Source organism: Eubacterium sp. An3, from assembly GCF_002159465.1.
GTDB classification, from domain to species: domain Bacteria; phylum Bacillota; class Clostridia; order Lachnospirales; family Lachnospiraceae; genus Anaerobutyricum; species Anaerobutyricum stercoris.
Window position 1 is genome coordinate 173,015 of sequence record NZ_NFIR01000002.1, and the last position, 57,671, is coordinate 230,685.

The following is a 57,671-nucleotide window of genomic DNA, read 5'->3' on the forward strand; positions in this document are numbered from 1 at the left end:
TCCTCGGCTCGGCTTGGTCTCGCCCACAGAATAGCTAGGGAAATTATAATGATGCATATATCTCTTGGATGTTACATTTACATCTATGCCATCCACCTTCTGTACTTCGGATAACGGCGCCAGTGTTGTGATCGTCATGATCTGTGTCTGTCCTCTCTTGAACATACCGGAACCGTGTACTCTAGGCAGAATGTCGATCTCTGCGGACAGCGGGCGGATCTCGTCGATCGCTCTGCCGTCCGGACGTTTGTGATCTTTTAAGATCATTTTGCGGACAGTCTTTTTCTGGAACTTGTACACAGCGTCGCCGATCAGCGGCAGCCAGTCTTCATGCTCTTCCGCATATCTTTCTTCCAGTTTCTCCTCAATCTGGCGGATGTTTTCTTCACGCACCTGCTTCACATCGGTAAATACCGCTTCTTCCATGGCTTCCGGTGTAATGAACTCCACCATGTCGTTCCACAGTTCTTCCGGTGTGTCCACATGCTCATAGTCATGTTTCTCTTTACCGCACTCATCAACGATCTTCTGAATAAATGCGATAATCTCTTTGTTGACCTCATGAGCCTTAAAAATAGCGTCGATCATCACATCCTCCGGCACCTCGTTGGCGCCCGCCTCGATCATGATAACCTTCTCTGCGGTGGATGCAACGGTCAGCGCCAGGTCGGATACCTGCTGCTGATCCGCTGTCGGGTTCACGATGAACTCTCCATCAATGAGTCCCATCTGTGTGGCTGCGATCGGTCCGTCAAACGGGATGTCGGAAATACAGGTGGCAATGGAAGAACCGAGCATCGCTGTCACCTCCGGTGAACAGTCCGGATCCACAGACATCACCAGGTTATTTAAAGTTACGTCATTTCTGTAATCCTTCGGGAAAAGCGGACGCATCGGACGGTCAATGACACGGGATGTGAGCACAGCATGCTCGGACGCCTTTCCTTCTCTCTTATTAAATCCTCCCGGAATCTTTCCGACAGAGTACATTTTCTCCTCAAACTCCACGCTCAGAGGGAAGAAATCAATTCCTTCTCTCGGCTTATCGGATGCAGTGGCCGTAGACAGTACCACCGTATCTCCGTAATGCATAAATGCCGCGCCGTTGGCCTGAGCGGCAACTCTTCCGATCTCGACCGACAGAGTTCTTCCTGCCAGTTCCATGGAAAACTGTTTTATCATTCTGATACCTCCTAAATCCATTATGACAAACATAATACGGGAAGGTTAAAAAACACTGCCCGTATCCACGCATCATTGGGAAGGCTCCGAAACAACTGAAAAATACACTGTTCACCAATGTGCTTTTCAGAAGTCCCGGTCACGCACTTCCCATTGTTTGTCTGCTATATTATTATTACTATTGCCTAATCTTGCTTATTTTATCACACCGCGCAGAAGAATACCAGACTTTTTTTCTATTATATCCCTTTTTATTTTATTCCGGTTCTCATTGTTCTCTTCATTGACAACCCGGAGATTTCATTTTATCATACAATCATTATAAAATATTCCGGACAAGCAATCTGACAAATAATCTGATATTAAAAATAATTCGAGGTACTGCCATGAAAGAAACGCAATTATTACAAACACAGGCATACGATTATCTCATTGAACACATCAAAAAAGGAGAACTTCAGCCTGATACCATATATTCTCTAAATCAGCTGGCAAAAGAATCAGGATTTTCCCGGACGCCTTTCCGGGACGCCGTGCTGCGTCTTGAACAGGAACGTTATCTTGACATTCTTCCCAGCAAAGGATTTATTCTCCACAAAATGACAAGGGAAGACATTATCGAAACTTATCAGATCCGAAACGCCATCGAAGTCTACTGTTTCAAACAGCTTTCCCAAAACCTTCACACGGACCGGGGACAACAGTATTATAAAAAGCTCTCTTCCAAAGTTGACAGCCAGAAGGAGATTACTGAAACCACCTGCTCAACTGAAGATTTCGGCAGAAAAGATTATGAATTTCACCGCAGTCTTGTCCAATACGTGGGCAATGAATCCATGCTGGAAATTTACCGCCGGTTTATGTACCGGATCTTCTGGCTGAATGTCACCTCCTTCTCCAGAGAGGGACGTATGGAAGAAACTATCACAGAACATGAAGCATTTCTCCGGATGCTCCGGGAACATGATATGAACGGTCTGGAAAATATGGTGGAGCACCACCTGACCACCGCTCAGAATATCAATCTCAAACTTCTGGAATCCTAAAAAAAACAGCGGCCGCTATGCGAACCGCTGTTTTATAATTCTTTTTTTGATGATCAATCTTCAATCTCTGCAATGCAGACTACCTGACTGGAATCCAGCCCCTTGATGCGAAGCGGAGCGTTAAAGAATCTTGTGATCTTTGCTCCTTTCGGAATCTCGGATAAATGCATATCCTCCACGCCGGTCACAAACTTGCCTGTATAGTAACCAAGCATATGTCTGTGACAATCCGGCGGCAGCTCGCCTTCCGGGCATTTGGAAGAAGCGGAGCCGATGGCCAGGAAATCCATTCCGACTCCCTTAAGGTTCGGGAATTCCTCTGTCAGATAATCGCCGGCGCTCGGCGCAATGTAAACGCCTTCGTTCTGGTAAATGTTCTGATCGGTATCGCGGTATTTCTCCATGCCGGTGCGGATCAGCGCAAAAGATACTTTGGATAAAGTATCTGCAAATGGCTCCAGATCTTCTTTATAGATACCTTCTGCCGGTCCCTTCGGAATCTCCAGCAGCGCCACCTCCGTATGGCAGAAATACTCAATCGGCAGCTCGTTGATGCTGAGACCGTCCTTCACAAAATGTCTCGGAGCATCCATATGTGTGCCGCAGTGATTCGGCACTTCGGATATGAAGCTGCAGAACGGACAGTCATCGGAAACATCCGTACACTGTTTTACTTTGACAACAGGCTCACCCGGCCACGCGTAACCCTCCGGATCCAGTGGATGTGATAAAAACATAAACATAACAAAAACCTCCTTCTCAATCGTTCGATATTTGACTTGTGTACTTTATTATGCAGCCGGCAGACTCATCTTCCAGTCCCTTTTCTGCGGTTCTGCCGCCGGCAGCACATTTACTTCCTTATCAGAATCTCCGCCGCTTCTTTCAATGTACTATCCTCTCCCACGTTGCCCGGGAAGATGACATACGGCGTCTGCGGGAACTTGCTCTCATCGCCGGTCTGCCACACCGGAATGCCTGGTTTGATCTGTCCGAGCACATTGGCACGCTGCACAGCCAGCGCCTTCGTTCCCACATCCGAGGACGTGATACCACCCTTGGCGATAACAAAGCTCGGCACGATAGACAGACGGCCCACCAGAGACTGCACGGCGTCAGAGATGCGAACTGCCAGCCGCAGGTCGTCTTCTTTATCTCCGGTATCTGCGGTTATCAGCGTCCTGGTAGTGTATACACACACGGTCCTGCCGGAAGAAATGTACTCCTCTTCCAGAGCCAGACATCGCTCCACCTCTCTGGCAAAAGCCGCCTCGTCTCTCACCAGCCTGGCGTTAAGCTCCACAAAGGCAATGTCCGGAATCTCTTTTAACATCTCCATCTGTCTCGTGGTCTTTTCCGTGTGGGAACCGATCACAATGACGCCGCCGCTGTCGGTCTCCTTCACAACCATCTGCTCTCTCGTAAGCAGAGGCTGGTCGGACACCCCTCCCATGACCTTGACGATGGCTGCCGCCGTCCGGAACATGAAAGTCTTTCCTTTCGCCATGGCCCGGTACAGCGCCACACAGAAAATCTTTACATCCACGTAATCAATGGCGTTGACCACAATCTTGTTGAAATCCTCCACCGCCATGAGCTGCTCCTCTATCTTATCGAAGGCGAGAGCCCGGATATCTTTGAGCGAAATGGCGGTAACATTCTCCTTCTTATATACGCCGCCGGTCTTTTCCTCCACATATTCCTTCAGATCAGACACCGTGTAACCAAAGGTTTTGTCTTTTGCAAACTCTGTCTCCGCCGCAGGAACAAGCGTATCTCCGTACCGCACATAATGCACATCATCGATGGTATAGCGTCCGCCTTCCTTAAAGAATGGACAGAGAATCTCTCCATCTATCTTATTTCCCGTGTTTTTTTCGTATTCTTCCTTGAGGATAATAGTCTCCAGCGGATAATGTCCCCGCAGTGTGGAATCGCTGCGGCTGATGAAAATGTACTCTTTCCCCGTCTCTTTAGAGACCGCATCCATCGCCTTCGCGATCTCCCGGTGCGCTATTTCCGTCTGCGCCGCAGTGAATCCCCGCGAATTGGTCAATATGTAAAACAGTTTGTTTTCCTCGGCAAAGCCCTTTCTTATGCTGTCTTCAGACCAGTTCGTATAGACCGAAATATCATGGACCGTCTGCACTCCCGTCGGGTCGTCGTCCAGAACCACGATCTTCTTATTGCTGCCAGCAATCTCTTTTGCCAGCAGCTCATCCACCGCCTTCTCATTAACCGGTGGATATGATGATAAAATATCTGCTTTTAATGCCATATCAATCCTCCGCCTTTTTCACCTGCACATCTGCCAGAGCCTCGAAATACTGAACGATGCCTGCATGGTCATCATTCATATGTCCGTGTATCTTCAGTGTCTGCAGAATCTCATAAAGCTGTGCGGAATATGGAATCGGTACATCGAGGGCATGGGCAGTATTCACCACATTTTTGATATCCTTATGATTGATGGATATTTTGCCGCCAGGCACAAAATTTCTCTCCACCATCATCGGAACCTTCGCATCAAGAACGGCGCTTCCCGCCAGGCCGCCCCGGATGGCCTCATACACCTTCACCGGATCCGCTCCCGCCTTCGTCGCCAGCACAAAAGCCTCAGAAACGATGGCAATGGTATTATTGACAATGATCTGATTGGCAAGCTTCGTCACGGAACCGCTGCCGCTGTCTCCGATCAGTACGGCTGAGGAGCCCATAATATTAAAGTACGGCATCAGCGCGTCGAAATCTTCCTGCCTTCCTCCCGCCATGAACGCCAGCGTGCCGCCCACTGCTCCCGGCTCGCCGCCGGATACCGGAGCATCCACAAATCCAACTCCCTGCTCTGCCAGACGTTCAAAACATTCTTTTGATTCCACCGGCGTCACAGAGCTCATATCGCAGACTACCTTTCCCGGCGCAAGAGCAGAAGCCACTCCATCCTGTCCAAACAGCACCTCCTTGGAAATATCGCCATTTGGCAGAATCAAAAAAATGATCTCACACTGTCCGCCGATCTGAGCGTAACTGCCCGCTTCTGCACCGGCATCCACAACTTCCTTCACTGCTTCCTCATTGAGATCGCAGACCAGAAGTTCCACGCCGCCCTTCAGAAGATTCTTCGCCATGGGCCTGCCCATAATGCCAAGTCCGATGAACCCTACCTTACTCATCACTATCACTCCTCCCTTTTTTGAGCAGTATTACCAAATAATCCCTGCATTTTTCTTTCAGAACTATGCATTCATTATACGATATACCGGTATATCAGTCAAGGTTTTATTTTTAGCAATATGAGTTCTGCCTGGAGAACTTTTATATTACAGGAATTTATCATAGAAATTCCAGCGGAATTTCCTTTGACAAAAAAAGAGAGGAAACACCTCTCTTTTCCGGCGGCACACGCACCTGTGCGCCTGCCGTCAGCATTGGTATTTCCTCTTCTGTATCTGTTATTTGAAGTATTTTACTCCGCTCTCAAACAGCTTCATATTCTGTTTCACATAGATGTTCTTTGCCACGTATTCTCCCATACGCTCGGAGTGTCCCATCTTACCAAGGACACGGCCGTCCGGGCTGATGATACCCTCGATGGCGTAGTAAGAACCGTTCGGGTTATATTTGATATCCATGGTTGGAGTGCCCTGCATGTTGACATACTGGGTTGCCACCTGACCATTTTTAAATAATTTCTCGATCCACTCATCGCTGGCAACGAAACGTCCCTCTCCGTGGGATACCGGCACCGCATACACTTCATCGATGACTGCGCCTTTGAGCCATGGGGACTTGTTGGTAATCACCTTATTGTAAACCATGGTGGACACATGACGTCCGATCTCGTTGGTTGTCAGTGTCGGAGAATCATCTGTCTGCGGCACGATCTCGCCGTAAGGAAGCAGTCCCAGCTTGATCAGTGCCTGGAATCCATTACAGATACCCAGCGCAAGACCGTCTCTCTCCTGCAGAAGCTTCATAACCGCTTCTTTAATCTTCTCGTTGCGGAAGACGGAGGCGATGAACTTCGCGGAACCTTCCGGCTCGTCACCGGCGCTGAACCCGCCTGGGAACATGATGATCTGCGCCTGGGAGATGGCTTTCTCGAATGCATCCACAGACTCCAGAATATCAGATTCTGACTGATTGCGGAATACGATAGTCTCCACATCAGCTCCTGCCCGACGGAACGCCTTCTCAGAGTCATACTCACAGTTTGTTCCCGGGAAGACCGGGATGAATACCTTCGGCACGGCAACCTTATTCTTGCAGAAGAAGAACTCCCGGCTGCTGTACAGTGGCTGAGACATATTTCTTGTGCCGGCCTTTGTCTTCGTAGGGAATACGGACTCCAGCGGAGTCTCCCACGCCTCAAGCATCTCGTCAAAGGAAATCTCCACGTCGCGGATCGTAATGCACTCATCTTCATTTACCTGTCCGATATACGTGCAGTAGTCGCTGCCCATATCAGCGATGTGGGAGGTCTCAAGCTCCAGAAGGATGGAGCCGTAACGTTTTTTATTTAATTCTTCCAGTGGAAGATCGTCTACAATCTTCACGCCGTAGCGGTTTCCAAAGCTCATCTTGCTGATTGCCTCGATGAGTCCTCCCGGTCCCATGGCGTAAGCGGAAATGATCACTCCTTTTCTGGTGAGCATGTGAATTCTGTCATACAGCTCTCCTGCCTTCACATAATCCGGAATACCGAACTCATCAAACGGAATCTCCACGAGAAGAAGGCTGTTGCCCGGTTTTTTAAGCTCCGGAGATACGATATGGGAAGCCTTTGTATAGTCAACGGCAAAGGACACCAGAGTCGGAGGAACGTCGATATCCTCAAAGGAACCGGACATACTGTCTTTTCCTCCGATGGACGGGATGCCGAAACCTTTCTGCGCGTCATAAGCACCCAGCAGAGCCGCAAACGGTTTACCCCAGCGGTGCGGGTCTTCTCCCAGCCGCTCAAAGTATTCCTGGAATGTCAGGCGGATCTTTCTGTAGTCGCCGCCGGCAGCCACGATCTTGGCCACGGACTCAAGCACTGCATAGACAGCGCCGTGGTACGGGCTCCAGCTGGACAGATACGGATCAAATCCGTAGGACATCATGGTTGTCAGGTCTGTTTTGCCTTCCATCACCGGAAGCTTCGCCACCATGGTCTGGATCGGTGTGGTCTGAGTCTTTCCGCCGTACGGCATCAGGACTGTGGCTGCGCCGATGGAGCTGTCAAACATCTCCACCAGACCTTTTTTGGAGCAGACATTCAGGTCAGACAATGTATCAAGCCATGTCTTCTTCACATCTGTGATTGGCTCCTGCTTCTCGTAGTAACACTCTTCTCTATCCGGCATCTCCACAACAACATTGGTCTCCTGATGCGCGCCGTTGGTATCAAGGAATGCTCTGGACAGGTTGACGATCTCTTTTCCTCTCCAGTTCATCACCAGACGTTTCTCTTCTGTCACCTCTGCCACAGCAACAGCTTCCAGGTTCTCCTCTGCCGCATAAGCCAGGAACTGTTCCACATCTGCCGGAGAAAGAACTACAGCCATACGCTCCTGAGATTCAGAGATGGCAAGCTCTGTGCCGTCCAGACCGGCATATTTCTTCGGAACCTTATCAAGGTCGATCTGCAGACCGTCCGCCAGCTCACCGATGGCAACGGACACGCCGCCTGCGCCGAAGTCGTTACATTTCTTAATGAGACGGCTGACTTCCTCTCTGCGGAATAATCTCTGAATCTTTCTCTCGGTCGGCGGGTTACCTTTCTGCACCTCCGCACCGCAGGTATCGATGGAAGAAGTGGTATGTGCTTTGGAAGAACCGGTGGCTCCGCCGCAGCCGTCCCGTCCGGTGCGTCCGCCCAGCAGCACGATGATGTCGCCCGGATCGGAAGTCTCACGGATCACATTCTTTCTAGGAGCCGCTCCCATGACCGCTCCGATCTCCATACGTTTTGCCACGTAACCCGGATGATAAATCTCATCCACAAGACCGGTAGCAAGACCGATCTGGTTGCCGTAAGAGCTGTAACCCTGAGCTGCACCCACCGTCAGCTTTCTCTGCGGCAGCTTGCCCTTCAATGTCTCAGACATCGGCACGGTTGGATCTGCACAGCCGGTCACACGCATAGCCTGATATACATAGGAACGTCCCGACAGCGGGTCACGGATGGCGCCGCCCAGACAGGTGGCAGCTCCACCAAACGGCTCGATCTCTGTCGGATGATTGTGCGTCTCATTTTTAAAGCTGATCAGCCATTCCTCGGTCTTATCCTCGAACTCCACAGGAACGACGATAGAACAGGCATTAATCTCGTCACTCTCTTCCATATTGTCAAGGATGCCGTCTTTTTTCAGCTTCTTCATGCCCATGACAGCCAGATCCATCAGACAGATAAACTTATCCTTTCTGTCTCCGTAGACATCGGCACGATCCTTCTTGTATTCTTCAAATGTATTCTCAAACAGCTCCTTGTAGGCGCCATCCTCGAAAGTAATATCCTTTAATTCCGTAGAAAATGTAGTGTGACGGCAGTGGTCAGACCAATAGGTATCCAGTACGCGGATCTCCGTCATGGTCGGATCGCGGTGTTCTTTGCCGCGGTAGTAATTCTGAATGTGCAGGAAATCCTTAAATGTCATGGCAAGCCCAAGAGAATCATAAAGATCTTTTAATTCTCCCTCAGGCATATCCTGAAATCCATCAAAAACCGAAACATCTGCCGGCTCCTCGTACTCCATCACCAAAGTCTCCGGTTTGGTCTCGTCGGTCTCTCTGGAGTCCACCGGATTGATGCAGTATTCCTTGATCTTATCAAACTCTTCGTCTGTGATCGCTCCGGACAGCACGTAAGTGGTGGCGGAACGGATGATCGGTTCTTCCTTCTCATTTAAAAGCTGCAGACACTGTACAGCAGAGTCCGCTCTCTGGTCAAACTGTCCCGGAAGATATTCCACACTGAATACGCGGTCACCTTCGTCCATCGGAAAACTTTCCTCATATATATAATCTACCGGCGGTTCAGAGAAAACGGTTCCCTTCGCCTTCTGATAGGTCTCCTCGGAAACGTTCTCCACATCATAGCGGATCAGTACTCTGACTCCCTGAATATCTTTCAGAAACAGATAGGACTGCAGTTCTTCTGCCAGTTCTTTTGCCTTCACCGCGTAATCCGGTTTCTTTTCCACATACACTCTTCTTACCTGATTCATACTTACCTCCAAAATCTATAGAAACATCCATTTTCAAAACCTGCCGCCCATAAAATTCTTTTTTCTCCGTGACAGCAAATCCGGGCATAGTTTCTCCTATTCATGATAACATTTTTTGCCGCTCTTTCAACCCGGTTTTTCCTTTTTCACAAAAAAAGGGAATATTGACGAAAAATGCGGATAATTCCAGTTTTTTTTGGACATTTTACTACCAGCATACTGTTTCTTTTCTTTTTATACCGCCGTTTTTCCGTCCGCCGGACGCACATTTTTCCGATATGCGGCGCGGATTTCACAGTTGACCTTTTTTAAAAAATTATATATCATGTACATGATATTGGTATCATACCGTTTGTAAATCCGCCAGACTGACATAAAAGTCTGGCCGGCACACCTGCGGCATTATTATCTTACAATTTTATTATTTTATAAATGAAGGAGACTACCATGGAAAAGATTGCAAGTTTTACTGTAAATCACCTGGATCTGATTCCGGGCGTCTACGTATCCAGAAAAGATTATGTGGGAAAAGAAGTTCTCACCACCTTTGATCTGCGCATGTGCGCGCCGAACCGCGAACCGGTAATGAACACTGCCGAGCTTCACACCATCGAACATCTGGCCGCCACCTATCTGCGCAACGAGCCGGACTGGAAAGAAAAAATCATCTATTTCGGACCGATGGGATGCCGCACCGGCTGTTACCTGATCCTTGCCGGCGATTACGAATCCAAAGACGTGGTAAGCCTGGTCCGCGATACCTTCCGTTTCATCGCGGAATACGACGGTGAGATTCCGGGCGCAGCTCCAAAAGACTGCGGTAATTATCTGGACCAGAATCTGCCGATGGCAAGATTCCTTGCCAGAAAATATCTGGCCGAGGCGCTGGAGAACCCGACTGAACAAAATCTGGTGTATCCGGAATAACAGCTTATCCGGGACGCCGGCTTTCGGAATGGCGCATCCCCATAATTTTTTTATGCAACACCCTGAATCCTGCATAATATTTTTCTTTTTTCACATACTACTTCCTGAGCCCCATGCGGCGAAAACGGCAACGCGGCTAAAGCAGTCATTTTAGCATGGGGAAAATCTTTTTAGCGATACAGGAGGAAATGTATTATGAAAAGTTCAAAACAGACTTATCAGGAAGTGGCGGAAGCCTGCAGCAAATATGATCCGGTTTCCAGTGAATACGCAGCCAAAAACTCCAGCTGCGACTGCAAAACACCGAGCTGCTTAAACTGTGTGCATTTTGATAAAAATGAACACTGCGTTCTCGACCTGTACGATCAGATCGTAGAGCGGATCCGCTGACAACTCATCGCATTGTAAAAAAGATACTAAAATGACGGCCGGCAGAGACATAACGTGTTTCTGCCGGCCTGTTTTTTTGCTGGTAAACCGGATAACAGACATTCACCCCTTCACAAAACATTTCTTTTCATCAATATCAACCAGGATGATATCCACGCCAATTTTGACGACACATCCATAGGGAATCCTGTATTCCCCTTTTTTTCCCATACAGCCGCAGTATTTGCTTCCCACGGGAACGAAAAGACAGGTAATACATCCATTTCCAAGATCGATCTCAATATCTCCCACGCATCCCAGTCTTCTTCCGTCTTTGCAGTTGATCACTTCCCGGTTTCCAAGTTCCCAAAATCGAACATGCATAAAAAAGACTCTTTTTTTCAGTATATTCCATTCATGCTGATTGGTTCCTCCGCATAATTTTTCATCCAGTTGAGCATATCGTTAAAAATGATCTCTCTGTCAGGATCTCCCTGCAGCTCATGGCGGATGCCGTCATACAGTTTCATTTCTATACAGCATCCTTCTCCGGAAAGCCTGCCATATATCTCTTCGATGCCCTTTCCAAAGTTACCGATGGGATCATCCTTTCCGCTGACCAGAAGTATCGGCAGCTCTCTATCAATCGAATGATACCATTTTTTTGTGGAAACCAGTTCCAGCATCTTAAAAATATTTTCGTAGGCACTTAAAGTAAATTGAAACTGGGAACGTTTGTCAGCGCCATAGCGTTCCCTGACATCTTCATCGGCACTGAACCAGGAAAGGTAATCTCTCTCACCACGGTACTTCCTGTTCAACCGCCGGTATATCATATTTTCCACCAAACGGCTCCGGTGATTGAGACCTTTAAAGCGCCGCATCACTGCCGTAAACAGAATAGCGCGCCGGCAATATTTCTGGCGGCTGCTGGTGCCCGAGAGAATGACTCCGTCCCAGTGGGACTCGTGGAGGCAGCAGAGCCTCGTTACCAGAGAGCCCATGCCATGTCCGTACAGGAAAAACGGAACGCCCGGATACTCTCTCCGGATATAGGAAGCCAGCCTCTTCACATCTTTCACAAGACAGGACCAGCCGTCCTCTTCCTCCAGCTGCCCCAGATCCTCCTCTCTGGAAGATCTGCCGTGACCGATAAAGTCACAGCCACATACCATAACGCCATGATCTGTGAAAAACTGAATCAATTCTTCATTTCTTTCTATGTAATCTTTCCATCCGTGGGTAATCTGCAGGATCGCCCTGAGATCGGTTTCCGGTTCAAATATATAATAATGAATTCTGTTTTTATGATTTGCACTGCGGTATGTACCGCGGAATTTTGAATATGCCATTGTTTTCTCCATCCATCTTCTCTTATATTTCTTTATACATAATACACCCAAAGTATGAAAAAAAAAGACTGTTTCCCTTGCGTTTTTATTAAGGGAAACAGCCTATTTTATGAATCCTGTTACAAAACGTTATAAAATTGTAAAGATTACAGAATTACTTTCGCCGGACATTTCTCGGCGCACTTGCCGCAGCCGGTACATTTGCTGTAATCGATATGGGCAATATTATTCTCCACGGTGATGGCGTCGTATTCACAGTTCTTCACACAGAGCTTACAGCCGATACATCCGGCGGAGCAGACTTCTTTCACTGCCTTGCCGAAAGCTTTGGAGTTACATGCCACCTTATGCTGCGCGCTGTACGGCACCAGTTCAATTAAGGATTTCGGACAGGTCTCCACACATTTTCCGCAGGCCACGCATTTTTCTTTGTCCACCAAAGCAATACCGTTTACAATGTGGATCGCATCAAAATCGCAGACTTTCACGCAGCTGCCGAATCCGGTACAGCCATACTCGCAGGCCTTCGGGCCGCCGCCAGGCACGCTGACAGCCGAAACACAGTCCTCATTGCCAAAATATTTATATTTGGAGGAAGCCTTCTCGCAGGTTCCCGCACATTTAACAAAAGCAACCTTTTTTTCCATATCACCGGCTTCCACGCCCATGATCTCTCCAATCTTTGCCGCCACGGCCGGACCGCCAACCGGACAGGCTCCTACTGCCGCCTCGCCCTGAGCGATAGCCTTAGCCAAAGCGTCACAGCCGGCAAAACCACAGCCGCCGCAGTTGTTGCCCGGCAGACATTCTCTTACTGCGATTTCCTTTTCATCCACAGGTACTTTAAACTTCTCGGAGGCAATGCCAAGAAGAATGGAAATCACAAGACCTGTTCCTCCGACAACAGCTGCCGCAAGAATAATTCCAGTTACACTCATCTTTTTTCCCTCCTGTTAAATAATACCTGAAAATCCGAAAAAGGCAATGGACATGAGCCCTGCCGTCACAAGAACGATCGGCATGCCTTTCCATGAAGCAGATATCTCATTGTATTCCATTTTTTCCCGGATACCCGCAAGAATAACGATGGAGATAGTAAAACCAAAAGAAATACCAAAACCATATATTGTGGATTCCAGAATGTTATAACCATAGGTTACAGAATTTAAGGCAACGCCGAGTACCGCGCAGTTGGTGGTGATCAGCGGAAGATATACACCCAGCGCCTCATAAAGAGACGGCACAGATTTCTTCAGGAACATCTCCACGAACTGTACCAGAGCAGCGATGACAAGGATAAACACGATCGTCTGCAGATACTCAAGCCCTAAGGTTACAAGAATAAATTTATAAATCAGCGATGTTATGAATGCCGATATTGTAATAACGAAGATAACGGCAACGCCCATGCCCAGAGCCGTATCCACCTTTTTGGACACGCCGAGGAACGGACATAAACCTAAGAACTGACTGAGGACAACGTTATTTACAATGGCGGAACTGATAATGATCAATAACAAAGTTTCCATGCTCTTTTTCCCTCCTATTCGTTATCCTTCTTCTGGTCAACGGTCATATCGAAGAAGCTGCGGCTTCCACAGGCACTGTTGGTACACTGAGAGCAGTCTCCGCAGCCGCCTGATGTCTTCGGCTGACCAGGTTCCTTCGGTTTGCGGTTCTTGATCTTATTCTGGATGGCAACCAGGCATGAAAGTACAAAGAACGCGCCGGGAGCCAGAATAAAAATGGTGATCGGTGTATAGAACGACTCAGACAATACGGTAAGACCAAAAATGGTTCCTGCTCCGAGAAGCTCACGGAACGCACCGAGAATTGTCAGGGAAAGGGTAAATCCAAGTCCCATACCAAGACCATCGAAGAAAGAATTTACCGGACCATTCTTTCCGGCATAAGCTTCTGCACGGCCAAGGATGATACAGTTAACCACGATCAGCGGAATGTACACACCGAGAGAATCATTGACGGACGGCACATACGCCTGCAGAAGGAACTGCACGATGGTAACCAGCGATGCAATAACAACAATATACCCCGGAATCCGGACTCTCTCCGGAATAAAATTTCTGAGAAGTGAAATCACCAGGTTGGAAAACATCAGCACGGCTGTTGTGGACAGTCCCATACCGATACCGTTGATGGCGGATGTAGTCACCGCCAGAGTCGGACACATACCAAGGGTGAGCACAAGAGTCGGATTTTCTTTGATGATACCATTAACAAGTCTTTCGACAGGATTGTTTTTCATCTTTAGTTCCCCCCTTCTAATGTATGGAAATAGATGATACAGCTGTTCATGGCGCCGGCCACAGCCTCACTGGTGATGGTCGCACCGGAAATGGCGTCGATCTTGGCGTCATCGTTGGCGCCGGATCCGTCTTTCACTACTGTAAACGCATCTACATTTTTATCTGCAAACTGGCTTGCCCACTCTTCATTTTGGGCGTTCATACCAAGGCCGGCGGTCTCGTTGATGGAAAGGATGGAATAACCGTTGACCGTTCCGTCTGCCTGAATTCCGACAGTGAGGGAAATGTCTCCGCCATATCCTTCCGCCGTAGTCACATTGAATATATATCCAAGACTCTCTCCGGAAGCGTCAACTGCTTCTACCACGGAAGTGATTTCATCATCGTCATGACCGGCAATGGGATTCTCACCGGACGCCAGTACTTCTGCAGCCGCTTCCTGAGAAAAGCCTTCTACTTCCGTGAAATCGGCAGCCTCCGGAAAGACAGCCGCGTAAGCTTCCATCTGCGCCTTTTCTTCCTGGGCTGCGATCGGCGCCTTTGTGATACCGTAGACTGCGCCCAGAGCCGCGCCGGCAATCACCGTGATGGTCACCAGTTTGATACAATCTTTAATCAATGCATTCATTATTTCTTACCTCCTTTTCCAAATGCGGCAGGAGTAGTAAATCTCTCGATCAGAGGCACCAGCAGATTGCAGAAGATGATCGCATAAGATACTCCCTCTGCAGAGGCCCCGAAGAGACGAAAGATTCCTGTAAAAATACCCAGCAGGATACCGAATACAATCTTTCCGTTTGATGTGATCGGAGAAGTAACGTAATCGGTCGCCATGAAAAATGCACCAAGCATCAGACCACCTCCGAAGAGATGCCCCGCAAGATATGTCATATCAAATCCATGTCCGCCGAACAGCAGCACAAAGATTCCGAGAGTCACGATATAGCACACCGGTATCTTCCAGCTGATGACTCTGCGTGCGATCAGATACACGCCGCCGATGATCAGCAGCAGGGCGGAAGTCTCGCCAATGGTTCCCGCAGTCAGTCCCAGAAACATATCCTGAATATTAACCGCTTCTCCCGCTTTTAATGCCGCCAGAGGAGTGGCGGAGGTTGCAGCATCGAAACTGCCGCCAAAACCGTTATAGGAGAAGTCTGTCATGATTCCCGCAAAGGAAATGAGCAGGAAACAGCGGGCGCCCAGCGCCGGGTTCATGAAGTTCTGTCCCAGACCGCCAAATACCTGTTTTACAACAATGATGGCAAACACGCCGCCGATCACCGGAATCCAGAACGGAACCTCCGGCGGCAGGTTCAGTGCCAGAAGAAGTCCGGTCACAGCCGCGCTCAAATCATTGATGGTTATTTTTTTATGCATGAAACGCTGCCACACATATTCACTGACCACACAGGTAAGAATACAGATGACAGTATTGATAATCGCTTTTACGCCGAAATTCCAGAAGCCAAACACGGTGGCCGGAAGCAGCGCAATCAGTACATCGCGCATAATGCTCTGTGTAGAAGCCTTATCCCTTACATGAGGATTGGCTGACACGTTATATAATTGTTCGTTCATTTTTCACCTCTCCTTATGCTATGCTTTCTTCCGTCTTAAAGCCAGCGCCTCCCGGCGTCCGGTCTTCATGGACTGGGTTAATCTTCTCTTGGCAGGACAAACGTAGGAACAGCATCCGCATTCCACACATTCGCATCCGTTTAATTTATCAAACAACTCAAAATCACCGTGATCTGCCACTTCAGACAGCTTCGTCGGCATCAATCCCGCAGGACAGACTTCCACGCAGCGCCCGCAGCGGATACAGTTGCCCGGTTCACAGGCAGCCACTTCGTCTCTGGTGAAACATAACAGCGAGGAAAATGTTTTGCCGCATGGCACATCGAGAGTGCCCAGAGCCATTCCCATCATCGGTCCTCCGGAGATGACCTTTTCCGGTTGATTTTTAAATCCGCCGGCCGCTTCCACTAACTCTGCCGCGTTGGTCCCGACCTTTACTTTAAAGTTGCCCGGACTGTTCACTGCGTCTCCGGTCACTGTCACCACTCTCTCATACAGCGGTTTGCCCATGGTCACTGCTTCATGTATAGCAATGGCAGTAGCCACGTTATCCACAATACACCCGGCATCTGCCGGCAGCATACTGGAATTGACCGAGCGTCCCGTCACCGCATAGATAAGAGAACGTTCTGCTCCCTGCGGATATTTGGTCTTGAGCTCTGCAACCTCAATACGGGATTCTCCCCGGCATAATTCTTTCATCTTTGCGATAGCTTCCGGTTTGTTATCTTCTATTCCAATGACACCCTTCGCTTTTGGAAAAAGAGACAAAATCAGATTCAATCCGGAAAAAATCTGTTCCGGAATCTCCATCATGCAGCGATAATCCGCTGTAATATACGGTTCACATTCCGCACCGTTTATGATGATGGTGTCAATCTTGTCCGGCTCCTTCGGAGAAAGCTTCACATGCGTAGGAAATCCCGCGCCGCCCAGGCCCACGATACCAGCGTCTTTTACCGCCTGTATGATGGCTTCCGGCGTCCGCTCCCCGATCGGAGTGAACGGAACCTGCTCATACTCTCCGTCATTTTCCACAACGATACAGTTCACCTTCGCCCCGGAAACTGTCACACGAGGCTCTATGGCCTTCACTGTTCCGGAAACAGAACTGTGGATGTTTGCAGAAACAAAGCCTGCGGCTTCCGCGATTCTCTGGCCGACCAGCACCCTGTCGCCCTTAGCCACACAAGGAGCTGCAGGAGCACCGATATGCTGGCTTACAGGATAGACCATCTCTCCCTTTGGAAGGTACTCCAGTATCGGCTTATCCTTACTCAGTTCCTTACCGTCATAAGGATGGAGGCCGCCTTTAAATGTCAGTAGTCCCATTTTTTAACCTTCTTTCTTTCATTCACTTTTTGTCGCTACATCTACAATTATAAAGAAATCTGTCAGATTGAAGTAAGCTAAACTTAATAATATAGTAAAAAAAAACGAAAATCAAGGTACGTTAATTAAATAGCAAACAATCAAAACCTTTATTTCCTCGCCGCACAAAAAACCCATGGGGTTTCTCCATACTTTTATACAAATACCAAATCAAAAGTCAGAAAATTTCTTGTTAAATGTATTAAAAATAAAACAAAAAATTATTTAACTCACCATATTTTTGTTAAATTTATATCAATTTTAATTCGTTGCAACAAAAAAAGAGCTGCTGCCAAACACAATATCTGCCGGGAATAGCACATTTTCATGTCAAGAATATCCCCTGGGGAATGCGTCTGGCACAGCAGCTCTCTGTTTTCAATTTTATCTGGTAATCACATCAAAATCCGCATTGTCCGTCTCTCCGTCAGAGGAGACAATTTCCACCACCACCCGGTGCGGCAGACAGACAATAGATTCTCCCACATCAGAAATCGTGGCGTGATTGACACATATCTTATCCGGACAATCAGCGTCGGTCATATCCGCCTGGCCATCCCTGATCTTGAGGGTATTGTTTCCTCCAATCCCCTCAATGCGGATTGTATCGTCGCGTTCTAAAGGATATTCTCCGATAACCGTTCCATCCACTGTTACCTGAACGGTATCCCCGCGCTCTCTCCCGGCATAAAGCCAGAGAAGTCCGGCGGCAGCGATTATCAGAAAAAACAGGATCAGAAACATATCCTGTTTTCTGAACACTCTAGTTGAATCCGATCCATTTCTGCGCAATCTTATATCCTCCCATTGTCAGCTTATGGGACAGCTTGCCATGAGAACTGGAAAACTTGCCCAGAAGGGAATGTTTGAGAATCTGATATGCATTAGGCGATTGCTCGTTCAGATATTTCCAGACATCGTCTCTCATCTTTATAGATTCCTCTGTATTCATCTTCATAAGTAAAACAGAAGTAACCATCATGATCGTCTCAAGATAATGCTGCATATATTCTTCCAGCTGCGGGTAGGAAAAACTGCCTTCATGTTTGGCATAGATATCTATCATGATCTTATTGACCCGGATCTGCTGGTCGATACGGGACATCATAATCTGTTCATTGACCGACTGGTCTTCCCGTCCAATGAAATACCGGTAAAAATCTGTATCCAGATAAAACATTTTCCTCACATAAGGAAGCGGCCAGTATACAAAAATATTATCCACATAGAAAGTATGCTTCGGGAGTTCAAAACCACAGTCACGCAGAAGCTGCGTGCGGTAAATCACCGAATGCATCAGGATATTCTGGCTGACGCCGAAATGCCCGATCTCTTCCCATCCAAAAAAACGATTCTCCGGCAGAATGGACCGGTACTGAATCACTTTTTTTCTTTTGGCTCCCTGTTTTTCATACACATAGTTGGAAATAAGCATATCAAGAGGTTCTTCTTCTTTTACCGCCTGACGCAGAAAAGAAAGCACTCTCTCGTAAGATTCCTGATCTACCCAGTCGTCACTGTCCACCACTTTATAAAAGAATCCGGACGCATGACGGAGTCCGGCGTTCACCGCCTCCCCGTGTCCTCCGTTTGGCTGATGCACGGCCCGCACAATAGACGGGTAGTTTTTTGCATACTCGTCTGCAATCTGCGGGGTCGTATCCTTCGAGCCGTCATCAACAATAAGAATCTCCACTTCTTCCCCGCCAGTCAACAGGCTGTCAATGCAATTCCTCATATAATCCTCTGAATTGTAACTCGGGATTGCTATGGAAAGTAGTTTCATAAATAATCTCCTTCTGATATTCTCTCTCAGTATGGATGCCGCTGGCATCGTTATCTGTCAACATCAAAATCTTCTGTCAATTATACTGTACGGTAAATGATATCTTCACGTCCCGGTCCATTGGAGACCATGGTGATCGGATATCCAATCTGTTCTTCCACAAATTCAATATATTTCCGGCAGTTTTCCGGCAGATCTTCGTATTTCCTGATGCCGCGGATATCGCTCTTCCACCCTGGCAGAGTCTTAAGCACCGGTTTTGCTTTCTCGAGAAGCGGAGTTACAGGAAATTCTGTAGTCACTTCGCCATCAATCTCATAGCCCACGCAAACCGGAATCTCGTCCAGGTATCCCAGAACATCCACAACGGTAAAAGCTACATCGGTGGTACCCTGCATACGACAGCCGTACTTGGATGCCACACAGTCAAACCATCCCATTCTTCTCGGTCTTCCGGTCGTCGCGCCAAATTCGCCGCCGTCACCGCCGCGAACCCGAAGTTCCTGGGCTTCGTTGCCGAAGATCTCGCTTACGAAAGCTCCTGCTCCCACAGCACTGCTGTAAGCCTTGCAGACAGTTACAACCTTCTCAATGGAATATGGAGGCAGACCTGCGCCGATCGCTCCATATGCCGCCAGTGTAGAAGAAGATGTTACCATCGGATAGATGCCGTGATCCGGATCTTTCAGCGTTCCCAGCTGTCCTTCCAGAAGGATATTCTTTCCCTCTTTCAGAGCCTGGTCCAAATATAATGATACGTTGCACACATACGGCGCAACCATTTCTTTATAATCCATCAGCGTCTGATACAATTCATCAGCATCAATGAGCGGCTTATGATAGAGATGCTCCAGAAGCACATTTTTCTGGCTCAGCACCCGGTCAATCTTTTCTCTGAGAGCAGCCTCCTCCATAAACAGTTCATTCACCTGGAAACCGATCTTTGCGTACTTATCTGAATAAAACGGCGCTATGCCGGATTTCGTAGAGCCGAAAGACTTTCCTCCCAGACGCTCCTCTTCATACTGATCGAAGAGAATGTGATACGGCATTACGATCTGCGTTCTGTCAGAAACCAGAATCTTCGGTTCCGGCACCCCTTTGGATACGATCTCCTTCAGCTCATTAAACAATACTGGTATATTCAGAGCAACACCATTACCGATGATACTGGTGGTATGATCATAAAATACACCGGACGGCAATGTATGAAGAGCAAACTTGCCGTAATTATTTATAATTGTATGGCCTGCATTGGCACCTCCCTGGAAACGGATAATGATATCAGAATCCTGGGCAAGCATATCTGTAATCTTACCTTTTCCTTCGTCTCCCCAATTGGCGCCTACAATTGCTTTTACCATGCGTTCTTTCCTCCCAGTTATCTAAAAATCTTCAAAAAACAACGTTCTTATTATAGCCCAGTTTCCTCTATAAGTAAAGGAACATCTTTTCTATAAAATAAAATCTCGCTTTCACGCTGCATCACATCAGCCGGAACTTCCTGGCGTAACGGACAAGCACATATCCTTTCGGGAAATTCCGAAGCTCTTTTTCTGACACACCGCGAAGCTTTATCAGCAGTGCAAAATATACAGCCACAGCAAATACGATGGAAACCATCAGGCACACAAACACAAGTACCCGCGCCGGCAGCACTATTCCAAAAATGCCGTCCAGTATAAAATACAGTCCCTGATAGAAGACGTAACAAAATACTCCCATTCCGACAGCGGAAATGGCCGGTATCACAAAAGTCTTTCTGACTTCCTGCCGGTATCCCAGATACCTGTGTACACTGATGCTGTTCAGCAGACACATCAGAAACGCATAGAGCATAGTCGCAAAAACCAGCGCCAGCAGATCCATATTTGTAAAGTACAGCAGACCCGCCAGGAAAAGTACATGAATCAGCAGAGATACTGCCGCATTGCGAAGCGGCACGTTTACTTTACCGATTCCCTGCAGAACACCGTTGGTCACCGTTGACAGACAGTAAAACACAACGCTGACACAGCCGATGCGCAGAAGATTCACCGCAAGATTAATAGTATCCCTCTGCGGGAACAGAACCTGCATGACCGGATATGCCAGCACACACAGACCCACGGCGCTCGGAATACTGATCATCATAGTAAAATGTATGGACTGTTTTACCTGAGCATTACATTCCTCATAATCTTCCAGAGTGTAGGCCGATGACACTGCCGGAATCATTGCCGTGGACATGGAATTGGCCAGTGCCACCGGCACATTGATCAGCGTAAGATACTTCGTGGAAAACACTCCATAGAGAGCGGCAGATGTTTTGGAAAGCACTCCTTTATAATCCATCACATCCATGAATATCGTCTGATCGATAGTAGCGCTGATATTATACACAAATGTACTGAGAATGACCGGAGTGATCATCAAAAACATGACTTTAAAAATGTCTCTGTAAGAGCTGCTTGTTCCGGACACATCCTGCATACGATGTTTTGTAAAGTACAGACGGTTCTGCCGGTATACAAAGACCATGAAGACCAGTCCCGCCGCCACGCCGATCACAATACCTGCAGCGCTTCCCATAGCGCCGAATACCGGAACCTTATCCGCATCGCCGCCGGCAAAGATCTGTATAAACAGAAGCGCCGCACCGATGCTGACTATGGCGTTGAGCACCTGCTCGATAATCTGTGAGATTGAAGTCGGCACCATGGTGGAATGCGCCTGAAAATATCCTCTCAGAACGCCGAGAAATCCCGACAGAAAGATGGCCGGAGCCAGCACCTGCAGAACAGGTATCGCTTTCTGCTGACTGTCAGGAACCAATACAGATGCACCGAGAAAAGTGAACAGACTGGCAGCAGCCCCCACAATCAGTACATATACAAGCGCGCACCTGAAAACCTTGTGCGCCTCCTTGTACTGTTTCAGAGCCAGTTTTCCGGAGACCACCTTCGAAACCGCCATTGGTATGCTGTAGGAGGAGATCAGCAGCACCATGGAATATAAATTATAAGCTATTCCATAATACCCGTTTCCCTCATCACCAATAATGCTGGTAACCGGACTCCGGTACAACACACCGATGATTCTCACAAGTATCCCCGCCACCATCAAAATGGATGCCTGCGCTATTACATTTTGTTCACTCGAATTATTTCTTCCCACTGTATCCTTCCTCTCAGAGCTTTTCTCTCTGAATCCTTCCTGCTCTTTTTTCCTGCACCCTGATTTCTGTCCGTCTCATATTTTGTCGTTCTTTATACATTAATCTCCGCTTTCATACCAAGGATTTCTTTGTTGGCTTCAAGCACCGGACGGATATATTCATCAATATACTCTTCCGTCTGCTGCGGTGCGCGTCCCACAAAGTTCTCCGGTTTCATGATGGCATTGAGCTGTTCGATGGTCATGCCGAAAGCCGGGTCGGCAGCAATCCGCTCCAGAAGGTCATTATCTTTCCCTTCCTCTTTTACCACACGGCCGGCAGCCATGGAATGCTGGCGGATCTTCTCATGAAGTTCCTGACGGTCCCCGCCTGCCTTCACCGCATCCATCATTATGTTTTCCGTTGCCATGAACGGAAGCTCGCGCATCAGATGCGCCTCGATAACTTTTGGATAGACAACCAGACCGTCCACCACATTCAGATAAAGATCAAGTATACCATCTATAGCCAGAAATCCTTCCGGTACAGAGAGACGTTTATTGGCAGAGTCATCCAGCGTCCGCTCAAACCACTGTGTGGATGCGACCAGCGCCGGGTTCATAGTATCCGCCATCACATAGTCTGCCAGAGAAGCCATACGCTCGCTGCGCATCGGATTTCTCTTGTAAGCCATAGCGGAAGAGCCGATCTGATTCTTCTCAAACGGTTCCTCAATCTCTTTCAAATGCTGAAGAAGACGGATATCGTTGGAGAACTTGTGAGCGGACTGCGCGATTCCTCCCAGTACATTTAACACACGGCTGTCCACTTTTCTTGAGTAGGTCTGTCCGGAAACCGGATAACAGGAATCGAATCCCATCTTTTCCGCAATCTTTTTATCAATCTTGCGGATGGTCTCGTGGTCGCCGTTAAACAACTCGAGAAAGCTTGCCTGTGTTCCGGTAGTTCCTTTGGAACCAAGCAGTTTCATAGAGCCGATGACGTAATCCAGATCCTCCAGGTCCAGCATCAGTTCATTTAACCACAGAGTCGCCCTCTTTCCAACGGTGGTTGGCTGTGCCGGCTGAAAATGCGTAAATGCCAGCGTCGGCAGATCTTTGTATTTCATGGCAAAGGCAGCCAGCTCGCTGATGACATTTAATACTTTCTTCCTCACCAGCTTTAACGCCTCCGTCATAATAATAATATCGGTGTTATCTCCCACATAGCAGGAAGTCGCTCCCAGATGGATGATACCCTTGGCGTTCGGGCACTGCACCCCGTAAGCATATACATGGGACATAACATCATGACGTACCTCTTTTTCACGCTCCTTTGCCACCTCAAAATTAATATCGTCGGCATGAGCTTTCAGTTCCTCGATCTGCTCTTTTGTCACACTGTCAAGCCCCAGCTCATACTCGGTCTCTGCCAGCGCAATCCAGAGCTTTCTCCATGTTTTAAACTTTTTGTCCGGTGAAAAAATATACTGCATTTCCTTGCTGGCATACCGCTCGGAAAGCGGACTCTGATATCTGTCGTACATTGGTTTCCTCCTATTTCTCTCTGTTCTGATATTTTTTTATTTTCTCCTCAGCCCTGCTCGCCGCGGATATCGTGTTTTGGCGGTTCCAGAGGATAATTGCCGCTGAAGCAGGCGTCGCAAAACGGCAGTCCTTCGCATATCTCCGAAAGCCGTTCCATGCGCAGATACGCCAGAGAATCGGCTCCAAGAATCTGGCGGATTTCCTCCACACTCTTTCCATTGGCAATCAGCTGATCTTCTGTCGGGATATCTGTCCCAAAGTAACAAGGATGCAGAAAAGGCGGAGAGCTGATTCTCACGTGAACCTCTTTGGCCCCGGCATCCTTCAACATCTGCACGATTCTGCCGCAGGTAGTTCCCCGCACGATGGAATCATCGATCATGATGATCCGCTTTCCCCGCACATTATCCTTGAGAACATTGAGTTTCACCTGCACGCTGCTTTCCCGCATACTCTGTTTCGGCTTGATGAACGTCCGTCCCACGTAGGAATTCTTAATAAAGGCGATACCGTAAGGAATCTTCGATTCGATGGCATATCCCTGCGCCGCCGGGTTGCCGGACTCCGGCACTCCCACGACCATATCGGCCTCAACCGGAGAATCCTGCGCAAGAAAACGTCCCGCGCGAATACGGCTGGCGTAAACTCCCACACCGTCAAAGACCGCGTCTGGTCTTGAAAAATAAATATATTCAAAAATACACCGGGCCTGTTTCTTCGGGTCAGAAAAACACATCTCCTTATTGGAAAGAATTCCTTCCTTTGTGATGGTCACAAGCTCTCCTGGCTCCACATCCCGGACAAACTCTGCCCCTACCGCGTCCAGAGCGCATGTCTCTGAAGCCAGAAGATAGGCATTATCTCTTTTGCCGATACACAGCGGCCGGAAACCGAAAGGATCTCTCGCTCCCATGAGCTTTCTCGGGCTCATCACGATGAGGGCATAGGCTCCCCTGATCTTGCGCATGGCGGCAAGCACCGCTTCCTCTGCCGTGTCAGAACTGATACGCTCTTTTGCCACGTGATAGGCGATAACTTCCGAGTCAATGGTAGTCTGAAAGATAGCTCCGGTTTTTTCCAGTTCCTCTCTGAGTTCCAGAGCATTGATCAGGTTGCCGTTATGGGCAAGAGCCAGCGTTCCTTTATAATAATTTAAGACCAGCGGCTGCGCATTTTCCCGGGTACTGGAACCGGCAGTGGAATAGCGGACATGCCCCACGCCGATATTGCCCTTCAAATGCTCCAGATCCTCACCGTGGAACACCTCGTTGACCAGGCCCATTCCTTTGTGAACCTGAATATTTTTCTTCGGACCGTTTGTATCAGAAACGGCAATACCGCAGCTCTCCTGTCCTCTGTGCTGCAGAGCAAAAAGGCCGTAATACACGGTGGAAGCCACATCTCCTCCATCCAGGTCGTACACGCCCATGACACCGCATTCTTCATGTAATTCTGTCTCTGTCTCAAACTGCTCTCTGCTGTCAAATGGCATTTTAATCCTCCTATATGCATCATCCTGTTACAGATTGTTCAAATAATTTGGCGTCTTGTATACTAACATAAAAACCCCCGCAGTACAAGAACCCTTTTCCGGATAACCGGATACGTGCCGGCGCAGCTGCTGACCGGCACGCTGCACACCGATGGCAGTACCCGGCGAAATCTCCGTTCTCCGCTACTGTACGATCTCTTCCAGCAGCGGTGAGGAGAGCGGCAGAATTCCCCGGCGGATCTTCACCGTCAGTATCCGTGATACCGCCTGGTCGATCTGCCGTTCCGTGAGTGTTCCGTCCTGCACCGCTTCATAGACTGCATCGTAAGCACTCACAAAATCATCCGGCATCAATATCATATCATTGCCGGCTTCTATGGCCATAACCGCCGCTTCACCGGCGTCATAAAACTTTGTGATAATCTTCATGTTCATGGCGTCGGTAATTATAATATTGTCAAACTGCAGCTCTTCGCGCAAAATATCTGTCACCATCAGAGACGACAACGAAGCCGGCACCTCATTCTGAGTGATATTGCGGACCGCCACATGGGACATCATCACCACATCCGCTCCGGCAGCAATGCCTGCCTTAAACGGAGTAAATTCCACATCACGCAGCCGGTCGATGGTCACATCCAGATTTACAAAGCCCTTATGGGTGTCATCACCTGAGTCTCCCTGTCCCGGGAAATGTTTGAGCGTGGCGCTGACGCCGTTTTGCTGCAGGCCCTTCACCTCTTCGCTGACCATATCCGAGACAAGCTGCGCATCTCTGCCAAAGCTTCGGGAGCCAATCTCCGTATTATCCGCATTGGTGGAAATATCCGCCACCGGCGCAAAATCCAGATTAAATCCCAGCTCCGAAATCTCCCGGCCAATGGTCGCGCCCACATTATAGGCGTTAGCTGAATCTCCGGTACTTCCCACCTCCGACATGGTCGGAAATTTTGTCGTTCCAAACGATTCTGAATTGGCAACCCTCGAGACGGTTCCACCTTCTTCATCCACTGACATAAACATCGGAACCGTCGAAGCTTTCTGCATTTTCCGGATAAACTTCTTCAGATTTTTTCTGTTTTGTTTAATATCCTCGTCATTGGTGAAATTAAAGGAAAAGAAGATAACGCCGCCCGGCTGATACTTTTTTATATTTTGCTTCATCTGATCCGTCATTTCTGTCTCAGCGTTAAAATCCAGAGAATCTGTACTGACAATAAAAAGCTGTCCGATTTTCTGTTCCAGCGTCATCTGTCCGAGCACCTCTGACACAAGACCTTCCATGGTTATATCATCCAGGCTTTCCGGGTCTGCCTCCAGGATGGATGTGCTGCTCTCCGCCTGACTGTTATCAAACGCTGCTCTTCCACATCCGGAAAGGGTACACAGCACAAGAACAAAGACCCAGCAGAAGACGGCCCGGATTCGCTTATATCCCCGCATAGATCACAATTCCTCCGTATTTATTTATGTTCCGGCGCCATTCCAGGCTCAAAATGGCGTTTCGGCACTGTCGGCTGCACCTGATTTCTCTCCATGGCTTCCCGACAGAATTCTTTCTGCGCTTCCAAAAGAACCTTTCCTCTTTTGTCCACTTTCTGATAGCTGTTATCCGGCTGCAGGCAATGAGCCTTCATGGTATCTGCCAGCTGCAGATCCAGAATATGTCTCGCTTTTTTCTTCAGCTCCTCATCCTCAATCGGGAACACAATCTCCACACGGCGGTCCAGATTTCTAGGCATCCAGTCCGCGCTTCCCATATAAAGCTCTTCATGCCCGTCATTATAGAAAGAAAAGATTCTGGCATGCTCCAGGAAGCTTCCTACAATAGAGCGAACGCGGATATTCTCACTGATACCCGGAATTCCCACAACAAGACAGCAGATACCGCGCACGATAAGATCGATCTGCACGCCTGCCGCAGATGCTTCATACAGAGCAAGGATGATCTTCTTGTCACAGAGGGAATTACATTTTGCGATAATGTGCGCTTCTTTTCCTGCTTTGGCATTCTCGGTCTCTCTCTTGATCAGCTGAAGGAAACGTTTTTTCATCCAGATCGGAGCCACCAGCAGACGGTTCCATCTTGCCGGCTCTGAATATCCGCTCAGCATATTGAAGACTGCCGTCGCATCTTCGCCGTAGGCGTCCCGGCAGGTAAACATACCGGTATCTGTATATTGCTTCGCTGTGGAATCATTATAGTTTCCGGTTCCCAGATGTACATAACGGCGGATACCGTCGGATTCTCTGCGGACAACCAGCGCGATCTTACAGTGCGTTTTCAATCCTACAAGGCCGTAAATAACATGGCAGCCGGCTTTTTCCAGTTTTTTCGCCCAGTTGATGTTGTTTTCCTCATCAAATCTCGCTTTCAGCTCCACAAGCACCGTAACCTGTTTTCCATTTTCCGCCGCAAGAGCAAGGGCGGAGACGATCGGAGAATGTCCGCTGACACGATAGAGTGTCTGTTTGATAGCCAGCACATCTTCATCTTCCGCTGCCTGGCGGATAAAAGCGACCACCGGATCAAAGCTCTCATATGGATGATGGAGAAGCACGTCTCCCTTTCTGATCTGCTCGAAAATGTTCCTGTCAGCCCGCAATTCCGGCGTGATCTGCGGCACGTACGGCTTCTCTTTGTATTCCTGGAATCCTTCCAGACCGTAACATTTCATGAGGAAAGTCAGATCCAGCGGGCCGTTTACCGCATACATATCGTCCGTATGCACTTTAAACTGTTTCTTTAAGTATTTCACCAGACGCTTGTCCATCCGGTCTTCATATTCAAACTTGATGACCTCGCCCCACTGACGTTTTTTTAACTGTTTTTCAATCTCCTTGAGCAGATCTTCCGCCTCGTCTTCTTCAATGTCCAAATCGGCGTTCCGCATGATACGGTAAGAACTGGAGCAGATGATCTCATGATTTAAAAATAAATCCGGCAGGAAATGCTCGATCAATGTCTCAAGAAGCACGATCCTCGTAGTTCCCTCTTCGTTTTTCGGCAGAGTGATAATTCTCGGAAGCACGGAAGGTACCTGTACCGTTGCCACGTCATACTCTTTTTTGGCTTTCTTTCCCTTATTCTCTATAAGCGCCGCGATATTCAGCGTCTTATTCTGTATAAGAGGGAACGGACGGGAGGAATCAATGGCCATCGGCGTCAGCACCGGATACACATTTTTGTGGAAATACTGATCCAGATACTCCACCTCGTCCTCCGTCAGCTCATCATAGTTTACGATCCACAATCCGGCGTCCCGCAGCTTCGGAAGCAGGGAACGGGTGTATACAGAATACTGTTTCTCAATGAACTCATGAGTTGCTTTATAGAGGGCTTCCAACTGTTCAAGAGCCGTCATTCCCGCGATATCCCTCTTGTCATATTGTGCATTTACCATATCTTTCAGGGATGCGATTCTTACCATGAAGAATTCATCCAGATTAGAAGCGGTAATACTCAAAAACTTCATCCGCTCAAAAAGAGGATTCGTTTTATCCTTTGCTTCGCCAAGAATTCGTTTGTTAAACTCCATCCAGCTTAATTCACGGTTACTAAAATTACTTGGTTGATCAAAAACAATTTTTTCTGCCATGGTTATTCCTTTCTTTGCTTCAACACACACGCAATCCATAAGAACAGTGTCGCCGCAACAATATACTAAAATACTCTTTTCTGTTTAAGTACCGGTTTTACGCCTAAAATTTCATTGAAATATTTTGCCTTCTTTTCAAAGAGGCTGATCTCCAATGTAATATCCTGATCAGACTCCACCGTGATAATCAGCTCTTTGCCTTTTCGCACGATGTTCCTGTTCTGATATTTCTGTCCATGTCCCCTGTCCAGAGCATTGGCAAGACGCAGAATGGCGGAAAGCTTCGCGATACGCAGATATTCTTCCCGAAGGAAAACACTTTCCAGACGGTCTGTCTCCGGCAGGAATTCTGTATTATACCGCACCACATTCGCCACTTCCTGTCTCTCTCTGTGTGAAATTCCCATGATCTCTGTGGAAATAATGAGCTGATAGCCGTTCTGTCCCGGCTGATTCATATTGACATATTTACCTATATCATGAAGAATCGCGGAAATCTCCAGAATTAGGCGGTCACGTTTTGACAGACCGTGGAATTTTACCGTCCTGTCAAAAATCTCGCACGCAAGCTCGGATACATATTCCGCATGCACCTTGTTGGAACGATAGCGTTTTCCGATATATTTTACTGACGCGATAATATCCTGATAATAGTCATGATTGATCTTGATCTTATTTGATTTTAACGCATAGTCCACCACGCTTCCGTCACAGAGATCCGTATCACAGATATAGACGGTATCTGCTTTGGAAAGTTCCAGGAACTTCTTATAAATAATAACCGATGGCAGCGTCATTCTGGCATCCTCGATGGACATACCGTACTGTACTGCCAGATCCTGATAGGATGCTTTTTTTATCTTCTTAAAAATATAACATATTTCTTCATAGTTTAATGTAAGAGAAGGATTCAGTTCCGGTACGATTTTCTTAAGATTTTTAATCTCATCACCGATAGCCACCACATTTTTTATGGCCTTATCCTTCAGATACGTATTGCGGAACATATCGATTTCATACTGGATATACTCTTCCATGACGGAAATATAATCCAGGGCGTTATGTTCCACAGACTCCAGAATCTCCAGAACCTTTACTGTTCCAATGGCCATATTCTGCGTCAGGTACAGCGCCTGCTTATCAAAAAGAGATACCTGCACGCTTCCGGAACCGATGTCCAGAATGGCCGTATTTTTCTCAATAATGTGGTCAAAGTCAATTTCAGACACCTGAATTCCTTTGTACATCAGAAAACGCAGCTCGGAATTGGAAAGCATCTGTACAGTAATCCCCGTCCGGATCTTGATCTGATTCAGGACAGAAAGCTGATTCCTTGCATTGCGGATAGCGCTGGTAGCATAGCACTGGTAGTCTTTAACATCATATTCCTTCATAATCTGCAGGAAATTATTCAGTACGTCGCTGATTTCCTCAATCTGCGGAAAGGAAATCCGCCCGGTGCCATAAGCTTCTTTGCCCAGCTCATATTCATGGCATACCCTGTTAATTTCCCGAATGCCGCTGGCCTGCGAAATCTCATAAATCTTCATCAGGAGATTTTTAGAGCCAATCACTATAACTGCATAACTGGAATATCTCATTTGCTCCTCCTTACTCTTTCAAATAAAAGAAAGAATTTACAGTGTGGTCAGTATCAATTAAATTATTATATTGAAGAATCTGGTACTCCTGCACCATATCGTTGTACGGTGTTTCTTTCGCAGATTCATAATAATTACCCTCCGCATCGTAGGCGCCCATGGCGCTCAGCACCGGAAGCTTCTCATAAAGACGCATGAGGAACTTCTGATAAGGAGTCATCTTAAGTCCTGCTTCCTGCATCACGTAAGCGCTCAGATAATTGGCGCTCATCTTCTCGATAGTTGTCTCCTCAATATCATAATTGGCCCATATAATAAACGGCGTCTGATATTTTTTCATCAGTTCCTCCGATGTGAGCTCGTCCGATGATTTGCCAAAAATGCTGTCATAAAAACGGCTGGTCACCGCCGGCTGGTGGTCTCCGAACATCACAATGATAGTCGGCTCATCCACCTCGGAAAAATACTCTACAAGGTATTGAAATGCTTCATCGGTCTTTTTGACCAGAGACAGGTATTGTTCCGCCTGTTCATTTTTATGATTATCGGTAATCTGCACATCGTTGGTAAAATTACTGTAGCTCTTATCAAAGCCGCCGTGATTCTGCATAGTGACATTGAAAAGATAAAATGGCTTTGAAGTGTTTTTCCTTTCCTCATAGAGTTCAATAATTTTTTCCATGTTGGATTGATCGGAAATGTATTTCCGGTACATAAGAGGATTGGTAAAATCGCTCTCACTGTAAAAATGCTCAAAGCCCATATATCCGTATACCTCCGGTCTGTTCCATCCGGACGCCAGATACGGATGCAAAGCCACATTGCCTTTGTATCCCTGCTGTTTTAAAGTATAGGTAAGATTCGGCAGTTTATCTTTCACTACCTGCGTATATGCTATAATGCCGTTTTGCAGAAATGCCATGGTATTGCCGGTGAGAAATTCAAATTCAGAATTGCAGGTACCGGAACCAAAAATGGACATATACAGATTGCCCTTGATAGTATCCTCCTCAAGATTATGGATAAACGGCATATAATCCTGATTCGTGGTAAAATCTCCCACCACCGACAGATCAGAAAACGCCTCATTCATGATAGCAATGATATTCGGTCTTGTGCCGTCCGAAGTCCCAAGGCGTCCGTCCTTCTTCTCTTCTTCATTGGCGAACTCTTCTTCATATCTGGCCGCAATATCCGCCGCCGCCTCTGCGGAATAATCATCCGGCTTATCCTGCACCAGTGAATTCATGTTCAGCACAAATCCGAAAAAGAAACCGTTTTTAGCGTAGCCTTTTTTCTGATCCCAGACATTATTTTTGATGCCGTAGCTTCTGAGCGTTCTCTCTTCCACGACAAAATAGCCGAGGACGCTCACCGACAGGGCGATGACACATCCCATGATAAGACGTTTCTTCCATCCGGTCTTTTTCCTCATCGGACACCGCCACAGGACGGCGAGATACAGCAGAAGGAATAACGCATTCCACACGAATATCGGCTGAATACTGTAGGTATAATTTTCTGCAACTCCGGCTGCGGTAGAAGCAGACATGATGTCAGACGGCACAATTGGCGCGCCTTTAAAATTGAGAACATAGTAGTTGGCCAGACCGACCACGTAGAAAAATATGGTTCCGATGGTTACGGCCGCCTTCCTCGATACGAAAATCAGATATAAAATTCCAAAAAACAGATAATAGACTAAAACATTCAGCCAGAATTCTGCCGCATTGATCCTTGTTATGGAATTATTGGTAAATCTCTCCACAAACCAGAAAGTAAACACGGGGGCTGCAAAGAATAACGCATATCCAATAACCGTCTTTACTCTCTCCGGAGCCGGAATCGGAAACAACACGAGGAGGATCACCAGTCCCAGCAAAGCACAGATTCCCACCCACTGCTGATAGATCGTCACCGGATAATAGAACTGGGCCACCAGATATTTCTGCTGTTCCACCCGGTTCACCTGCAGCTTGCCCTGAAAACCGCTCTCTCTGGTACTCCACTGATAGACGATAGGCTCCTTGCCGGACTCCGTTCCCACTGTGGAAATCTGAATGGAATATTCATTACCTTTCTGGAGCTGCACATCTGTCTTGAACTCCGTATAATCATTATCCATGAGATTACTGATCTTTTTAGACACCCGGGAAACACTTTCCCCCGTCTGACGGTCAATAATGTTGAAAACCAGCTTTCCCTTTGCCACTCCGGTATAATCGTTGCTGAAATAAAGCTTGACTGTTTTTAAATGGGTATGCTTCGCCACGAAATTCTGATTGACCACGCTGCCTTCTGATAACAGGCACACCTGATCCACCCTGTATTTATTAACCTGACTGGTGGCGTTTTTCTGATAATCCATGAAATTATGGCACAGATACCACATGAAAAAGAACAGTACAGCTGCAACTGCAATCCGTACTCCCAGAATCATTTTTTCTTTTTTGCTCATCGGGCCTTTTTTCTGCGGTATAAATCTGCGAATCTTTTTTATATCCATTTATTATCCTACTCCAAAATTATTTTCATCGCCGGCGGCAGCACCGGCATTCCACTCACACTCAGCATGTGACCGCGGCAGTTCCGCCACGATCAGTAATTACCGAGAATTCTGAAATTAGCCGCCTCCGCCCGTACTCCCTGCAGAGCGTTGCGCACCTCCGCATCGTGCAGATTGCCGCTGATATCTACATAAAAGCGATATTCCCACTGGCGATCCGGCAGCGGCACTGACTCAATATGGCTCAGGTTCAAATCATTGTAGATAAAATGTGAGAGTATATTATAAAGGGTTCCGCTCTCATGGAGAACCGCAAAGGAGATACTAATCTTTGAAGCATCCTTCGTATACTGACGTTTTTTAGAAAGAATAACAAAGCGGGTCTCATTGCTGGCGTCAAAGTTAATACTTTCCTCCAGAATATCAAGCCCGTAAAGTTCAGCAGCACGCCGGCTGGCGATGGCTGCCTCCCGCGGATTATTTCTTTTTGCGATCATCTCCGCCGCAATGGCTGTATTCTCCACACTTTTTTGCTCCACGCCCAGTTTTTCCAGATACGGGGCGCACTGCATTAATCCCTGCGGATGAGAATATACTGTCTCAATCTCTTCTATTTTACTACCCGGACAGCCTAAAAGGCAATGGTCGACTTTCACAAAAACTTCGCCCACAATGCAGACATCGTGCTCCAAAAGGATATTGTATACACCCGCCACGTCACCAGCGGAAGAATTTTCAATAGGAAGCACGCCGTAATCGGCCTCTCCCTCGTTCAACGCCATGGCCACCTCTTTAAACTGCGCCACTCCATAGTGGTCAATATCTCTCCCGAAAAACTTCTCACAGGCCATGCAGGTAAACGATCCCGGCACGCCGGCGTAGGCTACCCTTGTATCGGGAAACATTACCAGTTCCGGCACTTCAGTAAAATAATTTTCAATGTACCGGTCTCTTTGATGCACCAGATGGTACTGGTATTTTCTGCTGATGGACATCATCTGAATAAAAATCTCTTCAAGTCCCTTTACGATAAATGGATTGGAACGGTTTCTGGTGATATCCGCCAGTTTCTCATCCTCTCTGTTTTTATCATAAATGGGAGCTCCGATCTCCTTCTTGGCCTCCGCCAGCTCTGCGGCGCATTTCATGCGTTTTTCGAACAGTTCCGCAATCTTATAATCTATCTCGTTGATATTTTCTCTTACCTGTCTGATATCTTTCTTTATCTTATCCATTTAACAGTTCCTCTATCAATACTTCTGCCTGATTCTTTTTATTTATTCTCCTGCTGTTCCAGAGCTTCCTTATATTCTGCAAAACGTTTCCGGTACAGCGGATGCACACCGTGAGGATTCAGCTCACACAGCGGAATGAGCACAAAGAGCCTCTTCGTCATCTCCGGATGCGGTATCGTAAGTACCGGACTTTCTGTTATCCGGTTGTCATAGAGCAGCAAATCCAGATCAAGAGTCCGCGGACCCCAGTGAATCTTCCTCTCCCTGTGCGCTTCCTTTTCAATTTCCTGCATTCGGAGCAGCAGTTCTTCCGGCTCATACAGAGTTTCAAAGGTAAATACCGTATTCAAAAACTTATCCTGCTCCAGATAGCCATACGGTTCTGTCTCGATGACCTGCGCCGACCGGAAATTCCGGTTATTTCCGTCAGACCGCAGCGCTTCCGCCGCCATATCAATCCACGCCTGCCGTTCTCCCATGTTGGAGCCGACTCCCACGTACACCCGGTGCCATCCTCTCTCGATGGACACCGAGGCGTAATCCAGATGCATCATCACCGGCGCCCACGGCTTCTTCACTTCAATCCGCACGGAATCGATCAGCGGAAACTCTTTCAGGATCTGTCCGGCGATCCGCTCCGCCGCGCGCTCCAGAAGCTTGTCATTCTGTTTTTTCATCTCCGCGGTGATCAGACGGCTCACATCGCCATAGCTGACGGAATCCTCCAGCGCGTCGGACAGTCCTGCCTTTCTGGTGGAGAGAGACAGCTCCGCACTGACCAGAAACTTCTGCCCCAGTATATTTTCTTCCTTATATACGCCGTGGTTGCAGAAAACTTCCAGATTTTTAATTGTTATTTTATCCATTCTTTACACCAAGTTTCTATATTTATTATCAAAATTTATCGTGCTCGCCGTTTGCCGGCATACGCCCGCAAAATCCTGCCTTGCAGGCCAGCCCTCACCGGCGGCGATTCCGTCATCGCGATACGGTCGCTGCCTCTGCGCGGCTTCACTCTGCCGCCAGAATCGCCTCCGCCATCTTCATGGCGCGGTAATTCTTCTTCACATCATGAACCCGGAAGATCGTTGCCCCTTTCATCCGGCCCATAACAGTGGTTGCCACCGTCCCTTCTTCTCTTTCGTCCACCGGCAGATCAAGGGCCGTACCGATAACAGATTTTCTCGAAGTTCCCAGAAGAACCGGAAGGCCAAACTCTTTCAAAAGATCCAGATGCTTTATAATAGAAAGATTCTGCTCGTAGGTTTTGGCAAAGGCAAAGCCCACACCCGGATCCAGCATGATTTTTTCCTGTTTTATTCCGGCGTCATCGGCGATCCGCAGGGTTTCCCGCATATCATCCATAAAATCCAACAGATAATCTTTATAATCCATCTGCTTTCTGTTATGCATCAGGCAGCATGCCGCGCCGCTCTCTGCAATAAGCGGAGCAAGACGTCCGTCCCATTTCAGCCCCCAGATATCGTTGATGAGATCCGCGCCTGCCGAAAGTCCCGCTTTTGCCACCTCATATTTGTACGTATCGAGGGAAACCGGCACATCAAACTGCCGCTTTACTGCCTCAATGACCGGCACAACTCTCTCAATCTCTTCCTGATCTGTAATCTTCTCATGACCAGGTCTTGTGGATTCTCCGCCGATATCAATGATGGCAGCTCCTTCCCCGATCATTCGTTCCGCCTGAGAAAGCGCCGCGTCCAGCGTCTGATATCTGGAGCCGTCGGAAAATGAATCCGGTGTGACGTTCAAAATCCCCATGATGTATCCCTGATGCTCTAAATCCAGATTGTATTTTCCTATTTCCACGATGTATCCTCCATTTCTTCCATAAATGAGAGCGAGCCGCAGATGACGATCACATCCTCCTGCTCTGCCTTTTCCCGGCCCCGGCGTATCGCCTCGTTGACGTCCTGACAACAATGCGACGGAACGCCGAAACGCTGCGCACAGGCCGCCAGAACTTCTCCGGACAGCCCCCGTTCATTATTCGGACGGAATGTATATATTTCAGACGCCAGCGGCATAAGTTCCGCCAGCATCTTCTCATATTCCTTGTCTTTCAACACTCCCATTATATAGATGATTCTCCTGTTTGTAAAATGTTTTTCCAGAAATTGCGCCAATTTCCGCGCCCCGTCCGGGTTGTGAGCGCCGTCCCGAAAAGTATACGGACGTTCGCCGAGCAGCTCCAGACGTCCCGGCCAGCGGGCGTTTGCCAGCCCTCTCTCCATCTCCGGCCATCCCAGCCGTTTATCTGCCGCCGGAATAAACCGTGCGTTTTCTCCCGGCTCCAGTTTTCTCCTGCCCTCTGACGGCAGCCGTTCCATCAGTTCTTCCGCAGCCGCCAGCGCAGTCACCGCATTGGATATCTGATGTTGTCCCGGCAGAAAAATAGAGAATCTGTGTTTCTTCCATATAAATGTACTTCCAGTCACAGATTCTGTTTCCACCTGATAATCAGCGGCTCTGATCAATGTGCATGGCGCATGCTTCCGGGCTGCAGTCTCCTGCATAATCCGGCAGACCTCCGGTACATTTTCCTCAACAACAACCGGTACGTTCTCCTTTATGATTCCTGCCTTTTCCCCGGCAATCTCCTCCAATGTATCACCGAGAAATGCTTTATGATCGTAACTTACGGAGGAAATCACCGTAAGAAGCGGATGTTCTATAACGTTGGTGGCGTCATCAGTTCCTCCCATACCGGTTTCAATCAGCGCCACATCCACCTGCTCTTCTGCAAAATACAAAAACGCCAGAGCCGTCTCCACCTCAAATAAAGTAGGCTGCCGCAGCGAAGGCTGTTGCGTTCTCTCCATCTGCTCCATGGCGCGCTCCATGCGGACATAGTACTTCTCCAGTTTTTCCGGCGATATCTCCTGGCCATTGATCTGAAACCGTTCCTCGTAAGAATGAATCGTAGGGGAAATGTAACGACCCACCCGGTATCCGCCCTCCTGCAGGATAGCCGAAAGAAATGAAAAAACAGAACCTTTTCCATTTGTTCCCGCAATATGCACAACAGCAATCTTTTCTTCCGGATGTTTCAGAGCAGCAAGAAGCGCCCTGACCGGTTCCAGGCCAGGGGTGCTTCCCCGCTTTTTTAATTTTTCTATGATTTTATGATACTGATATTCCATGTTTCCTCCTGTCTCATAACTTATTACTATAGCGAAGGAAACAGCTTTTGTCAATTTTTATGGTGTTTTCCAGCAAAATTTTGAAATTTGAAAGCGAAATTCCTGCATATACCAGCCTACTCTGCTGTTCCTTCTGGCCGTTCTGTTCTTCTCTGCCTGCTGTTCTTCTCTTTCTACCGGCCTATTCTTCCAGCCGGCTGTCTTTGGTCAGCCGGTCAAAAGCGTAACCCTCTTTGCGGAGTCTGGCAATAAGCGGGCGCACCGCGTTCAATGTTGTTTTACAACAATTGAGATCATGCATTAAAATGACGGCTCTATCATGCTTTAATGCATCTTTCAGCACTCTCGCCATCAGAACACCGGGCGCGGACTGCACACATACAGCGTCCTCCGCTGTGGCATTCCAGTCAAAATAGCGGATGCCTTTTTCCTCCAGATACTTTTCCCCCTCTTTAAGCGGAAACTTCATCTGTGTGGTACTGCTGCCGCCCGGAAAACGGTAGATATCGCAGCTTACGCCGGTGATATGATAAAGATAAGTTTTAAGCTTCCACAAATCTTCCCGAAAGTTATCCACAGAGCTGTAGATCTGCTTATAAACATGAGAGTAGGAATGAAGTCCCAGACTATGTCCTTCTTTCACAATTCTCCGGTAGACCTCTCTGGATTCTTCATCCTCTTTTCCTACCACAAAAAAAGTGGCTTTTACATTTTCTTCCTTCAAAATGTCCAGCAGCTCATCAGAATGGGTGGACGGTCCGTCATCGAAGGTCAGGTAGGCGACTTTTTTTGCCGGAGACTCTGAGTTCAAATCAGCAGCGGCGGTACTTTCTCCAGCCGCGGAGCCTTCGCTCTCCACTCCCTGTCTCATCACTTCCGTATTCTCTTTGGTTCGTTTCACGGCACATGAAAAAGCCACTTCCACTTCTCTGGCGTGCGGTGCATATAAGCAGCCAAAAAGGCATATTCCCATCCACAGTGCCGCCCTCCGTCCCCATTTCCTGATTTTCCTTTTCACTGACATCACTTCTTCCGCCTTCTTTATAAATAACAGTATATGAAAAAATCCGGCTCAAAATGAGCCGGATTCTCTGTATTTATGTCTTACCTGCGTTGTTTTATTCTATGCATCCTGCGGACGCTTCAGCACTTTTTAAGGAGGAAAATCATCAAACTGCTGTCTGCCGGATGTTTTCAGACTTCAAAAATCAGATCGCCATAGCTTGGGAACGGCCAGGCTTCTTTGGCAACAAGCATCTCCAGACGATCAGCCGGAGCGCGAAGAGCGTTCATTGCTTCAAACACCACGTCATGATAGTAACGGCCCTGCGCTTCCACATCATCAGAAGCTTCTGCATTAGCTGTTACTTTTTCCAGCTCTTTTAACGCGCTAAATGCCTCTTTTACATTTGCTGCAATATCGGACATCAGTGTCTCCTGAACAGAGATATCCACCGATGGAGTAGCAGTCTTGATAGCGTTGATGGAGTCTGCCAGGCTGGTCTGATACTTGATGCAGGCCGGGATGATCTGTTTCTTCGCCATATCGATCATGGTGAGTGCCTCGATATGAATAGTCTTTGCATAAGTTTCGTAAAGGACTTCTGCCCGGGCTTCGAGTTCTGCTTCTGTCAATACGCCATGTTTTTCAAACAGAGACACAGATTCCGGTTTTGTCAGAGCAGGAATCGCATCTACCATACACTTGATATTCGGAAGTCCTCTTCTCTCAGCTTCTTCCACCCACTCCTGCGCATAACCATCGCCATTGAAAATGATTCGTTTGTGCGCAACCATGGTCTCTTTTATCATATCATGAAGCGCCATACCAAAGTCTTCTGCTTTTTCCAGCTTATCAGCCATATCGCAGAGAACTTCTGCCACGATAGTATTTAATACTGTATTCGGATCCGCGATGGACTGTGTGGAACCAACCATACGGAATTCAAACTTATTACCTGTGAAGGCAAACGGCGATGTTCTGTTACGGTCTGTGGCATCTTTCTTAAAATGCGGCAGAGAATGTACGCCGGAAACGTATTCTTCTCCTTCCAGAGAACTGGTTGCCTCTCCGGCATCCACAAACTGCTCTACTACATCTTCCAGCTGCTCGCCCAGGAAGATAGAGATGATGGCAGGCGGCGCCTCGTTGGCCCCCAGGCGGTGATCATTACCTGGCGTAGCCGCGGAAATACGAAGCAGATCCGCGTGTTCATCCACAGCGCGCAGAACCGCTGCCAGGAAGAGAAGGAACTGCATATTTTCGTGAGGAGTTTTGCCCGGATCCAGCAGGTTTTCTCCGGTATCTGTGGTCATAGACCAGTTGTTATGTTTACCGGAACCGTTGATGCCCGCAAAAGGCTTCTCATGAAGGAGACATTTCAGCCCCTGTTCATCTGCGATTCTCTGCGCGGTTTCCATCACCAGCTGGTTATGATCGGTGGCCACGTTGTTCTGATCATAGATTGGCGCAATCTCATGCTGTGCCGGAGCCACCTCGTTATGCTGAGTCTTTGCGGAGATACCCAGCTTCCAGAGTTCTTCATTAAACTTGCTCATGAAGCCAAGGATTCTTTCCGGAATCGTTCCGAAATAGTGGTCATCCATTTCCTGTCCTTTTGGAGGCATGGCGCCAAATAATGTACGTCCTGTGAAAATCAGGTCTTTTCTCTTCAGATATGTGTCTTTATCCACCATAAAGTATTCCTGCTCTGCACCGACAGATGTGGATACATGCTGCGCCTCGGTATTACCGAACAACCGCAGGATACGCATAGCCTGCACATCAAGCGCCTGCATGGAACGAAGCAGCGGCGTCTTTTTATCCAGCGCCTCTCCTTTATAAGAGCAGAACGCTGTAGGAATACAAAGAATTGTGGAATGCGGCGTTTCCTTAATAAAGGCCGGCGAAGTACAATCCCAGGTAGTATATCCTCTTGCCTCACAGGTTGCACGCAGTCCTCCGGACGGGAAGGAAGATGCGTCCGGTTCACCCTTGATCAATTCCTTACCGGAGAAACGAAGCAGCGTGGTGCCGTCGCTCTGCGGGTCGATGAACGCGTCATGTTTCTCGGCGGTAATGCCGGTCAGCGGCTGGAACCAGTGTGTAAAATGCGTCGCACCCTTTTCAATGGCCCACTCTTTCATCTCGTGAGCAACGATATCCGCCACTTCCGGGTCAAGTTCCGCTCCGGCGTCAATGGTGGCTTTCATCTTCTTATAGGCGGCTTTCGGCAGACGATCTTTCATCACCGCATCGCTGAATACGTTGGAACCAAAGATTTTTTTGACATCTGTTTTCATAGTCGTAACATCCTTTCCATTATCTTCCATGATAGAACAGCATCTGGTTATGAGAAAAAACTCTGTATAATCAGAAAAGCGTCCGAGAATCTGATGATTCACGAACGCCCTTGTTCTCGTTAAATTATGTGTCTTTCGCAATTGCTAGATATAAAATACAACCATTGATTCAAAAAAGCAAGTGTTTTTTGTGCATTTTTTCAGATTCATAAGATTTGACGATTTTCGCTTGCTTTTTTTAATCGTATTCTTATATTATTACCACATTTATTTTTTCTGCACTTAATAATATAATGTTGTATCTATATTTTACTTAATATAATTAACCGTCATCTTCCATGTCTGTTTCACTCCGGAAGTTTTTGTCACATTTCACAGAAATTGCGAAAACTATTCCATCAGCCATCTCACCGCCGGCTGCAGTTCTTTATTCCAATAATCCCAGTCATGCTCGCCCGGCTGCTCGTGATAAAGCACTGGAATCTGGTTTTCTTCCAGATACGCCCGGAAACTGCGGTTTTCATCAATAAGGCTGTCCTCTGTACCACAGGCAAGATACAGATCCGGAATCTCTCCGCCCGCTTTTTTGATCTGCCCGATCAGATACTTTGGATTTCTGTCACTTTCCCGGAGCTGTCCCGGTTTTCCGAAAATCTCTTTCAAATACGCCTCGTTAAACAGCTCATGGGTATAGTCTCCCCCTTTATCCACCATTTCATCCAGATGCAGCGCCGAAGAAAAGGCCATAATCTTCCCGAAAGTTTTATAATACTTCATGCCATTCACAATAGAACCATAACCGCCCATGGAAAAACCACCGATAAACGTATCCTCTCTCCGGTCAGAGAACCCGAAAACCTTTCTCGTGTATTCCACCAGCTCTTTTCCAATAAAGGTACTGTATTTCCCTCCGGTCATTTCCCGGTCCAGATAAAAGCTGTTGTCACCGCAGGGACATACCACCGCAAAATTATATTTCTTGCACAGAGTATGGATATTAGTTCCACATATCCAGTCTGTATCATTTCCTGTGAATCCATGGAGAAGATACAGCGTCTTCATCCCTCTTTCATAATATGCGTTTCCTTCTTTCTCTTCCGCCGACACATCGTTGGGAATCACGATGCTCATCGTTGTAATCTTCTGAAGCGCTTCTGATAAAAAGTCCATTCTTAAATATGCCATTTCCACTTTCCTTTCGTTTATGTTTTTCATTCAGCATACCGCAGCCGCCAATAATTTGCAACATTCTCAAAAAAATTTGCCGGAAAATGATAGATTTTCCTCTGCATTTGCGAATATAAAGTACAAGCGGTATACTAAATCAATAAGGCAGCGACCGCAGGAAGGAGGGGGAGGCTTATGAAAATAACAGAACAAAACTTTGTTCAGGAGCTTTCCAGGAGAAATGAACAGGCTCTTGAATACGTGATGATTCATTATGGAGGTCTCGTGAAGTCTGTGACGCACCGTTATCTGAACGTCCTCTCTCAGTATGAGGAAGAATGTATCAGCGATGTATTCTTCGCCGTCTGGAATCACATTGATTCTTTCCGCCCGGAGAGAAACCCTTTTGCCAACTGGATCGCAGGCATTGCAAGACTGAAAGCGCTGGACTACAAGAGAAAGTACGCCAGACAGCTGATGGAACGAAGCCTTGAACAAGCCGACAATATTTTGAGCGGGCAGCCGCAGGATACAGAGATGTCGTTCTCCGGAGAATCCCCGGAAAGTATACAGACGCAGTTTCTGAAAGAATTCTCCAGAGAAACGCAGGAAATACTCGCCTGCCTGAAGCCCAGAGACCAGGAGCTGTTCTTGAAACTGTATGTGGAAGAAAAATCCTTTGATGAGATCTCGCAGGAAACCGGAACAGAAAAATCCGTACTGTACAACCGACTGTCCCGCGGCAAACGGAAGCTTCGCAATTTATTTCCCCGCGCAGGACAGAAGAATAACATAGAATCCCGGGAAACCCCGTCAGAAGACGAGGCGACCGTCATAAGAAAAAGAAACGGAGGAGGTCAATAGCTATGAGAGAAGATATTTACATTTTACTCAATGAAATAGATAACCACACGGAAGCCTTTGAGTCCTCCCCGATACAGGAAGAGGAAATCAAGAGGTGGAAACAGGCGGTATCAGCAAAGATACAGGCTCATTCGGCTGCCGGCAGCGCACGTATTGAAAAAAATTTCCCGTCCGGCAACCATACACCTACCGAAGAAGATTCCACAGCTGTCGATAGTGCACGCACCAGAAAGCTTTCCTGGAAACATTACGCAGCGGCAGCAGCCGTCCTCGTTTTTCTGGCAGGCGCTTTCTGCACACCAATCCGGCAGCGTGTTTACGCAGAATCACAAAAACTACTGTATAATCTGGCTATTTTCCTCGGCATCACAGGAGACATCAGTTCCTATCAGACCGTCGTGGAACAATCCTTTACTAAAAATGGGATTACCGTCGTTCTCCACGACGTCATCTGGGATGACGATACTTTGCTGGTGTCTTACACAGCTTTCCTGGGTGACGATGCCGATCCGGCGCTCAACGAAGATAATTTTGATATTCATCCACAGATTCGCATGAATGGCGAAGTTCTCTCCCGCGGCAGTGGTGGTTCAGTACACCACAGTATGGGGAAACCTTCTTTCAACAGCAGATACACTTTTGATATTCCATCTGCGACCTCTTTGTCCGGAGCACAAAAAATGGAGCTTGTATTTTATATGGATAACCCAGAAGCTTCTTCCAGTTCTTTCCCGATTCGTCTTGGCAGCCTGGAATTTACCGTATCCCCAGACGCCCTGCGAGCTGACACCAAAAACGTTGCGCTGAATGTTCCCGCCACTCTCCCGGATGGCACTTTGATCACTTTCCAAAGTTACGCCGGTAATCCTATCAGTCAGAAAGTGAAATACGTTACGGAAGGCCGCGCTCATTATCTCAACTATACTATTATATTAAAAGGAAAGGATAATCTCGGCAATATGGTGGAGCTGTACACAACCCACTACGAATATGATGATAACGGAAACGGGAAAGGCGAAATGGTCAATGATTCTTATATCGATACCTACACCATCGCTACAGAAGCGTCCTCCATCACTCTCACACCATATGCTGCCAACAATTCTGTCCTATATTCAGACACAGGCTACATGTCAGAAGAAGATATTTTTTATCCGATCGGCGATTCCTTTACGATTTTCCTGCGCTAACGAGGAAAACCGGCAGCAGCCAGAATCCCACTGGCCGCTGCCGGTCTTTTTATTCTCACAAATCTTCATTCATTCGCAGGATCAGTAAGCGAATTTCTCTGCGAAGTATGCCTGCAGATCTTCAATCTTCACTCTCTCCTGCTCCATGGTGTCACGGTCACGGATGGTCACGGCGCCGTCTTCCACAGAATCAAAGTCGTAAGTGATGCAGTAAGGAGTACCAATCTCGTCCTGACGACGGTATCTCTTACCGATATTTCCTCTGTCATCGTACTCGCAGTTGTAGGTCTTGGACAGTTCCTGATAGATCTTCTCTGCTCCCTCAGCAAGCTTCTTGGACAGCGGCAGCACGCCGATCTTCACCGGTGCGATGGCCGGATGGAAGTGCAGCACGTTACGCACGTCGCCTTCCTTGATCTCCTCTTCATCATAAGCGGAACACAGGAAAGCCAAAGTCACACGGTCAGCACCCAGAGACGGCTCGATAACATACGGAATGTATTTTCTCTTCTCCTCATCGTCAAAGTAGCTCATATCCTCTCCGGACACTTCCTGATGACGGCTCAGGTCATAGTCGGTACGGTCTGCGATACCCCACAGCTCGCCCCAGCCGAACGGGAAGAGGAACTCGATATCGGAAGTTGCCTTAGAGTAGAAAGACAATTCTTCTTTCTCATGGTCACGAATCCGCATTTCCTCGTCTTTGATACCCAGCTCTTTCAGCCAGTTCACACAGTAATCTTTCCAGTAAGCGAACCATTCCAGATCTGTATCCGGTTTGCAGAAGAACTCCAGCTCCATCTGCTCGAACTCTCTGGTACGGAAAGTAAAGTTACCCGGCGTAATCTCGTTACGGAAGGACTTACCGATCTGTCCGATACCGAACGGAACTTTCTTTCTGGAAGTTCTCTGTACATTTTTAAAGTTGACAAAAATACCCTGGGCAGTCTCCGGACGAAGGTATACCGTGTTCTTCGCGTCCTCGGTAACACCCTGGAAGGTCTTGAACATCAGGTTGAACTGACGGATGTCGGTAAAATTATGCTTACCGCAGCTTGGACACGGCACATTGTGCTCGTCGATAAACGCCTTCATCTCCTCCTGGCTCCAGCCGTCGATGGATGATGGCAGCTCGATGCCGTTCTCTTTTGCGTAGTCTTCGATGAGCTGGTCGGCACGGAATCTTTCCTTACATTCCTTACAGTCCATCAGCGGATCGGAGAAACCGCCCAGATGACCGGAAGCCACCCATGTCTGCGGGTTCATGAGGATGGCACAGTCCACACCTACGTTGTACGGGCTCTCCTGGATGAACTTCTTCCACCAAGCTCTCTTGACATTGTTCTTAAGCTCCACGCCCAGATTACCGTAATCCCATGTGTTGGCAAGGCCGCCGTAAATCTCGGAACCCTGATATACGAAGCCTCTCGCCTTGGCAAGGGCAATAATCTTATCCATTGTTTTTTCCATAATGTCTACCTCTTTTTTCTTTTAATTTGCCGCTCTTCTAACATAATGCCGGCGCATTTTATAATCGTTTTCTATTCTACCGTGGATAGTGGTTCTTTTCAAGACTTTTTTCCTGTCCCACGGCATTTTGAGCTGCGTTTTCCCCGTTTTCATTTTAACCGCGCTTCTTGCCGCGATCCCCTTCGTCCTTTACAACTCCTCCAGCATCTCCGCCGCCTTGAACCGGTGCTCCACATGAATCCGGAAGAAACGCTTCACGATCCACTGAAATTCCAGAAAAATGTCTTCTTTGAGCACGAAGCTGTAAAGCCGCTGCAGCGGGATACTCAAAATGTACTGCATGGTATAGAGTACTGCAGGTTCTACATGAGTCCCGCCCCGGGCGCTTCCATGGGCGCAGTCACGGCACAGCACGCCTCCCGCCTCAAAGGACAGCGTATCCAGATTTTCCGTCTTTCCGCAGGAAATGCACTGGAATACCTCCATGCCGATGCCGTAATACTGAAGAATCTTCAGTTCATAGATGCGTCGAATGAGCGGAAGCGGCACCTTGCCTTTTTCCATGGCCGAAAAGGTCACAAAAAGCAGATTCAAAATGTTTCTCTCGTCCATTCCTTCCACGGTAAAATATTCCGCCAGCTCTGCGAAATACGTGCTGTAATAAATGTTTTCCAGGTCTTCCTTCAGATGGGGAAAATAGTTCTTTCCGTCGGCAGAATTCAGATAATTGAACCTTCGCCCCTCAGTGATCATAAATTCACAGTAGATAAGGGGCTGGGTCACGCCAAAAAGAGGGTGATTCGGCTTGCGGCACCCTCTGGCAAATACCTGAATCTTCCCTCTTTCCTTCGTCAGTATGGTCAGACGTCTGTCATTTTCTCCGACGGGATACACGGATAATACAATTCCCGTCACCTTTGTCTGTTCACTCATATCCTCTGCCTGCCTTACCTGTCCTGCTGCCAAACATTCTTGCCCGGCTACAGCTCTTTCTTATTATATCCGTAATTCTTCAACAGCAGGTCGCTGTCCCGCCAGTCTTTCTTGACTTTCACCCACATTTTGAGATTCACCTTCATGTCAAGAAGATTCTCGATCTCCTGCCGGGCGGTGGAACCTATTTCTTTAATCATAGCTCCCTTCTTTCCGATGATGATGCCCTTGTGGGAATCTCTCTCACAGATGATGGTAGCTTCAATATCCACGATATTTCCTTTCGGACGAATTTTCATGCGCTCGATGACCACAGCGATGCCGTGAGGAATCTCCTGACTTAAAAGACGCAGCGCCTTCTCGCGGATAAGCTCCGCCACGATCTGTCTCTCCGGCTGATCGGTCACCGTGTCCTCGTCATAGTACATCGGCCCCTCTGGCAGATATCTGAAAATAGTATCGATCAAATCCTGAGTATTGGTTCCCTCCAGGGCGCTGACCGGGATGACCTCGGCAAAATTTACTTTATCCTTATAGGCGACGATGGCTTTTAAAATTTCCTCCTCTTTTGCCAGATCCGTTTTATTGATGACCAGAAAAATAGGAGTCTTCACATTCTGAAGCTTTTCGATAATGTACTGTTCGCCGCCGCCGATAAATGTAGTCGGCTCCACCAGCCACAGCACCAGATCCACCTCATTCAGCGTGCGTTCCGCTGCCATCAGCATGTAATCACCCAACTTGTTTTTAGCCTTGTTGATACCCGGCGTATCCAGAAAGACGATCTGTCCTTCCTCACAGGTGTAGACTGTCTGAATCCTGTTTCTCGTGGTCTGCGCCTTGCTGGAGGTGATGGCGATCTTCTGTCCGATCAGACGGTTCATCAGTGTGGATTTGCCAACATTTGGTCGCCCGATGATCGTTACAAATCCTGATTTAAACTTACTCATATATTCTCCTCTCATAAATGCTCCGGCAGCAATCTTCATTGACGATCACTGTCGGAGCTGTACCATGTTTTTATTACATCAACATCCGTGTATTTTCAAAAATCTCCGCTTCCTGAATCTTCTTGTCATTACCGATGGCGCAGACAGTGCCCGCTTCCATGAGCGCTTCCATGTACGGAGCCAGAGCACGGATGCCGTCCTGGGTGGTGTTCAGCACCTGCTCTCTTTCTTTCTGGAGCATTTCCGGCGTAGTTCCCGTAAGATATCCCATGAAGGAACGGTCGCCAAGAGCCGACGGCTCCAGAGGCTGATCCATGGAACTGATGGTTCCGATAATATATTTGGTCATATCCCGGTCACTCACATCGAAGGTGCGCACATAATCCGCCGCATTCTTGTAGACATCCAGGGTGGCGGTCAGATGCGGGTCACGGTAAGAAACCAGATAGCCGTAGCCATTTCTGGAGAAACCGCACATACATCCGTAAGCGCCTCCGGTGACACGAATATTTACCCACAGATAATCATAGGAGAAAATAGTCTTTAACACCCGAAGTGCTCCGGTATAATCCTGTCCTTCCCGCTCAAACCGTCCGGCTGTAGCCACATACTGCACTTTACTGGAGGTGCGGAAGCCTTCGTTTAATCTGCACATTTCCATCTGCGGAGCTGTCTTGACGCAAGGCACATCATAAAGCTGTGCGCCAAAATGCGTAAAATGCTCTTCCAGAAGGGATTTAAAATTAAACTCTCCTGTCAGACTCACGATCAGATTCTCCTTTCGGAAAATGCACCGGGCGGCGTGGAAAAGATTCTCCACCAGCATTTCTTTTTTCTCTTCAAACTGATGATCCAGGCTCTTTACAAAATCATAAAAATCTATACCTTCGGCAATTTCTTTGTATTTCATCATCGGATCCACATACGACAGTGCGCGGTTGGCCGCATACACATGGCCCGCCGCAGGAATGCGGGTATCCATTCTTGTCCGCATCTCAGAAATAATCTCTTTTAATCGTTTCTCATCATGAAGCTTTGAAGTAAAAAGAATCTCTTCCATAAGCGCCATGCCGTCCGGCACCTGCTCGCCGAGACATTTCATGCGTATACTGAAATACGGACGGAAACCGTCTCTTTTCCATATCAGAGGATAAATACCGGTCTGGAACGCAATGCCGCCGATTTTGAGATTAATCTCTGTGGCGAGATCATTGTAGCTGTAATGCTCTGTATCGACGTAACGATACAATTCCACCAGCAAGGTTGCATACGGAATCAGCTCTTTCGGCAGCTCCGTGGTATCAAAGGAGAAATCCAGATACACAATACCGTTAGTGCGGTAATCGTGAACAACAGCCGGAATCCCTCCAATAATCATCTCTTTATTTTTATACGGAAGAGCTTCTCTTCCGATATCGGACAGCTTCAGCAGAGGAATCTTCTCCAGTTCCTCCTGGGTGGACGGCGTCTCCTGAAACTCTTTCAGTTTTCTGGTCTGTTCTGTCAGAAAATATAATTGTTTCTTATCCAGAGTTCCTTTGATACCCGCAAGCTGCCGTTTTAACTCCGCGTCTGCACGTTCATTTTTGCCCTTTTCTGGATACAGGTTCACAAACGCTTTGTGGGTGTTGTTGAGAAGATATTTCTTCACCAGTTCTTCAAAATAGACGGTTTCAACCTTCTTTTTGAGATTGGAAAGCGGTGTCAGTGTATCTCCCAGATCCATAGCTCTGTTATCGTCATAGAGCCATGTATTTAAAAAATTCAAACCGTATATGAGACCTTTTGGATAGCGGCCGAAGCTTGCCTCCCGGTATTTGAACTCAAAATTATTAATAGAAGAATAAATTGCCTTTTTATTCATACCATTTTCAGCCTGCTCTGCGAGAGCCTGCTCTATAACTTTTTTGAATAATTCCTCTTTCCCCTGCTGTACATTTTTAACGATAACAGAAAAAACTGGCTGTTGAATACCGGCATCCAGGTAACTTTCCACGTCTTTTCCGATACCAGCGTCAATAATCGCTTTACGCACTGGAGCTCCCGGCATGGAAAACAGCACATACTCAAGAATCTGCAGCGCCAGCATCTCCTCATTATCACTGCTTAATCCGGCCACAGTATTATAACTGAGATAAATACCTTCCCCGGCGTTTTCTTCATCCTCGGACACCGGATACGTATCCGTCACAGTAACCGGCGTCTCAAACGGCTTCTGCAGCGCAATCTCCGAATGAATCTCCTTCTTATCAAAACGGCTCAGATACTCTTCATCAATGAACGACAATTCCCTGGCAAAATCCACATTTCCATACAGATAAATATAGCTGTTGGACGGATGGTAATATTTGCGGTGGAAATTCAGAAAACCTTCTCTGGTCAGCTCCGGAATAGCGTCCGGGTCTCCGCCTGACTCGTAGAAATACGGCGTATCCTTCAGAAGCGCCGCCTGAATCTTTCTCTGCAGCAGATCGTCGGCAGAGGAAAACACACCCTTCATCTCGTTGTAAACCACGCCGTTGAACTTCAGCTCCCCGTCGGCGCTGTCCAGCTCGTAATGCCAGCCTTCCTGCTTGAGTATCTCGTCTCTTTTATAAATGTTCGGATAAAAAACCGCGTCAAGATATACATGCATCAGGTTATGATAATCCTGGTCGTTGCAGCTGGCGATAGGGTATACCGTCTTGTCCGGATAAGTCATGGCATTTAAAAATGTATTGAGCGAGCCTTTGGCCAGCTCCACGAACGGGTCCTTGGACGGAAACTTTGCGGAACCGCAGAGCACCGAGTGCTCCAGAATGTGCGCCACGCCGGTATCGTCCGCCGGCGGCGTCCGGAACGCAATGCTGAACACCTTGTTGGTGTCATCATTGTCGATAAGCAGCACTCTGGCGCCCGAACGTTTATGCTCCAGTACATATCCCACTCCATGCAGTTCTTCTATTTGTTTGCGCTCTTTGAGCACATAGCTTTTTAATTCTGAAATATTCAGCATACAAAACCTCCTGAATAGTTTTTCTTACAGTATCTGCAATACTTTTGTTATCTTGACACTCCCCATATCCAAAACAAAGGGATTCTTGTTTCTACCACTACTGCATTGATCCATACCTTACGGTACTACCAATGACTTACACAATGTCCACAAGCTAGATTATACTGTTCCCGTATGCCCTACGGTGCAGTCTTTTCTTTGACTATAGCGGTGTGCTCACCTTGTTGACTGCATTTGCAGTCCTTTCTTCAAGATATTTATGCTTGCATTGGTATCCCTGTTATGGGCGGTATGACAGTTCGGACACTCCCATACACGAATCGCCAGATTTTTAATCAGTGGGTTTTTGTATCCACAACAAGAGCACGTCTGACTGCTTGGATACATGGTTGGCACTTTTACAATTTCATTCCCATACCAGACAGATTTATATACCAACATATCAAAAAACTTACTCCATGATGCAGAAACAATGTGCTGTGCCAGTTTATGATTGCACATCATATTTCTTACTTTCAGTTCTTCTATGCAGATTGTTTGGTTTTCACGGATCAGCATAGTAGACTGTTTTTGTAAGAAATCATTTCGTTGGTTTGTAATCTTTTCATGGATTAAAGCAATCTTGACACGCTGTTTATTGCGGTTATTAGAGCCTTTCTGTTTTCTTGAAAACTTACGCTGTTCACGAACAAGTTTACGCATGGATCTTTCCAGATATTTGGGATTTGGCTGAACATTTCCGTTGCTGTCGGAGTAAAACTCCTTAATACCAACATCAATACCTATTACACCACCATGATTTTCTCTTAGCTCAGGCTCAAATTCCACGTTAAGGACTGCAAAATACTTCCCCGTAGGAGTCTTTTCAATCGTTACGTTGTTAATCTTTTCTACTTCCATTGACTGACGTATTTTGACAAGACCAAGCTTGGGAAGTTTGATATATCTTCCCACAATGCGGATATTCTCCCTTTGATTTATTGTCCTATATGACTGATGGCGGTTGTGCTTGCTCTTAAAAATTGGATGGGCAGCACGTTTCTGAAAAAAATTTACAAAACTTCTGTCAAGGTCACGTAAAGACTGTTGTAACGCAATGGAATCCACCACTTTAAGAAAAACAAAATCTTCACTTTTTTTCAGTTCTGTCAGCATTGCGGAAGTTTGGGAATAGCCAATCTTCTTACCATTCTCATAGGCTTCATTGCGCATGGCAAGTCCTCTGTTGTAAATGAGTCTGCAGCAGCCAAATGTCTTATTGATTAAATTTCGCTGTTCCCTGTTCGGGTAGATTCTAAATTTGATACCCTTTCGCATTATCCCATTTTATCCTTTTGTCTTTGCGATGTCTTCTGATTTTCAATATATTGTTTAATGACTTCATGTGGAGCATCGCCTACTGTAGATACAAAATAGCTGTTTGTCCAAAGGGTTGGCATTTTGGTCTGCAGGAAAAAGAACTCCTGTCTTAAAACCCTGGAAGTATAGCTTTTTAAGGATTTTACAGCTTTATGGATACCGAATTGTGGATCCACCTCCATCAACAAATGCACATGGTCCGGCATAATCTCCATTTCCAGAATATCCACAGACAGATTTACAGCATACTCTTGAAGCAATTCCTTTAATCGTACGTCTACACCATTCGCTAATATTTTTCGTCTGTATTTTGGACACCATACTACATGGTATTTACAAGAATAGACAATGTTGTTATTTGATTTATATATTGTATTCATGTTCGTATTATACTACAATCTATCACCTAATACAAGCTGTTAATTTGCTCCATCTCCGATTACTTTCGTAAATTCGATGGACGCATCTAATACCCCCATCGCTAAAACAAGGGGGCTTTACAACACATTAGATACAACCTCTACATATTCTTGCTTTTGTTCTTCCTGTTCTATTTCAACTATTTCCTTTTTAATCTGTGTCAAAGTACAATTTTTATCCAGCCTTCGAATAAAGTTATCATATTTCTTATATGCATCGCTGCGCCTTTGACAAGATTTGTGGCAGTATCTGTTAAGAATTTTCCATTCTTCCAAACTCCGTTTAATCCTAATATTTCATTCAAATCTTTTCTATTTCTTCATCCCGGAGATCAGTTTTTATAAAACCGACTTTGTCGTATTTAAATATACAGCACTTCTCTCACTCCTCCCAACCATTCAGACGCAGCTCTTCTCTCGCATCACGCACATCCGGATGGTCTGTTCCAAGAATTATTTCCATCTCTCCCACAATTTTTTTGGCTTCTTTTAATTCATCTTCGTCCAGTGCCTTTTCAAACTGCTCTGATAATTTCTTGATTTCTTCCGGCTTTTCTGTTGTTCCCTGGCGGAAATTCAGTACATCCTGCACGGAATATCCGTAAGCATTAGCCAGATATCGCACTTCTTCATCCTCATCAATCAAAATGAGATGTTCATTTTTACATGAAGAAATGACAATTGGAGAATGCGTTGCTAAGATAAACTGCATGTTCGGAAATGTCCGTTCCAAAGCATCTACAATATTCCACTGCCATTTTGGATGCAAATGCATATCAATCTCATCAATCAGAACAATTCCTTCGCTCTCTCCCAGATTATCCGTGCTTTCCGGGTTTAACAAAGCCAGACGATAAGCCAGATTCATAACCATCCATAACAAAGACTGGTATCCCGCGCTCAAATAAGAAATAGGCATTAGCTGGCTTTTTTCCTGATACACAAGTTCACCTAACTGGCTGGAATAATGAATTTGCGGTTTTTCTTCCAACTGACTGATTTGCTGCATAAAACAGGCAACGATATTTTTAAACGCTTCATACTCTTTAATCGGCTTTTTTTTCTGAAAAGCAGTCAATTCCATTTTCAGACACCATGCCTGGATTCCCTTCATATCCAAAGAATAATCCAGGCATCCAATATAACCGCACCGTCTGTCATCCAGCTTTTTTTCAGTTCTTTACCAAAATCTCCTCTGCGTGTTTGCCATACCCTTGCATCGCTTTGAAAACATAATAGAGGCAGGGCATCTTCCGGATGATTAGATATGTGCTGCATCCATTTCACAATACCGTCATCATCCATCTTTGTTCTTTCTTTTCCATCCTCATTCAACCGATATCTTCTCCAATGATAACTTTCATTTTGCATTTCTAAAGTGCCTGCTATTTCTGTCGGTGTCCAATATCTGATTGCAGACGAAGCATCCCCTTTTTCCTCAATGGTAAAATGAATATCATCCTGCAAAATATTTTTTGTAGGAACTCCCCTGATTCCTTTTAACATTCCAAACAAAGCAACGGCAATGGCTTCCAAAATCGAGCTTTTTCCCACTCCGTTATCTCCTATTAAAAGGTTTACTCCCTCCGTAAAATCTATTTCCATATTGGTGATTGCTTTAAAATTTTTAATATTAATTTTTTTAAGATACATTCAAGCACCTCCTTATATCCAAAAGCATACGCACTCTATATCCAACCATGTATTCCATTGTATCATAGATTTCTATTTCCTGATATGCGAAAATCAGCATCCGAAAAACTTTTTATTTTTCTGCAATATCTGCTTGAATCAAATTTTCAGTATTCAAGACTCGCCCCATAGAATCAGCTTCTTCTTCCACCCTGGCCACCATCCATTCAGAGGGAGCGGGCGAACTGTCATAAATATCAAGCAGCTGACTGCAATGATTTTTCACCGACGTATGGATTCGGGCCGATACATTTTCACTCTTAACGCCAACGTAGGTCCCGTCTCTTTTATCAAACAGAATCAGACCATCCAAAAATCTGTATTTTCCAATTTCCTCTCCAAAAAAAGCTTTCTTTTCCAGCAGTGCCAGACCGCTCACAATGACAAATAATCTCTTTTTCAGTTCCGATAATTTCTTCATTCTGCCGTCCTTGCGTTCTGCCTGTATTCTTTGGGCGTCATGCCAGTCTCCCTCTTAAAATGTTTTGCAAAATAAGCGGTGTTGGAATATCCTGTGCTGGCCGCGATGTTGGAAATAGAAGTATCTGTATAAATAAGCATCTTTTTTGCCTTGTCCATTCTCGTTTTTATGACAAAGTCCTGGAAAGTGATCCCTGCCCACTCTTTAAAAATGTGCGACAAATAGTCCGGATGGACAAAAAACTGCTCCGCCACCTCCGCCCGGGAAATCTCCCTGTTACTGTTTTCTTTAATATATATTTTGGCTTTCTCTACAATTTTTTCTGCGTTGAGCGTTTCTGTATTTCCTTTAAAATCCGGTATATTTCTGGCAGCCTTCTCCAGAGCTCTCATGAGATCTTCCTGCTCCACCGGCTTTAAAATATAATCCATTGCTCCCAAACGCAGCGCCTCCGTGGCATAAGAAAATTCCGCATGCCCAGTAAGGTAAATCACTTCAGCTTCCACCTCATTTTCTCGAATCCAATGAGTCAGATCCAAACCACTTCCCTGGGGTATTTCGATATCACACAAAATAACCGAAACGGGATATTTACGCAGGATTCCCATGGCCTCCTCCATGTTCTGCGCCACATACACGGCAGAATAAGGAAAGCGTTTTCTGTCAATCAATTTCTGTATAATTTCTGCCTCAAGTATCTCGTCATCCACAATTAATATATTCATGACACACGCTCCTTCCCTGGCATTTCTATTCTTAAATCATAGTATTTCACTTATATATAACAATATACAACTTTTCCACTTCTGATTCATAGAACGATTCCGCTGAAAACTATAACGATTCAGACATAAAACAGCATTTTTCAGGAAAGATTCATCTGCACTTTTCCGTGGGATAGATTGGGATAGATTTTTAAAGATATTTTCTGCCATAATGCTAAAAAAAGAGAGCTCTTCTTCACGAAAAACTCTCTTTTACTCATAGTTTATAACATTTTTATAACCGATGAATTCCGCCGGTCTGTTATGCTGTCATTCTATTCCGTCCCTCTCAAACCTTCCGGAACCCGCTGAAAACTCTTAGTTATTGATCAGCTTATCTTCATCGCTCCAGCTGTAAAGCTTACGAATCTCTTCGCCAACTTTCTCTGACGGATGCTCTGCCGCAAGCTTACGCATTGACTTGAAGTGAACCTGTCCGCCTGCACTGGACATGTCTAACAGGAAGTCTTTGGCAAAGGTTCCGTCCTGAATGTCGGAAAGAATCTTCTTCATTGCCTTCTTTGTGTCCTCTGTGATGATCTTCGGTCCGGTTATGTAATCACCGTACTCTGCTGTGTTGGAGATGGAGTATCTCATTCCTGCAAAACCGGACTGATAAATCAGGTCTACAATGAGTTTCATCTCATGGATACACTCGAAGTAAGCGTTACGAGGATCATATCCCGCTTCGCACAGTGTCTCGAAACCAGCCTGCATTAATGCGCATACGCCGCCGCAGAGAACTGCCTGTTCACCGAAGAGGTCTGTCTCAGTCTCTGTACGGAAGGTAGTCTCCAGGATACCTGCTCTTGCTCCACCAATACCCTGACCATATGCGAGAGCCAGTTCCAGTGCTTTTCCTGTGTAATCCTGCTCAACAGCAACCAGACAAGGAGTTCCTTTTCCAGCCTGATATTCGGAACGAACAGTATGACCAGGAGCTTTAGGCGCGATCATGGTTACATCCACATTTGCCGGCGGAACGATACATCCGAAATGAATGTTGAAACCATGGGCAAACATCAGCATATTGCCTTCTTCCAGGTTCGGCTCAATACTCTCTTTGTAAAGCTGTGCCTGTTTCTCATCATTGATCAGAATCATAATGATGTCAGCCTGCTTTGCAGCCTCTGCTGCTGTATAAACTTTTAATCCCTGTGCCTCTGCCTTTGCCCAGGACTTGCTTCCTTCGTAAAGACCAATGATAACATTACAGCCGGACTCTTTTAAGTTCAATGCATGTGCATGTCCCTGACTGCCGTAACCGATAATCGCGATCGTTTTTCCATCCAATAAAGATAAATCACAATCTTCCTGGTAAAAAATCTTTGCTGCCATGTTTATTCCTCCTAATGTTAAACAATATTTGCAGCTATTTATCTATATCTGAATCATCCTGATGTTCCGAATTCTTCTGATATGCCGGATCTTTGCATAAATATGCAAAAATCTTTCCAGAGGAACCTTCCTGATATGATAAATAACCTGTCTGTTATAATACTACTCTTGCTGTGAGAAATCAAGGCATCCTTATGATTTTTTATAATATTTCTTTCTCCATTATGCAAAAATACTTTTCTCTTCCTGCAAAATGAACCGTAAAAATGCCTGAAGGGGCATGAAAAACCCGGCGTTTTTATCGTTTCAAAACGCTCATTCCTCTCCCCAGCCCGGTCAATCCGGTTCTCACCAACTCGAGAACTTCATAATCTGACAGCAGATTCAAAAAAGCATCCAGCTTATTCTGATTGCCTGTCAGCTCAATCATTACGGATTCCATGGAAACATCCACCAGCTTTGCCCGGAATACATCAGCAATGGCAATGATATCCTGCTTTTCTTTTTTATCTGCCATCACTTTAACCAGCACAAGTTCACGGCACACAGATTCTTTATCATCCAGTACGATAATTCTCCGCACCTCCTCAAGCTTCTGAATCTGATTGCGGATCTGCTCGAGAATCTGATCATCTCCGCTTACCGCTACAGTGATTCTGGTATATTTCGGACTGTCTGTCACTCCGGCCGACAAACTGTCAATATTGTAGCCTCTTCTGCTGAACAAAGATGCCACCCTGGCCAAAACTCCCGGATTATTGTCAACCAGCAGGGAAAGTACTATCTGTTTCATACTTAACACTCCTTCAACACGTAAAAAATTCTCTTTATACATAGTGCTCTGTGACTTGCAAAAAGACACAGAGCACTGTTGTTGCTATCTTCTTGATATATTTATCAGTACGTGGAGATACCTTCTGTCTTCTCCGGATAATATCCGTCGATAAAGTTATCGTTGCCCACGCCATACTCATCATTGACTCCCGGGTCTTCTCCGGTTCCAAAGATGAAATACTGCAGTGCCTGACTGTTGGCCTCATAATCCACCTGCATAACCCAGGCGCCTGTTCCGCCCAGACGTCCTTCGGTGTAAGATCCTTCATACGGGATTCGCAGCTGCTCAATCTCGGTGGTACCCATAGTGATCACAGATGTCATCAGGCTTCGGATCTGTGTTTCTGTCAGGTCTGTCTTCACATACTGCAGCGCCTTCATGCAAATATTGGTGATCGTCATGATATTCTCACTCTTCAGCTGATTAAATACAGCCATCAGCACCTTCCTCTGGCGGTCCGTACGTCCGAACTCACCGGAGACATCCTGACGGATACGGCAGTATGCCAGCGCCTGATACGGCGTAAGCAGATTGGAACCTGCCACTACATTTTTCTCACCATGTTTGGATGTGGCGTAAGCAGTCTGCAGGAAGTTAGCCTC

Annotated in this window: 48 protein-coding genes (2 of these 48 running past the window's edge); 5 read left to right on the plus strand and 43 right to left on the minus strand. The window is 46.8% G+C overall.

Going from position 1 to position 57,671, the window contains the following annotated elements:
- Positions 1–1,182: the 5' portion of a polyribonucleotide nucleotidyltransferase gene (locus B5F87_RS03180; protein WP_087276661.1), read on the minus strand. Its footprint begins 909 nt before the window's first position; 1,182 of the gene's 2,091 nt are visible here — the first part of the coding sequence; the start codon lies at positions 1,180–1,182; its stop codon lies off the left edge, out of view.
- Between the two features lie 386 nt (positions 1,183–1,568).
- Between B5F87_RS03180 and B5F87_RS03185 the strand changes: the two genes are divergently transcribed.
- Positions 1,569–2,228 carry a GntR family transcriptional regulator gene (locus B5F87_RS03185; RefSeq protein ID WP_087276663.1) on the plus strand — a complete coding sequence of 220 codons (660 nt, stop codon included), beginning with the start codon at positions 1,569–1,571 and terminating at the stop codon, positions 2,226–2,228.
- Between the two features lie 53 nt (positions 2,229–2,281).
- On the opposite strand, the gene B5F87_RS03190 is transcribed toward B5F87_RS03185, so the two are convergent.
- The 4 genes from B5F87_RS03190 to B5F87_RS03205 all read right to left on the minus strand — a co-directional run bounded on the left by B5F87_RS03190 (position 2,282) and on the right by B5F87_RS03205 (position 9,439).
- On the minus strand, positions 2,282–2,971 hold the full coding sequence (locus tag B5F87_RS03190; protein ID WP_087276666.1) for a cyclase family protein: 690 nt from the start codon (positions 2,969–2,971) through the stop codon (positions 2,282–2,284).
- A gap of 110 nt (positions 2,972–3,081) precedes the next feature.
- Positions 3,082–4,506 carry a four-carbon acid sugar kinase family protein gene (locus B5F87_RS03195; RefSeq protein ID WP_087276669.1) on the minus strand — a complete coding sequence of 475 codons (1,425 nt, stop codon included), beginning with the start codon at positions 4,504–4,506 and terminating at the stop codon, positions 3,082–3,084.
- Position 4,507: 1 nt separating this feature from the next.
- A complete protein-coding gene (gene garR / locus B5F87_RS03200; RefSeq protein ID WP_087276672.1) occupies positions 4,508–5,401 on the minus strand; it encodes a 2-hydroxy-3-oxopropionate reductase in 894 nt (297 codons plus the stop codon).
- A gap of 279 nt (positions 5,402–5,680) precedes the next feature.
- Entirely contained in the window at positions 5,681–9,439 is a 3,759-nt protein-coding gene (locus B5F87_RS03205; protein WP_087276674.1) for a phosphoribosylformylglycinamidine synthase, read from the minus strand.
- 447 nt (positions 9,440–9,886) lie between these two features.
- Between B5F87_RS03205 and B5F87_RS03210 the strand changes: the two genes are divergently transcribed.
- Together B5F87_RS03210 and B5F87_RS03215 are read left to right on the plus strand one after the other, a co-directional pair.
- A complete protein-coding gene (locus tag B5F87_RS03210; protein ID WP_087276677.1) occupies positions 9,887–10,366 on the plus strand; it encodes an S-ribosylhomocysteine lyase in 480 nt (159 codons plus the stop codon).
- Positions 10,367–10,561: 195 nt separating this feature from the next.
- Positions 10,562–10,756 (plus strand): hypothetical protein, encoded by a 195-nt coding sequence (locus B5F87_RS03215; protein WP_087276680.1) that lies wholly within the window; start codon positions 10,562–10,564, stop codon positions 10,754–10,756.
- Between the two features lie 102 nt (positions 10,757–10,858).
- On the opposite strand, the gene B5F87_RS03220 is transcribed toward B5F87_RS03215, so the two are convergent.
- The 25 genes from B5F87_RS03220 to B5F87_RS03340 all read right to left on the minus strand — a co-directional run bounded on the left by B5F87_RS03220 (position 10,859) and on the right by B5F87_RS03340 (position 41,857).
- Complete coding sequence (locus B5F87_RS03220) at positions 10,859–11,119, minus strand: YlmC/YmxH family sporulation protein (RefSeq protein ID WP_087276683.1); 261 nt, start codon at positions 11,117–11,119, stop codon at positions 10,859–10,861.
- Between the two features lie 17 nt (positions 11,120–11,136).
- Positions 11,137–12,087: an alpha/beta hydrolase gene (locus B5F87_RS03225; protein ID WP_158096933.1), complete on the minus strand. Its 951-nt coding sequence runs from the start codon at positions 12,085–12,087 to the stop codon at positions 11,137–11,139.
- Between the two features lie 146 nt (positions 12,088–12,233).
- The gene (locus B5F87_RS03230) at positions 12,234–13,025 is read right to left on the minus strand and encodes an RnfABCDGE type electron transport complex subunit B (protein ID WP_087276689.1); all 792 of its coding nucleotides are present in this window, start codon (positions 13,023–13,025) and stop codon (positions 12,234–12,236) included.
- A 15-nt stretch (positions 13,026–13,040) separates the two neighbouring features.
- A complete protein-coding gene (locus B5F87_RS03235) occupies positions 13,041–13,616 on the minus strand; it encodes an RnfABCDGE type electron transport complex subunit A (protein WP_087276692.1) in 576 nt (191 codons plus the stop codon).
- A 14-nt stretch (positions 13,617–13,630) separates the two neighbouring features.
- On the minus strand, positions 13,631–14,353 hold the full coding sequence (locus B5F87_RS03240; RefSeq protein ID WP_087276695.1) for an electron transport complex subunit E: 723 nt from the start codon (positions 14,351–14,353) through the stop codon (positions 13,631–13,633).
- A gap of 2 nt (positions 14,354–14,355) precedes the next feature.
- The gene (locus B5F87_RS03245) at positions 14,356–14,982 is read right to left on the minus strand and encodes an RnfABCDGE type electron transport complex subunit G (protein ID WP_087276698.1); all 627 of its coding nucleotides are present in this window, start codon (positions 14,980–14,982) and stop codon (positions 14,356–14,358) included.
- Positions 14,982–15,935, minus strand: a complete 954-nt coding sequence (locus B5F87_RS03250; RefSeq protein WP_087276701.1) for an RnfABCDGE type electron transport complex subunit D — start codon at positions 15,933–15,935, stop codon at positions 14,982–14,984. Before B5F87_RS03250 ends, B5F87_RS03245 begins: the two co-directional genes overlap by 1 nt.
- A gap of 18 nt (positions 15,936–15,953) precedes the next feature.
- Entirely contained in the window at positions 15,954–17,267 is a 1,314-nt protein-coding gene (gene rsxC, locus B5F87_RS03255) for an electron transport complex subunit RsxC (protein ID WP_087276705.1), read from the minus strand.
- 423 nt (positions 17,268–17,690) lie between these two features.
- Positions 17,691–18,098: a NusG domain II-containing protein gene (locus tag B5F87_RS03260; protein WP_242964236.1), complete on the minus strand. Its 408-nt coding sequence runs from the start codon at positions 18,096–18,098 to the stop codon at positions 17,691–17,693.
- Positions 18,070–19,092 carry a glycosyltransferase family 2 protein gene (locus tag B5F87_RS03265; RefSeq protein ID WP_087276708.1) on the minus strand — a complete coding sequence of 341 codons (1,023 nt, stop codon included), beginning with the start codon at positions 19,090–19,092 and terminating at the stop codon, positions 18,070–18,072. Before B5F87_RS03265 ends, B5F87_RS03260 begins: the two co-directional genes overlap by 29 nt.
- An 80-nt stretch (positions 19,093–19,172) precedes the next feature.
- Entirely contained in the window at positions 19,173–20,456 is a 1,284-nt protein-coding gene (locus B5F87_RS03270; protein ID WP_087276711.1) for an adenylosuccinate synthase, read from the minus strand.
- Positions 20,457–20,577: 121 nt separating this feature from the next.
- Complete coding sequence (locus B5F87_RS03275; protein ID WP_087276714.1) at positions 20,578–22,248, minus strand: polysaccharide biosynthesis protein; 1,671 nt, start codon at positions 22,246–22,248, stop codon at positions 20,578–20,580.
- 92 nt (positions 22,249–22,340) lie between these two features.
- Positions 22,341–23,774, minus strand: a complete 1,434-nt coding sequence (gene purB, locus B5F87_RS03280; protein ID WP_087276717.1) for an adenylosuccinate lyase — start codon at positions 23,772–23,774, stop codon at positions 22,341–22,343.
- Between the two features lie 47 nt (positions 23,775–23,821).
- Entirely contained in the window at positions 23,822–25,267 is a 1,446-nt protein-coding gene (purF, locus tag B5F87_RS03285) for an amidophosphoribosyltransferase (protein ID WP_087276719.1), read from the minus strand.
- 183 nt (positions 25,268–25,450) lie between these two features.
- Positions 25,451–26,710, minus strand: coding sequence for a glycoside hydrolase family 3 protein (locus tag B5F87_RS03290; protein ID WP_087276722.1), 1,260 nt, complete (start codon positions 26,708–26,710; stop codon positions 25,451–25,453).
- A gap of 20 nt (positions 26,711–26,730) precedes the next feature.
- Positions 26,731–28,866, minus strand: coding sequence for an RNA degradosome polyphosphate kinase (locus B5F87_RS03295; protein ID WP_087276725.1), 2,136 nt, complete (start codon positions 28,864–28,866; stop codon positions 26,731–26,733).
- Between the two features lie 65 nt (positions 28,867–28,931).
- Positions 28,932–30,467, minus strand: coding sequence for an HD domain-containing protein (locus B5F87_RS03300; protein WP_087276728.1), 1,536 nt, complete (start codon positions 30,465–30,467; stop codon positions 28,932–28,934).
- Positions 30,468–30,477: 10 nt separating this feature from the next.
- Complete coding sequence (locus B5F87_RS03305; RefSeq protein ID WP_087276731.1) at positions 30,478–32,973, minus strand: LTA synthase family protein; 2,496 nt, start codon at positions 32,971–32,973, stop codon at positions 30,478–30,480.
- A 92-nt stretch (positions 32,974–33,065) separates the two neighbouring features.
- Positions 33,066–34,208 carry a bifunctional chorismate mutase/prephenate dehydratase gene (locus B5F87_RS03310; RefSeq protein ID WP_087276734.1) on the minus strand — a complete coding sequence of 381 codons (1,143 nt, stop codon included), beginning with the start codon at positions 34,206–34,208 and terminating at the stop codon, positions 33,066–33,068.
- Between the two features lie 38 nt (positions 34,209–34,246).
- Positions 34,247–35,074: a 2-amino-4-hydroxy-6-hydroxymethyldihydropteridine diphosphokinase gene (gene folK / locus B5F87_RS03315; RefSeq protein ID WP_087276737.1), complete on the minus strand. Its 828-nt coding sequence runs from the start codon at positions 35,072–35,074 to the stop codon at positions 34,247–34,249.
- A 145-nt stretch (positions 35,075–35,219) separates the two neighbouring features.
- The gene (folP, locus tag B5F87_RS03320; protein WP_242964237.1) at positions 35,220–36,035 is read right to left on the minus strand and encodes a dihydropteroate synthase; all 816 of its coding nucleotides are present in this window, start codon (positions 36,033–36,035) and stop codon (positions 35,220–35,222) included.
- Positions 36,026–37,369, minus strand: a complete 1,344-nt coding sequence (locus B5F87_RS03325) for a folylpolyglutamate synthase/dihydrofolate synthase family protein (protein WP_087276740.1) — start codon at positions 37,367–37,369, stop codon at positions 36,026–36,028. The genes folP and B5F87_RS03325 overlap by 10 nt, the downstream gene beginning before the upstream one ends.
- A gap of 181 nt (positions 37,370–37,550) precedes the next feature.
- Positions 37,551–38,342: a polysaccharide deacetylase family protein gene (locus tag B5F87_RS03330; RefSeq protein ID WP_158096934.1), complete on the minus strand. Its 792-nt coding sequence runs from the start codon at positions 38,340–38,342 to the stop codon at positions 37,551–37,553.
- Positions 38,343–38,563: 221 nt separating this feature from the next.
- The gene (locus B5F87_RS03335; RefSeq protein ID WP_242964239.1) at positions 38,564–40,672 is read right to left on the minus strand and encodes a glutamine synthetase III; all 2,109 of its coding nucleotides are present in this window, start codon (positions 40,670–40,672) and stop codon (positions 38,564–38,566) included.
- Positions 40,673–41,062: 390 nt separating this feature from the next.
- Positions 41,063–41,857 (minus strand): alpha/beta hydrolase-fold protein, encoded by a 795-nt coding sequence (locus B5F87_RS03340; RefSeq protein ID WP_158096935.1) that lies wholly within the window; start codon positions 41,855–41,857, stop codon positions 41,063–41,065.
- A 177-nt stretch (positions 41,858–42,034) separates the two neighbouring features.
- Between B5F87_RS03340 and B5F87_RS03345 the strand changes: the two genes are divergently transcribed.
- Both B5F87_RS03345 and B5F87_RS03350 read left to right on the plus strand, forming a co-directional pair.
- Positions 42,035–42,703 (plus strand): sigma-70 family RNA polymerase sigma factor, encoded by a 669-nt coding sequence (locus B5F87_RS03345; RefSeq protein WP_087276748.1) that lies wholly within the window; start codon positions 42,035–42,037, stop codon positions 42,701–42,703.
- Positions 42,704–42,705: 2 nt separating this feature from the next.
- Positions 42,706–43,893, plus strand: coding sequence for a DUF4179 domain-containing protein (locus tag B5F87_RS03350; RefSeq protein ID WP_087276752.1), 1,188 nt, complete (start codon positions 42,706–42,708; stop codon positions 43,891–43,893).
- A gap of 81 nt (positions 43,894–43,974) precedes the next feature.
- Here B5F87_RS03350 and B5F87_RS03355 read toward each other — a convergent pair whose 3' ends face one another.
- The 13 genes from B5F87_RS03355 to B5F87_RS03415 form a co-directional block, all read right to left on the minus strand.
- A complete protein-coding gene (locus tag B5F87_RS03355; RefSeq protein ID WP_087276755.1) occupies positions 43,975–45,363 on the minus strand; it encodes a glycine--tRNA ligase in 1,389 nt (462 codons plus the stop codon).
- Between the two features lie 189 nt (positions 45,364–45,552).
- A complete protein-coding gene (gene recO / locus B5F87_RS03360) occupies positions 45,553–46,296 on the minus strand; it encodes a DNA repair protein RecO (RefSeq protein WP_087276758.1) in 744 nt (247 codons plus the stop codon).
- 47 nt (positions 46,297–46,343) lie between these two features.
- Positions 46,344–47,246 carry a GTPase Era gene (era, locus tag B5F87_RS03365; protein ID WP_087276762.1) on the minus strand — a complete coding sequence of 301 codons (903 nt, stop codon included), beginning with the start codon at positions 47,244–47,246 and terminating at the stop codon, positions 46,344–46,346.
- Between the two features lie 73 nt (positions 47,247–47,319).
- On the minus strand, positions 47,320–50,241 hold the full coding sequence (locus B5F87_RS03370) for an insulinase family protein (RefSeq protein WP_087276765.1): 2,922 nt from the start codon (positions 50,239–50,241) through the stop codon (positions 47,320–47,322).
- A gap of 216 nt (positions 50,242–50,457) precedes the next feature.
- Entirely contained in the window at positions 50,458–51,558 is a 1,101-nt protein-coding gene (gene tnpB, locus B5F87_RS03375) for an IS200/IS605 family element RNA-guided endonuclease TnpB (protein ID WP_087276768.1), read from the minus strand.
- The gene (gene tnpA / locus B5F87_RS03380) at positions 51,558–51,980 is read right to left on the minus strand and encodes an IS200/IS605 family transposase (protein ID WP_087276771.1); all 423 of its coding nucleotides are present in this window, start codon (positions 51,978–51,980) and stop codon (positions 51,558–51,560) included. Before tnpA ends, tnpB begins: the two co-directional genes overlap by 1 nt.
- A 421-nt stretch (positions 51,981–52,401) precedes the next feature.
- Entirely contained in the window at positions 52,402–53,133 is a 732-nt protein-coding gene (locus B5F87_RS03385) for an AAA family ATPase (RefSeq protein WP_087276773.1), read from the minus strand.
- Complete coding sequence (locus B5F87_RS03390; RefSeq protein ID WP_087276776.1) at positions 53,130–53,672, minus strand: ATP-binding protein; 543 nt, start codon at positions 53,670–53,672, stop codon at positions 53,130–53,132. Before B5F87_RS03390 ends, B5F87_RS03385 begins: the two co-directional genes overlap by 4 nt.
- A 112-nt stretch (positions 53,673–53,784) precedes the next feature.
- Positions 53,785–54,132 (minus strand): hypothetical protein, encoded by a 348-nt coding sequence (locus tag B5F87_RS03395; protein ID WP_087276779.1) that lies wholly within the window; start codon positions 54,130–54,132, stop codon positions 53,785–53,787.
- Positions 54,129–54,857 (minus strand): response regulator, encoded by a 729-nt coding sequence (locus tag B5F87_RS03400; protein WP_087276782.1) that lies wholly within the window; start codon positions 54,855–54,857, stop codon positions 54,129–54,131. Before B5F87_RS03400 ends, B5F87_RS03395 begins: the two co-directional genes overlap by 4 nt.
- Before the next feature lie 357 nt (positions 54,858–55,214).
- Entirely contained in the window at positions 55,215–56,234 is a 1,020-nt protein-coding gene (gene ilvC / locus B5F87_RS03405; RefSeq protein WP_087276785.1) for a ketol-acid reductoisomerase, read from the minus strand.
- 298 nt (positions 56,235–56,532) lie between these two features.
- On the minus strand, positions 56,533–57,027 hold the full coding sequence (ilvN, locus tag B5F87_RS03410; RefSeq protein WP_087276787.1) for an acetolactate synthase small subunit: 495 nt from the start codon (positions 57,025–57,027) through the stop codon (positions 56,533–56,535).
- 104 nt (positions 57,028–57,131) lie between these two features.
- Positions 57,132–57,671: the 3' portion of an LCP family protein gene (locus B5F87_RS03415; protein ID WP_158096936.1), read on the minus strand. Its footprint extends 594 nt past the window's final position; 540 of the gene's 1,134 nt are visible here — the last part of the coding sequence; the start codon falls outside the window, past its right edge — the gene reads right to left on this strand; the stop codon is at positions 57,132–57,134.

Bases quoted from the DNA above. Each gene is read 5' to 3' on its own strand.
- B5F87_RS03185 (WP_087276663.1), top strand. From the start codon at position 1,569: ATGAAAGAAACGCAATTATTACAAACACAGGCATACGATTATCTCATT.
- B5F87_RS03190 (WP_087276666.1), bottom strand. From the start codon at position 2,971: ATGTTTATGTTTTTATCACATCCACTGGATCCGGAGGGTTACGCGTGG.
- B5F87_RS03195 (WP_087276669.1), bottom strand. From the start codon at position 4,506: ATGGCATTAAAAGCAGATATTTTATCATCATATCCACCGGTTAATGAG.
- garR (WP_087276672.1), bottom strand. From the start codon at position 5,401: ATGAGTAAGGTAGGGTTCATCGGACTTGGCATTATGGGCAGGCCCATG.
- B5F87_RS03205 (WP_087276674.1), bottom strand. From the start codon at position 9,439: ATGAATCAGGTAAGAAGAGTGTATGTGGAAAAGAAACCGGATTACGCG.
- B5F87_RS03210 (WP_087276677.1), top strand. From the start codon at position 9,887: ATGGAAAAGATTGCAAGTTTTACTGTAAATCACCTGGATCTGATTCCG.
- B5F87_RS03215 (WP_087276680.1), top strand. From the start codon at position 10,562: ATGAAAAGTTCAAAACAGACTTATCAGGAAGTGGCGGAAGCCTGCAGC.
- B5F87_RS03220 (WP_087276683.1), bottom strand. From the start codon at position 11,119: ATGCATGTTCGATTTTGGGAACTTGGAAACCGGGAAGTGATCAACTGC.
- B5F87_RS03225 (WP_158096933.1), bottom strand. From the start codon at position 12,087: ATGGCATATTCAAAATTCCGCGGTACATACCGCAGTGCAAATCATAAA.
- B5F87_RS03230 (WP_087276689.1), bottom strand. From the start codon at position 13,025: ATGAGTGTAACTGGAATTATTCTTGCGGCAGCTGTTGTCGGAGGAACA.
- B5F87_RS03235 (WP_087276692.1), bottom strand. From the start codon at position 13,616: ATGGAAACTTTGTTATTGATCATTATCAGTTCCGCCATTGTAAATAAC.
- B5F87_RS03240 (WP_087276695.1), bottom strand. From the start codon at position 14,353: ATGAAAAACAATCCTGTCGAAAGACTTGTTAATGGTATCATCAAAGAA.
- B5F87_RS03245 (WP_087276698.1), bottom strand. From the start codon at position 14,982: ATGAATGCATTGATTAAAGATTGTATCAAACTGGTGACCATCACGGTG.
- B5F87_RS03250 (WP_087276701.1), bottom strand. From the start codon at position 15,935: ATGAACGAACAATTATATAACGTGTCAGCCAATCCTCATGTAAGGGAT.
- rsxC (WP_087276705.1), bottom strand. From the start codon at position 17,267: ATGGGACTACTGACATTTAAAGGCGGCCTCCATCCTTATGACGGTAAG.
- B5F87_RS03265 (WP_087276708.1), bottom strand. From the start codon at position 19,092: ATGAAACTACTTTCCATAGCAATCCCGAGTTACAATTCAGAGGATTAT.
- B5F87_RS03270 (WP_087276711.1), bottom strand. From the start codon at position 20,456: ATGGTAAAAGCAATTGTAGGCGCCAATTGGGGAGACGAAGGAAAAGGT.
- purB (WP_087276717.1), bottom strand. From the start codon at position 23,774: ATGTACGACAGATATCAGAGTCCGCTTTCCGAGCGGTATGCCAGCAAG.
- purF (WP_087276719.1), bottom strand. From the start codon at position 25,267: ATGCCATTTGACAGCAGAGAGCAGTTTGAGACAGAGACAGAATTACAT.
- B5F87_RS03290 (WP_087276722.1), bottom strand. From the start codon at position 26,710: ATGCGGGGATATAAGCGAATCCGGGCCGTCTTCTGCTGGGTCTTTGTT.
- B5F87_RS03295 (WP_087276725.1), bottom strand. From the start codon at position 28,866: ATGGCAGAAAAAATTGTTTTTGATCAACCAAGTAATTTTAGTAACCGT.
- B5F87_RS03300 (WP_087276728.1), bottom strand. From the start codon at position 30,467: ATGAGATATTCCAGTTATGCAGTTATAGTGATTGGCTCTAAAAATCTC.
- B5F87_RS03305 (WP_087276731.1), bottom strand. From the start codon at position 32,973: ATGGATATAAAAAAGATTCGCAGATTTATACCGCAGAAAAAAGGCCCG.
- B5F87_RS03310 (WP_087276734.1), bottom strand. From the start codon at position 34,208: ATGGATAAGATAAAGAAAGATATCAGACAGGTAAGAGAAAATATCAAC.
- folK (WP_087276737.1), bottom strand. From the start codon at position 35,074: ATGGATAAAATAACAATTAAAAATCTGGAAGTTTTCTGCAACCACGGC.
- B5F87_RS03325 (WP_087276740.1), bottom strand. From the start codon at position 37,369: ATGGAATATCAGTATCATAAAATCATAGAAAAATTAAAAAAGCGGGGA.
- B5F87_RS03330 (WP_158096934.1), bottom strand. From the start codon at position 38,342: ATGGGAATATGCCTTTTTGGCTGCTTATATGCACCGCACGCCAGAGAA.
- B5F87_RS03335 (WP_242964239.1), bottom strand. From the start codon at position 40,672: ATGAAAACAGATGTCAAAAAAATCTTTGGTTCCAACGTATTCAGCGAT.
- B5F87_RS03340 (WP_158096935.1), bottom strand. From the start codon at position 41,857: ATGGCATATTTAAGAATGGACTTTTTATCAGAAGCGCTTCAGAAGATT.
- B5F87_RS03345 (WP_087276748.1), top strand. From the start codon at position 42,035: ATGAAAATAACAGAACAAAACTTTGTTCAGGAGCTTTCCAGGAGAAAT.
- B5F87_RS03350 (WP_087276752.1), top strand. From the start codon at position 42,706: ATGAGAGAAGATATTTACATTTTACTCAATGAAATAGATAACCACACG.
- B5F87_RS03355 (WP_087276755.1), bottom strand. From the start codon at position 45,363: ATGGAAAAAACAATGGATAAGATTATTGCCCTTGCCAAGGCGAGAGGC.
- recO (WP_087276758.1), bottom strand. From the start codon at position 46,296: ATGAGTGAACAGACAAAGGTGACGGGAATTGTATTATCCGTGTATCCC.
- era (WP_087276762.1), bottom strand. From the start codon at position 47,246: ATGAGTAAGTTTAAATCAGGATTTGTAACGATCATCGGGCGACCAAAT.
- B5F87_RS03370 (WP_087276765.1), bottom strand. From the start codon at position 50,241: ATGCTGAATATTTCAGAATTAAAAAGCTATGTGCTCAAAGAGCGCAAA.
- tnpB (WP_087276768.1), bottom strand. From the start codon at position 51,558: ATGCGAAAGGGTATCAAATTTAGAATCTACCCGAACAGGGAACAGCGA.
- tnpA (WP_087276771.1), bottom strand. From the start codon at position 51,980: ATGAATACAATATATAAATCAAATAACAACATTGTCTATTCTTGTAAA.
- B5F87_RS03385 (WP_087276773.1), bottom strand. From the start codon at position 53,133: ATGAAGGGAATCCAGGCATGGTGTCTGAAAATGGAATTGACTGCTTTT.
- B5F87_RS03390 (WP_087276776.1), bottom strand. From the start codon at position 53,672: ATGTATCTTAAAAAAATTAATATTAAAAATTTTAAAGCAATCACCAAT.
- B5F87_RS03395 (WP_087276779.1), bottom strand. From the start codon at position 54,132: ATGAAGAAATTATCGGAACTGAAAAAGAGATTATTTGTCATTGTGAGC.
- B5F87_RS03400 (WP_087276782.1), bottom strand. From the start codon at position 54,857: ATGAATATATTAATTGTGGATGACGAGATACTTGAGGCAGAAATTATA.
- ilvC (WP_087276785.1), bottom strand. From the start codon at position 56,234: ATGGCAGCAAAGATTTTTTACCAGGAAGATTGTGATTTATCTTTATTG.
- ilvN (WP_087276787.1), bottom strand. From the start codon at position 57,027: ATGAAACAGATAGTACTTTCCCTGCTGGTTGACAATAATCCGGGAGTT.